6 protein-coding genes are annotated in these 57,168 nt (G+C 71.2%); 5 read left to right on the top strand and 1 reads right to left on the bottom strand.

From position 1 onward, the window contains the following. The coding region (locus tag G4D85_RS46925; RefSeq protein ID WP_240359930.1) for a thioesterase domain-containing protein at positions 1-1,445 on the top strand (1,445 nt) is incomplete at its 5' end. Between the two features lie 48 nt (positions 1,446-1,493). Here the strand turns inward: G4D85_RS46925 and G4D85_RS46920 are convergent. Continuing rightward, positions 1,494-2,891, bottom strand: a complete 1,398-nt coding sequence (locus tag G4D85_RS46920; protein WP_205526019.1) for a cytochrome P450 — start codon at positions 2,889-2,891, stop codon at positions 1,494-1,496. A gap of 125 nt (positions 2,892-3,016) precedes the next feature. On the opposite strand from G4D85_RS46920, the gene G4D85_RS46915 reads away from it, so the two are divergent. The 4 genes from G4D85_RS46915 to G4D85_RS46900 all read left to right on the top strand — a co-directional run. After that, positions 3,017-3,685, top strand: a complete 669-nt coding sequence (locus tag G4D85_RS46915; RefSeq protein WP_164021377.1) for a TFIIB-type zinc ribbon-containing protein — start codon at positions 3,017-3,019, stop codon at positions 3,683-3,685. A gap of 269 nt (positions 3,686-3,954) precedes the next feature. Then, positions 3,955-24,372, top strand: a complete 20,418-nt coding sequence (locus G4D85_RS46910) for a non-ribosomal peptide synthetase (protein ID WP_164021375.1) — start codon at positions 3,955-3,957, stop codon at positions 24,370-24,372. A 42-nt stretch (positions 24,373-24,414) separates the two neighbouring features. Further along, positions 24,415-26,082, top strand: a complete 1,668-nt coding sequence (locus G4D85_RS46905; protein WP_164021373.1) for a cyclic peptide export ABC transporter — start codon at positions 24,415-24,417, stop codon at positions 26,080-26,082. A 14-nt stretch (positions 26,083-26,096) separates the two neighbouring features. After that, positions 26,097-57,168: non-ribosomal peptide synthase/polyketide synthase (locus tag G4D85_RS46900; RefSeq protein ID WP_164021371.1), on the top strand; the 31,072-nt coding region annotated here is incomplete at its 3' end.

Raw genomic sequence — 57,168 nt, 5'->3', positions numbered from 1 at the left:
AGGTGCGCTGGCTGGCCACCGGCGAGCTGGACTTCCTGGGCCGCGTCGACTTCCAGGTGAAGCTGCGCGGCTTCCGCATCGAGTTGGGCGAAGTGGAGTCCGCCCTGGAGGCGCTGCCCGAGGTGCGCCGCGCGGTGGTGCTCGCACGCGAGGACGTGCCAGGGGCTCAGCGACTGGTGGCCTACCTCACCTGCCACGAGGCACAGCCCGAGGCCGCCGCCCTGCGCGCGGCCCTCAAGCAGCGGCTGCCCGAGTACATGGTGCCCTCGGCCTTCGTGGCCCTGGACACCTTCCCGCTCACCTCCAATGGCAAGGTGGACCGGAAGGCCCTGCCCGCGCCGGACCGCGCCGAGGCCGCGGACGACACCGTGGCGCCGCGCGACGTGCTCGAGCACACGCTGGCTGGAATCTGGGAGGAGCTGCTCGGCCTGCGCTCCGTCGGCATCCGCGCCAACTTCTTCGAGCTGGGCGGCCACTCACTGCTCGCCGTGCAGCTCATGGCGCGCATCCGCGAGCGCACCGGGCGCCAGCTGCCGCTGGCCTCGCTGTTCCAGGCTCCCACCGTGGAGCAGCTCGCCTCGCTGCTGCGGCGCGTCCCGGCGCCCTTCTCGCCGCTCGTGCCCGTCCAGCGCGGGGGCGCGCGCAGGCCGCTGTTCCTCGTCCATGCCGTGGGCGGCAACGTCCTCGGCTACGCGGAGCTGGCCCGGCGGCTGGGGCCGGAGCAGCCCGTGTTTGGCCTCCAGTCCCAGGGGCTCGACGGGCAGCAACCGCCGCTCGACTCCGTGCAGGAGATGGCGGCGCTCTACCTCGAGTCCCTGCGCACCGTGCAGCCTCACGGGCCGTACCTGCTCGGCGGCTGGTCCATGGGTGCGGTGGTGGCCTTCGAAATGGCCCGCCAGCTCCAGGCTCGCGGCGAGTCGGTGGAGCTGCTGGCCCTGGTCGACCCGAGCCCGGCCACGGCGGACCGGAGGCGGGTGGAGGTGGAGGACTCCGCGCGGGTGGCGGCCCTCTTCGCCCAGGACCAGGCCCGGCTCGCGGGGGCCTCGTGGGTGCCGGACGCGTCGCTCATCCACCAGGGGGCGGACGCCGTGCTCCAGGCCCTGCTGGATGAGGGACACAAGGCGGGCCTGCTCGTCCCGGAAGTGGGCCTGGAACAGCTCCGCACGCTGTTCAACGTCTTCGCCGCCAACCTGCGCGCCCTGAGCCACTACAGGCCCGCGCCCCTCCCCGTCCGCATCACCCTGCTGCGCGCCAGCGAAGGGAGCAGGGACCAAGCGCCCGACCGTGGCTGGGGTGCGTTCGCGGAAGGCGGGCTGGCACTGACGGAGGTGCCGGGCGACCACTACGGTGTGCTGTGCGTGCCAGGAGTGCAGGTGCTGGCCGAGCGGCTCACGGAGCTGCTGGAGGCGGCGCGACAGAAAGAGGATGCGGCGCCCGCGGCCTGAGCGACGGGCCCGGAGGCGCGAGCGTTCCAGCCCAGCACGCTCGCGCCGTCAGCCAACGCTTCGCAGGGAAGTGTCCGGGGCGGTCGCGCGTGCCGGCAACAGCTTCATCCAGAGGTTGGCCGGGAAGTGGGTGGTGCCCGTCATCAGCCGCATCTTCTTCCCGGGGACATGCTCCAGGCGGTAACGCTGGGCCACCAGGGCACTGGCCGACGTGGCGATGAGCGAGGCCAGCATGGCCCCGATGCACACCCGCTGACCTCCTCCGAAAGGCATGTAGGCGAAGCGAGGCCGCGCCTGGGCCTTCTCCGCGGAGAAGCGCTCCGGGTCGAAGCGCTCCGGGTCCGTCCAGAACTCGGGGTGCCGATGCATGACGTAGGAGGACGCAGACACCATGGTGCCCGCCGGGACGTCATAACCACCGAGCGTGTCGTCCTTGATGGCGGGCCGGCTGATACCGGGCGCGGGCGGATGGAGGCGCAGCGTCTCCTCGAACACCTGCGACACGTAGCGGAGCTGCTTCAGGTCCTCCGCCGTCGGCTCCCGTCCGTTGAGCGTGCGATCCACCTCGTCCACCAGGCGCTCGCGCACCTCGGGGTGCAGAGCGAGCAGGTGCCACATGAAGGACAGGGCGATGCCCGTGGAGACCTGGCCGCCGAAGAAGAGCTCCACGAACTCGTCGCGGACCTCCTGCTCCTTCATTGGCTCGCCCTTCTCGTCGCGCGCGTTGATCATCAACCCGAGCATGTCGTCCGGCTGCTCGGCCAGGGCCATGCGCCTGCGGACGACCTCCCAGGCGAACGTGTCGATGCGCCGTGCGGCCGGAAGGACCTGCGGCTGGAATCTCTGGTAGTAGAGGTTCATCAGCTTCCGCGGCAGCTGCGACCGCTCCACCCGCGTTCGCGGCCGGACGGCGTAGACCATGAACTGGAAGACCGCTTCGCAGACGTCGTCGGGGAATTCCTCGGAACAGGCGAGCTGACCGAGGGTGGAGACCACCAGGCGCGACATCGCCGGGAAGACCTCCAGAGGCTCGCCGCTTCGCAGCTTCGGCTCCCAACGCTCCTCGAGCTGACCGCGGATGGACTTCACGATCTTCGGTACGCTGGCCAGCAGCCGATCCCGCTGGAAGCCCGGCTGGGCCATGCGCCGATGCCGCAGCCACTCGGCGCCCTCGGTGGTGGACAGGCTCGCTCCCAGGACGATGCCGCGCTGGGGGGCCATGTAGTTCTTCGGGTAGTTGCTGGCCGCGTTGTCCACCAGGAAGTGCTTGATGAACGCGGGGTTGCTGACGAGGTACATGCCGCCTCCCGGCCCCCTCAGCCACACGATGTCGCCGTACTTCTGGAAGAGGCGGAAGAGCATCGGGTAGGCGTTGTCGCCCGTGCCGAGCGCATTCCAGAACATCGACAGGGAGGAAGGGGCTGGGGGACGCTTGAGTGGGCGCATGGGAAGGTCGTCGAGGAGCGGGTAGCGCGCGAGACGCGGGGAGACTATCACCCGTGGCCCTGGGAGGAGCATGGCGTCCGGGCCGGAGCAGCGCGCCCGGGCCGGATGATTGTAGGCTCGCCCGCATGAGCGCCTGTCCCTTCTGCCAGACGAGGATGCGGTCCACCTTCCTGGGCGGCCTGCCCCGCGAGGAATGCGACGGCTGCGGCTCCGTGTGGTTCGAGGGCGAGGCGCTGGCCAAGGTGATGGGCGGCTCCGTGTCGGACGCCCTGATCCGCCGCGCCAAGGGCCACCCCGGCATCTGCAAGGGCTGCCACGCGAAGCTCCAGTACGTGCCGAGCTGTCCCGACTGCGGCACGCCGGCTCCCACCTGTCCCCGGTGTGGCCACGCTCCACTGCCAGTGGTGGAGGCGCTGGGCCTGGCAGTGGAGGTGTGCTCCGACTGCGCCGGTGTAGCGCTGGACCCGGGCGAGCTGCAGCAGCTCCAGCAGGCCGCCGAGGCGTATCGCAACGAGCCGCTGGACGTGCGGCCCAAGGTGCGGCTCGGCGTTGTGCAGGCGTGTGCCGCGTGCAAGCGCGGGCTCAAGCCGAAGTACGGCTTCGTCCTCGAGGAACGGCTCTACTGCGGGAGCTGCGCTCCCGAGGGCGCCGTCCCCTTTTCCGAGGAGCTGTCAAGGGCCGAGCCCAGCGCTGAGTTCTCAACGCCAGAGAACTCCGGCTACAACGCCGCCATCGCCACGGATGTCACCGGCTCCGCCTTGATGTGGCTGTTCTCGCGCGTCTTCGGACGCTGACCGCGACGGTCCGAGGCCGCTCCGGCGGGGCCCGGGCACCCTCCCGTCTGTGGGAGGGGCCGTGGTAGCTTCGATACCGGCGAATCTCCGTGTTCCACACCCCTGGTTTCAGGCTCGCTTCCCGACAGTTCCGTCTGTGGTCGCGCTTTGCGACAGGCCCCCGTGCGTCCTCGCGCGGTGCTGTCGCGCGAAGGCCCGGAGCCGTCGCCCCGATACCTGGACGTCGCGGAGATTCCCAGCTGGCACCCAAGGCAGAGGGCTGAAGCAACATGAAGAACGTCGAAGACATCTACCGCCTTTCGCCCATGCAACAGGGCCTGCTGTTCCACACCGTGGGCGCTCCGGGAGAGGGCACCTACGTGGAGGTGGTGCACTGGTCCTGGCGTGGAGTGGTGGACCTGCCCACGCTCCAGCGGGCGTGGCAGCGGCTGGTGGACCGGCACACGTCCCTGCGCACGGCGTTCTTCTGGGAGAACATGAAGGAGCCGCTCCAGGCGGTGCGTCGCAAGGTAGAGGCGACCCCGCGCCTGGAGGACTGCTCAGACCTTCCCTCCGACGCGTGGGAGGCGCGCTTCGCGGAGGTGCTGGAGCGGGAGGCTCGTCAGGACTTCGCGCTGTCCGCGGCGCCGCTGCTGCGCCTCACGCTGGTGCGCTTCGGACCCACGCTCACCCGCTGCATCATCAGCTACCACCACCTGGTGATGGACGGCTGGTCGCTGCCGGTGTGTCTGCGGGAGCTGTTCCTCACGTATGACGCGCTGACCCGGGGCGAGGAGCCGTCGCTGGAGCCCGTCCGCCCCTACCGCGACTACATCGTCTGGCTGTCGAAGCAGGAGCGCGATGAGGCAGCGCGCTTCTGGCGCGAGCGGCTGCGGGGCTTCACGTCGCCCACGCCGCTGGCGATGGACCGACCCGCCAGGGCCGAGGCGAAGGCGGAGACGTACGCCGCCGAGTCGCTCGGGCTGGGCACCGCCCTGACGGCGCGGCTGACAGCCTTCACGCGGCAGCACCAGGTGACGCTGAGCACGCTGCTGCAAGGCGCGTGGGCCCTGCTGCAGAGCCGCTACACCGGACAGGATGACGTGGCCTTCGGCACGGTGGTGTCCGGCCGCCCGCCCGCGCTCCCCGGCGTGGACACCATGCTGGGGACCTTCATCAACACCCAGGTCACCCGCGTGCGACTGCCCGACGGGAGCACCGTGCTGCCGTGGCTGAAGGGCCTGCAGGGCGAGCTGCTCGCCGCCCGCGCCCATGAGCACGTGTCGCTGGTGGACGTGCAGGGCTGGAGCGAGGTGCCGCGCGGCCAGGCGCTGTTCGACACGCTGGTCGTCTTCGAGAACATGCCGCGCCGGGGCCTGTCCCCCGAGATGACGGCCCGACTGCCGGTGGACGGCTTCGGACGCACCGAGGGCCGCACGGGCTACCCGCTCATCTTCACGGTGCTCCCGGACGCCACCGAGATGGAGGTGCGGTTCACCTACGACGTGAGCCGCTTCGACACCGCCACCCCGCGGCGGATGCTGGGCCACATCTCCACGCTGTTGCAGTCCCTGGTGGACGCCCCCGAGGCGAAGCTCGCGGACCTGTCCATGATGTCGCCGGACGAGGTCCGGCGGCTCGCGGACTGGAATGGCTCGCGCGACGAGTACCCGCGTGGTGACACCCTGCACGCGCGCTTCTCGCGGCAGGCCGCGCTCACGCCAGCAGCCATCGCGCTCGTGTCCGAGGCTGGCGAGCTGTCGTATGCCGAGCTGGAGCGACGCGCGAATCAGCTCGCCCGGCACCTGCACTCGGTGGGCGTGCGCCCCGGCGCCTGCGTGGCCCTGTGCCTGGAGCGCTCCGAGGACCTGATTGTCGCCCTGCTCGCCATCCTCAAGGCCGGTGGCGCCTACGTCCCGCTCGACCCGAGCTACCCGGCGGAGCGCCTGTCCCTGCTGCTCCAGCAGTCTGGTGCCGGAGTCCTCGTCACGCGCGAGTCACTGGCCGACGAGCTGCCCGCCCTCTCGTGCCTCCTCGTCCTCGTGGACTCCGAGGCCGGCCGCATCGCCTCCCAGCCCGACACGGCGCTCTCCACCGAGGTCGGCGCCGAGGCGCTGGCCTACGTCATGTTCACCTCGGGAAGCACCGGCCAGCCCAAGGGCGTGTGCATTCCCCACCGCGGCGTGCTGCGCCTGGTGACGGACAACCCCTTCATCCGCTTCGGCCCCGAGGAGGTCTTCCTCCAGCTGGCCCCCAGCTCCTTCGATGCCTCCACCCTGGAGGTCTGGGGCGCGCTGCTGCACGGCGCTCGCCTGGTGCTGGCCCCCGCGCGCGAGCTGTCCCTGGAGGACATTGGCGCCCTGCTGCGCCGTCACGACGTCAGCACGCTGTGGCTCACCGCCGCGCTCTTCGAGCAGATGGTCATCCACCAGGGCGAGGCGCTGGCCCGCGTGTCGCAGTTGCTGGCCGGCGGTGACGTGCTGCCAGCCCAGCGCGTGCGTGAGCACCTGGCGCGCCTTCCGGAAGGCGCGGTCCTCGTCAACGGCTACGGCCCCACCGAGAACACCACCTTCTCCGCGACGCATGCGATGCGGCGCGGCGACACCGTGGGCGCCTCGGTGCCCATTGGCCGTCCCCTCGGGTGGTCCACCGCGTATGTCCTGGACGCCGCGCTCCGGCCCGTGCCGCCAGGCCTTCCTGGCGAGCTGTACGTGGGTGGCGAGGGCCTGGCCTGGGGGTACCTGGGCCGCGCGGACCTGACGGCCGAGAAGTTCGTCCCGCATCCCTTCGGTGTCCGCCCCGGCGAGCGCCTCTACCGCACCGGTGACAAGGCGCGCTGGCGGGCAGACGGCGCGCTGGAGTTCCTGGGCCGCACCGACTTCCAGGTGAAGGTGCGCGGCTTCCGCATCGAGACCGGCGAAGTGGAGGCTGTGCTGCGCCAGGCGCCTGGCGTCCAGGAAGCCGTGGTGGTGGTGCGCGAGGACCTGCCCGGGCACAAGCGACTGGTCGCGTACGTGGTGGGCCCGGCGCTGGAGCCACGGGCGCTCCGCGCCTTCCTCGAGCAGAAGCTGCCCGAGTACATGGTGCCCTCCGCCTTCGCCGTGCTGGAGTCCCTGCCACTCACGGCGCACGGCAAGGTGGACCGCAAGGCCCTGCCGGCGCCGGAGCACGCGCAGGCGGCGTCGGAGGAGGTCCAGGAGGGCCCCCGCGACGCGACGGAGACGGCGCTCGCGGCCATCTGGGCGCAGGTGCTCGGCCGCCCGAGCGTGGGCGTGCACGAGGACTTCTTCGAGCTGGGCGGTGACTCCATCCTCGGCATCCAGGTCCTGGCCCGGGCCGCGCAGGCCGGACTGCACCTCACCGCGAAGCAGCTCTTCGAGTTGCCAACGGTGGCACAGCTCGCCGCGGTGGCGGGCACCGCTCCGGCCGTCGCCGCGGAGCAGGGGCTGGTGACGGGACGGGTGGAGCTCACGCCCATCCAGCGCTGGTTCCTGGACCGGGAGCCGCCCGCGCCCCACCACTTCAACCAGGCCCTGCGCCTCACCCTGCGCGAGCGCATTCCCGCGGAGGTGCTCGAGCGCGCGCTCCAGCACCTGCGCGAGCACCACGATGCCCTGCGCCTGGGCTACACGCGGGACGGACAGGGCGCGTGGCGGCAGGAGGTGCGCGGCCTGGACGGTGCGCTGCCGCTGCTGAGTGTGGACGTGTCCGGGCTGTCACCCGAGGCGCGCGCCGCCGCCGGGGAGTCCCACGCGGCCCGGGCCCAGGCGGGACTGGAGCTGGCTTCGGGTGGCGTGGCGCGGGCCGTGCTGTTCGACGCAGGGCCGGACGCTCCGCAGGAATTGCTGCTGGTCATCCACCACCTGGTGGTGGACGCCGTCTCCTGGCGCGTGCTGGTGGAGGACCTGCACACCGCCTGTCAGCAGCTCCGCGCGGGCACGCCAGTGCGGCTGCCGCCGAAGACGCTGTCCTTCGCCGGGTGGGCGTCGCGGATGGTGGAGCACGCCCGCACGTCGGCGGCACGCGCGGAGGAGGCCTTCTGGCTGGGGCTGCCCTGGGAGCGCGCGGGCCGGCTGCCCGTGGACCTGGACGGGAGCGCGGAGGCCAACACGGAGGGCGACGCGCGAGTCGTGGAGGTGTCGCTGGAGCCCGGCGAGACGCAGGCACTGCTCCAGGAGGTGGCCCGGGCCTGCTGCGCGAGGCCGGACGAGCTGCTGCTGGCGGCGCTGGCCCGGGTGATGCGCCGCTGGACGGGCGCGCCCTGCGTGCGGCTGGAGCTGGAGGGCCACGGGCGCGAGGCGCTCTTCGAGGGCGTGGACCTGTCGCGCACGGTGGGCTGGTTCACCAGCCTCTACCCCGTGCTGGTGGACGAGGTCGGCGAGGGGCCGGGCGCGTGGCTGCGCTCGGCGAAGGAGTCGCTGCGGCGCATTCCCGGCAAGGGCGTGGGCTTCGGCGTGCTGCGCTACCTGGCGCCCTACCCGGAGCTGCGCGAGCGACTGCGCGCGCTGCCTGAGTGCGAGGTGGGCTTCAACTACCTGGGGCAGCTCGACCACGTCCTGCCCGCCGGGGCGCTGCTGAGCCTGTCGGACGGACCGGTGGGCCCCAAGCGGGCTCCCGGCGCACCGCGTGCACACCTGCTGGAGGTGGACTGCGCGGTGAGCGGCGGGCGCCTGCGCCTCATGTTCGCCTACGGCAGCCGCGTCCACCGGCGCGAGACGGTGGAGCGATGGGCGGGAGAGCTGGTGGAGGCCCTGCGCGAGCTCATCGCGCTCGGCACCTCGGGGGAAGCCCGGGGGCTGACGCCCTCCGACTTCCCGCTGGCGGGGCTGGGGCAGGCCGCGCTGGACTCGCTCACCCAGGTGCGGCTGGCGGACGTGGAGGACCTCTATCCGCTGTCGCCGCTCCAGGAGGGAATCCTCCTCCACCACCTCAGGGACGACGGAGGCACCCAGCCGTACTTCAACCAGCTCACCTTCGCGCTGGAGGGCGAGCTGGACACGGGGGCCTTCACCCAGGCCTGGCGGCAGGTCGTCTCCCGCTACACCATCCTCCGCACGGCGTTCTTGTGGGAGGGGCTGGACCGGCCGCTCCAGGCGGTGGTGCGCGAGTTGGAGCCGCCCATCACCGTGGAAGACCGGCGTGACGTGCCTCCCTCGGAGCAGGAGGCCTGGCTCAACGCCTTCTTCGCCGAGGACCGGCGGCGGGGCGTGGCGCTGGCCCGCGCGCCGCTGCACCGGCTGGCGGTGCTCCGCATGGGTGAGCGGAGCTGGCGCGTGGTGCTCAGCTTCTCGCACATCCTGCTGGATGGCTGGTCGATTCCCCTGGTGCTGCGCGAGCTGCTCACTCGCTTCGAGGCGCTGCGGCGCGGCCTGCCACCCCCGAGGATGGACACGCGCCCGTACCGGGACTTCATCGCGTGGCTGGGGCGCCGGGACCTGGGAGCCACCCGGGACTTCTGGCGCAAGTCGCTGGAGGGCTTCACGGAGCCCACGCCGCTGGAGCCAGGCGGGAGCGAGCTCGACGCCGGACTGGCGGGAGTGCGCGGTGAGCTGCGACTGGGGCTGGGCGCCGAAAAGACGGCGGTGCTGCAGTCCTTCGCGCGGCAGCAGGGCGTCACTCCCGGCACGCTGGTGCAGGCGGCGTGGGCGCTGCTGCTCGGGCGCTACAGCGGCAGGGACGACGTGCTCTTCGGTGTGACGGTCTCCGGCCGCCCTTCGGACCTGCCCGGGGTCGAGGAGATGGTGGGCATGTTCATCAATGCCATTCCCGCCCGCGTGCGGCTGCCGCCCCGCCAGTCCGTGGGAGCGTGGCTGAAGACCCTGCAAGGCTGGCTCATGGAGGCGCGGCAGCACGAGCACGCGCCGCTGGTGGAGGTGCGGCGCTGGAGCGACATCCCCCCCGGACCGCCGCTCTTCGAGAGCCTGGTCGTCTTCGAGAACTACCCCGTGGACACCGCGCTCACCACGGACTCGAAGGAGCTGGTGGTGCGCGACGCGCGCTCTCTGGAGGCGGACCACCATCCGCTGACCCTGACGGCGATGCCGGGCCGCGAGCTGCTGTTGCAGCTGGCCTATGACACCACGCGCTTCGGCGCGGCGGCCATCCAGCGGATGATGGCGCACCTGCACACCCTGCTGATGGGACTCGCGGAGGGCGCGGCCCGCCCACTGGCGGAGCTGCCCATGCTGGCTCCCGAGGAGCGGCGGCAGTTGCTGGAGGACTTCCGGGGCCCGCGCGAGGCGTACCCGCGTGAGCTGAGCCTGCACGCGCTCATCGAGGCGCAGGTGGCGCGCACGCCGGACGCGGAGGCCCTGCGCTTCGAGGGCGAGACGCTCACCTACGCGCAGCTCGACGCCCGCGCCAACCAGCTGGCCTGGCACCTGCGCTCGCTGGGCGTGGGGCCCGAGTCGCTCGTCGGCGTCTGCCTGGAGCGCTCGCTGGAAATGGTGGTGGCGCTGCTGGGCGTGCTGAAGTCCGGCGCCGCCTACGTGCCCATGGACCCGGCGTACCCTCGCGAGCGGCTGGCGTGGATGCTGGAGGACACCGCCGCCCCCGTCCTCCTCACCTCGCAGCGGCTCGTCCCCGTCCTGCCGCCCCACTCCGCCCGGGTGGTGTGTCTGGACTCGCAGTGGCCTGACGTGGCCCTTCACCCCGCCTCCCGTCCCGCGCCCCTCGCCGGCCCCGAGGCGCTGGCCTACGTCATCTTCACCTCCGGCAGCACCGGCCGCCCCAAGGGCGCCATGAATGCCCACGCGGGCGTCGTCAACCGCCTGCTGTGGATGCAACAGGAGTACGGGCTGACGGCAGCCGACACGGTGCTGCAGAAGACCCCCTTCAGCTTCGACGTCTCCGTCTGGGAGTTCTTCTGGCCCCTCATGACGGGCGCACGCCTGGTGCTGGCCCGTCCCGGGGGCCACCAGGACCCCGCCTACCTCGTGCGACTGATGGCGGACGAGCGCGTCACCACCACCCACTTCGTGCCCTCCATGCTGCGCGCCTTCGTGGAGGAGCCCGGACTGGAGGGCCTCACCGCCTTGCGCCACGTGGTGTGCAGCGGCGAAGCCCTGCCCGCCGATTTGGTGAGGCGTGCCTACGCGCGCCTGCCGACCTCGACCGCCGTGCACAACCTCTACGGACCCACCGAGGCCGCCGTCGACGTGACGTACTGGCCGTGCCCGCGTGAGGACTCCGGCCGCGAGGTGCCCATTGGCCGGCCCGTCGCCAATACCCGCATCCACGTCCTCGACGCCCACGGGCAGCCGACGCCGGTGGGCGTGCCCGGGGAGCTCTTCATCGGCGGCGTGCAGGTGGGGCGGGGCTACTGGAGCCGGCCTTCCCTCACCGCCGAGCGCTTCATTCCGGACGCCTTCAGCGAAGTGCCGGGCGCCCGGCTGTACCGCACGGGAGACAAGGCGCGCTGGCGGGCTGACGGCACGCTGGAGTACCTGGGCCGCGTCGACACGCAGGTGAAGCTGCGTGGCTTCCGCATCGAGCTGGGCGAAGTCGAGTCCGCGCTCCGAGCCCATCCGGACGTCGCCGACTCGGTGGTCGTGGTGCGCGAGGACGGCCCGTCCGGCGCACGACTGGTGGCCTACCTTGTGCCCACCCCTTCCGCGACGTTGGACACCCAGTCCCTGCGAGCCTCCCTGGCGCAGCGCCTGCCCGAGTACATGGTGCCCTCCGCCTTCGTCCTCCTGCCGGCCCTGCCCCTGTCGCCCTCCGGCAAGGTGGACCGCAAGGCCCTCCCGGCTCCCGAGTCGCCCACCGTCGGGTACGTGGGCCCGCGCACGCCCATGGAGGAGTTGCTGGCCCGCGTCTTCGCCCAGGTGCTGGGCGTGGAGCGCGTGAGCGTCACGGAGAGCTTCTTCGAGCTGGGTGGCCACTCGCTGCTGGCCACCCAGGTGGCTTCGCGCGTGCGTGCCGCGGCGGGCGTGGACCTGCCGCTGCGTGAGCTGTTCGATTCGCCCACGGCGGCCGGGCTCGCGGCACGTGTGGAGGCACTGTCCCGCTCGTCCCAGGGGACCGCGCTGGCCCCGCCGCTGCGGCCCGCGCCGCGCACCGGCCCGCTGCCGCTGTCCTTCGCCCAGCAGCGCCTGTGGTTCCTCGACCGGCTGGAGCCGGGCAGCCCCTTCTACAACATGCCCTCCGTGCTCTGGCTGGAGGGCACGGTTGACGTGGGCGCCCTGGAGCGCAGCATCGCGGAGTTGCTGCGTCGCCACGAGGTGCTTCGCACCACCTTCGAGGAAGGCCCCGTCCAGGTCATCCATCCTCCCGCGCCCGTTTCTCTCGCGGTGGTGGACCTGTCCACGTTGCCCGAGGACTCGCGCGAGGCAGAAGCCCGTCGCCTGGCCCGGGAAGAGGCCCGACGTCCCTTCGACCTCACGCGCGGACCACTGCTGCGCGCCATGCTGCTGCGGCTGGGCGAGTCGAGCCACCTGCTGTCGCTGACGCTGCACCACATCGTCTCGGACGGCTGGTCCATGGAAGTGCTGGTGCGCGAGGCGGCGACGCTCTACTCGGCGTTCCGCGAAGGCCAGCCGTCTCCCCTGCCCGAGCTGCCCGTGCAGTACGCGGACTACGCGGCCTGGCAGCGTGACTGGCTGCAGGGCGACGTGCTGGAGGGGCAGCTCTCCTGGTGGCGCAATCATCTGGCGGACGCGCCGCCCCTGCTGGAGCTGCCCACGGACTTCCCGCGTCCCACCGTGCGAAGCCTGAAGGGCGCCAGGCATGCACGCGTGCTGCCGCGCTCGCTGGCTGACTCGCTCCAGGCGCTGAGCCGGCGGGAAGGCACCACCCTCTTCATGGCCCTGCTCGCGGGCTTCCAGGTGGTCCTCTCCCGCTACTCCGGTCAGGACGACTTCGTCGTCGGCACCGACATCGCCAACCGCAACCACTCGCAGACCGAAGGCCTCATCGGCTTCTTCATCAACCAGCTCCCCTTGCGCGCGCGGCTGGATGGCGACCTCACCTTCCGAGAGCTGCTGGGCCGCGTGCGCCAGACGTCGCTCGGGGCCTACGCGCACCAGGACCTGCCTTTCGAGGAGCTCGTCAAGGCGCTCAACCCCGAGCGCAGCCAGGGGCACGCGCCCTTGTTCCAGGTGAAGCTGGTGCTCCAGAACCAGCCGGCCTCCACGCTTGAAGTGTCCGGCCTCACGCTGCGGGGCGAGACCGCCGACGTGGGCACCTCGCGCCTGGACCTCACCCTCTCGGTGGAAGAGACGGCGCGCGGCCTGGAGTGCTCGTGCGAGTACCGCACGGACCTCTTCGAGGCGGCGACCATCGACCGTCTCATGCGGCACCTGGGAAGAGTGCTGGAGGCGGGCGCTGCCCGTCCCGAGTCCCGCCTGTCCGCCTTGCCCCTGCTCTCCGAGGACGAGCAGCGCCAGGTGCTCGTGGACTGGAACGCGACGGAGCGCGACTTCCCGCGTGACGCCTGCGCGCATCAGCTCTTCGCGGCCCAGGCGGCGCTCACCCCCAGCGCCACCGCCGTGCGCTTCGAGGGCCAGGCCCTCACTTACTCGCAGCTCGACACCCGCGCCAACCAACTGGCGCACCACCTGCGCACGCTGGGCGTCCGGGCCGAAGTGCCCGTGGCCCTCTGCGTGGAGCGCTCGCTGGAGCTGGTGGTCGGCATCCTCGGCATCCTCAAGGCCGGCGGCGCCTACGTCCCGCTCGACCCGAGCTACCCCGTGGAGCGCCTCACGTACATGCTGCGTGACTGCGCCGCCCCGGTGCTCGTCACCACCGAGACCATCGCGGATGAACTGCCCGCTGGCAGCGAGCAACTCGTCCTGCTCGACGCGGACGGCGCCCTCATCGCCTCGCAGCCGGAGACGCCTTTCGCGAGTGGGACTGGCGCGGACAACCTCGCGTACATCATCTACACCTCGGGCAGCACGGGCCGTCCCAAGGGCACGCTCTTGCAGCACCGCGGCCTGTGCAACACCGCGCTGACCGCTGCACGCGAACACGGCTTCAGGCCTGACAGTCACGTGCTCCAGTACGCCGCCTTCGGCTTCGACGCCTCGGTGGCTGAAATCTTCGGTGCCCTGCTGGCGGGCTCCACCCTGGTGCTCGCGCCTCGCGAGCGCCTCATGCCCGGTGCGCCCCTGCGCACCCTGCTGCGCGACGAGGCCATCACCGCCGTTACGCTGACGCCTTCCGTGCTGGCGCAGATGGAGCCCGAGGACTTCCCCGCGCTCCAGACGCTCATCTCCGCCGGTGAAGCCTGCACGCCGGAGCTGGTGGAGCGATGGGGCAACCGGGTGCGGCTGCTCAATGCCTACGGCCCCACGGAAGTCACCGTCTGCGCCACGCTCTCCGAGCCCATGAAGCCCGGCCAGCGCATCAGCATTGGCCGGCCCTGGGCGAACGTGCGCGTCTACGTGCTGGACGCGGCGCTGCGTCCGGTACCGGTGGGCGTGCCCGGTGAGCTGTGCGTGGACAGCGTGGGCCTGGCTCGCGGCTACCGCCACCAGCCCGAGCTCACCGCCGAGCGTTTCGTCCCCAATCCGTTCTCCGCAACCGCTGGCGCACGCCTGTACCGCACCGGCGACAAGGCGCGGTGGTTGGCGGATGGCACGCTGGAGTACCTCGGCCGCATCGACCAGCAGGTGAAGCTGCGCGGCTTCCGCATCGAGCTGGGAGAAGTGGAGTCCGTCCTGGCCCAGCAGCCCTCCGTGCGCGAGGCCGTCGCCGTGGTGCGCGAGGATGCGCCGGGTGACAAGCGCCTGGTGGCCTACGTCGTGGCGGAGGACGGCGACATGCTGGACACCGCCGCACTGCGCACCGCCCTCAAGCAGCGGCTGCCCGAGCACATGGTGCCAGCGGTCATCTCCGTACTGGACGCGCTGCCGCTGACGCCCAACGGCAAGGTGGACCGTGCCGCGCTGCCCTCTCCGGACACGGCGCTGGCTTCCCAGACACGTGAGTACGTGGCTCCTCGCACTCCAAGGGAGGAGCAGCTCGCCGCGATGTGGGCGGAGCTGCTGCACGTCGAACTCGTCGGCATCCACGACGACTTCTTCGAGCTGGGAGGCCACTCGCTGCTGGCCACCCAGGTGGTCTCCCGCATCCGCACCACCCTGGGCGTGGAGCTGTCCCTCGGCGAGCTGTTCACCGCCACCACCGTCGCCGCCCTCGCCGAGCGCCTCGGCGCGATGAGCCAGGGCGCCACGCAGTCCATTCCACGGGCGTCGCGCACCGGGCCGCTGCCGCTCTCGTTCGCCCAGCAGCGGCTGTGGTTCCTGGATCAACTGGAGCCCGGTGGCACGGTCTACAATGTCCCCGGCGTGATGCGCCTGGAGGGTGCCCTGGACGCAGTGGCGCTCCAGCGGTCCCTGGACGCGCTCATGCAGCGCCATGAGGTGCTCCGCACCACCTTCCAGCAGGGCCCGGACGGCCCCATCCAGGTCATCGCCGAGGCGGCGTCCTGTCCCTTCGAACAGCGGGACCTGAGCCACCTCCCCGTGGGCGAGCGCGACCTCCTGGTGCGCCAGCACATCGCCACGGAGTGCGAACGACCGTTCGACCTGGCGCGCGGCCCGCTCTTCCGCGTGGTGCTGCTGCGACTCAGAGCAGAGGAGCACGTGCTGCTGGTGCTCATGCACCACATCGCCTCGGATGGCTGGTCCACCGGCGTGCTGATGCGAGACCTCACCGCGCTGTACCCGGCGCTCGCGGCCGGAAAGCCCTCGCCGCTGCCGGCACTGCCCATCCAGTACGCGGACTACGCCCTGTGGCAGCGGGAGTGGTTGCGGGGCGAGGTGCTCGACACGCAGCTCGGCTACTGGAAGCAGCAACTGCTGGGCGCGCCCCAGGCCTTGGAGCTGCCCACGGACCTCCCCCGGCCCGCGGTGAAGACCTTCCACGGCGCGTCCGTCCCCGTCCAGCTCCCGCGCGAGCTGTCCGCCGCGGTGCGCACGTTCAGCCAGGAGCAGGGCGTCACGCCGTTCATGGCGCTGCTCGGCGCCTTCCAGGTCCTGATGGCCCGCTACTCCGGTCAGCAGGACATCGTCGTCGGCTCGCCCATCGCCGGTCGCCGCTTCTCCGAGCTGGAGGACCTCGTCGGCTTCTTCGTCAACACGCTCGCCCTGCGGCTGCGCCTGGAGGACGGGCCGTCCTTCCAGCAGGTGGTGGCTCGCGTGCGCGAGGGGATGCTCGGGGCCCAGGCCCACCAGGACGTCCCTTTCGAGCGGCTCGTCGAGTCGCTCGCCAGTGGCCGCTCGCTGGAGCGGGACCCGCTGTTCCAGGTCTTCTTCACTCTCCAGAACACGCCCACGCCCCTCGTCTCCGCCACGGGGCTCTCCCTGCGGCCCATCGCCAACGAGAGCACCACCGCGAAGTTCGACCTGGAGCTCGCCTTCTCCGAGTCCCCGGACGGCTTCACGGGCTCGCTCATCTACAACACCGACCTCTTCCTCCCGGCCACCGCGCGGCGGCTCGCCCGCCACTACGTGCACTTCCTGGAGGCGCTGCTGGGCCAGCCCTCGCGGCCCTTCCACCGACTGCCCCTGCTGCCCGAGGACGAGCTGCGCACCGTCCTCTCCGACTTCAACCGCGCTCCCGCTGACTTCCCACGCGACGCCACCCTGCCAGAGGTGTTCTCCCGCATCGTCGCCTTGCATGGCGACCGGGTGGCCCTGGAGTTCGGGGCCCAGCGCCTCACCTACCGGCAGCTCGACGCGCGGGCCAACCAGCTCGCACACCTGCTCGTCGCCCGCGGCGTGGGGCCCGACGTCCCCGTGGCCCTGGCCCTGGAGCGCTCCGTCGAGCTCATCGTCTCCCTGCTGGCCATCCTCAAGGCCGGTGGCGCGTACCTGCCGCTCGACACCTCGTACCCGCCCGAGCGACTGGCCCAGATGGTCGAGGACGCCAGGCCCGTCCTCCTGCTCACCCACTCCGCGACTCGGGCTTCGCTGCCGTCCTCGTTGCCCGTGCTCCACATCGACGAGGCAGCGCGAGCCCTCGATTCCCAGCCGGAGCACGCGCCCCCGGTGGCGCTGCACCCCGAGCACCTGGCCTATATCGACTTCACCTCCGGCTCCACCGGCAGGCCCAAGGGTGTCGCCGTCTCCCACCGCAACGTGCTGCGCACCGTCCGCGAAGCGCCCTACGCGGACGTCTCCGCCGACCACTCCTTCCTGCTGATCGCCCCCATCTCCTTCGACGCCTCCACGCTCGAGGTCTGGGGCCCGCTGCTCAACGGTGGCCGCCTCGTCGTCTTCCCGCCAGACTCCCCCAGCGACCTGGACCTGCTCTCCTCCGTCCTCTCCGAGCACTCCGTCTCCACGCTCCACCTCACCGCGGGACTCTTCTCGCATATGGTGGACAACCGCCTGGACGGCCTGAAGTCAGTCAAGCAGCTGCTCACCGGCGGCGACGTGGTGAGTGCGCCGCACGTCCGGCGCGTGCTGGAGCAGCTCGGCATCCCGGTGACGGCCTGCTACGGCCCCACCGAGGGCACCCTCTTCACCTCCTGCTTCCGCATGACGTCCCCGGAGCAGGTGCCCGCCTCCATCCCCATCGGCACGCCCATCACCGCCACGCAGGTGTACCTGCTCGACTCGCACGGCCACCCGGTGCCCGTGGGCGTGCCCGGTGAGCTCTTCATCGGAGGCGAGGGCCTGGCACGAGGCTACGTGCGCAACCCGGCGCAAACCGCCGAGCGCTTCGTGCCCCACCCCTTCAGCCGTGAGCCCGGCGCTCGCCTGTACCGCACCGGAGACCTCGCCCGCTGGCGCCCCGACGGCGTGCTGGAGTTCCTCGGCCGTGGAGACTTCCAGGTCAAGATTCGCGGCTTCCGCATCGAGCTGGCCGAAGTGGAGGCCGCGCTGCTCTCCTTCCCCGGAGTGCGCGAAGCCGTGGCCCTGGCCCGCGAGGACGTGCCCGGCGACAAGCGCCTCGTCGGCTACGTCACCGCTGACGCCACGCTGGACCTCGGTGCCCTGCGCGACGCGCTCGAGGCCCGCCTGCCCGAGTACATGGTGCCCTCGGCCCTGGTGCGCCTGGACGCGCTGCCGCTGACGGCCAACGCCAAGGTGGACCGGAAGGCCCTGCCCGCTCCGGACTCCCGCTCCGAGCTGCGGGCCTTCGAGCCGCCGCGCACGCCCACCGAGCAGCGCCTCGCCGCGCTCTGGGCGGACGTGCTGCGCGTGGACAGGGTGGGCCTGCACGATGGGTTCTTCGAGCTGGGCGGACACTCCCTGCTCGCCACCCAGCTCGTCTCCCGCGTGCGCGCCGCCTTCGACGTGGAGCTGCCACTGCGCGAGCTGTTCGAGTCGCCCACGGTGGCCGGACTCGCCACCCGACTGGAGGCCCTGGCACGTGCCTCGGCGGGGATTGAGCTGGCACCGCCGCTGCGCACCATCTCACGCACCGAGTCGCCGCCGCTGTCCTTCGGCCAACAGCGGCTGTGGTTCCTGGATCAGCTCCAGCCGGGCACCGCCTCCTACAACGTGCCCGGCGTGCTGCACCTGGACGGCGAGCTGGACACCGCCGCGCTGGAGCAGGCCCTGCGCGCCCTGGTGCAGCGTCACGAAGTGCTGAGGACCACCTTCCAGCGCAACGCGGGTGTGCCGACCCAGCTCATCCACCCCCAGCTCGACACCCGCCTCCCCACCGTCGACCTGCTGGCCGTGCCCCCCGAGGCTCGCGAGACGGAAACCCGGCGGCTGGCCTCGGAAGAGGCTCTGCGCCCCTTCGACCTGGAGCGGGGGCCCCTGCTGCGCACGCAGCTGCTGCGCCTGGGCCCCACCCAGCACCACCTGCTGGTGACGCTGCACCACATCGTCTCCGACGGCTGGTCCATCAACATCATGCTGCGCGAGCTGGGCGCCCTCTACCGCGCCTTCTCCTCGGGCCACCCGCTCGAGCTGCCCTCGCTGCCGGTGCAGTACGCGGACTTCGCCGCGTGGCAGCGCCAGTGGATCCAGGGCGACGTCCTCCAGGCCCAGCTCGACTGGTGGCGTGAGCAGCTCGCCGGCGTCCCGGCCCTCCTGGAGCTGCCCACGGACAGGCCCAGGCCCGCCCTGCAGTCCCATCAGGGTGCCTCGCTGGACGTCCGGCTCCCCCCGGCGCTCTCGCGCACCGTGGAGGAAGCCGCGCAGCGCCACGGCGCCACGCCCTTCATGGTGCTGCTGGCCGCCTGGCAGTTGCTGCTCTCCCGCTACTCCGGCCAGGACGACATCGTCGTCGGCTCTCCCATCGCCGGCCGCAACCGCGCGGAGACCGAGGGCCTCATCGGCTTCTTCGTCAACACCCTGGTGCTGCGCGCGCGCATCGACCCGCGCGCCGGCTTCTCCGCGCTGCTCGAAGGCGTCAAGGCCTCCGCGCTCGCCGCCTATGAGCACCAGGACGTCCCCTTCGAGCGCCTCGTCGAGGAGCTGCGCCCCGAGCGCAGCCTGAGCCACTCGCCCCTCTTCCAGGTGATGTTCACCCTGCAGAATGCGCCGCTGGACGCCGTGGAGCTGCCCGGCCTGCGCCTGCGCCTGGGAGGAACGCCCAGCCCCATCACCAAGTTCGACCTCAGCCTCACGCTGCAACGCGCGCCCGAGGGCTTCGCCGGAGAGCTGGAGTACAACACCGACCTGTTCGACGCCTCCACGGTGGAGCGGATGGACGGCCACTTCCAGGTGTTGCTGGAGGCCGTGCTCGCACGACCGGAGCAGCCCCTGTCGCTGCACTCGCCCCTGACGGCGGCGGAGCGCGAGCAACTGATGGTGGAATGGAACGCGACGGCGGTGGACTTCCCCTCCTCCGCCACCGTGCACCAGCTCCTGGAGGAACAGGCGCGCCGCACTCCGCTGGCCATGGCCGTGGAGGCAGAGGGTTCGTGGCTCACCTACGGCGAGCTGCATGTCCGCGCGGCGCTGCTCGCGCGACAGCTGCGCTCGCTCGGCGTCGGGCCCGAGGTGCGTGTCGGGCTGTGCGTGGAGCGCTCGACGGACATGGTGGTGGGCCTGCTCGCGGTGCTCAAGGCCGGAGGCGCGTACGTGCCGCTGGACCCGGACTACCCTCGTGAGCGCCTGGCCTTCATGCTCCAGGACTGCGGAGCGCCGGTGCTCCTCACCTCGCGGTCCCTCTCGGCGCGCCTGCCGCCGGGACCTGTCACCGTCTTCCTCGACGGCGAGCTGGAGGCGCTGTCCTCGGGACAGGAGGCTCCCACGGCGGCCTTCCCGGAGAGCCCCGCGTATGTCCTCTTCACGTCGGGGACCACCGGCCTGCCCAAGGGCACGGTCGTCTCGCACCGCGCCCTGGCCAACCATCTCACGTGGATGGTCCGCTGGCTCGGCGTGGCTCCGGGGGACCGGGCGTTGCAGCTCGCCTCGCTGAGCTTCGACGCCTCGGTGGCCGAGGTGCTCTCCACGCTGCTCGCCGGAGCCACGCTCGTGCTGCCTCCGCCCGGCGCCCACCGTGACCCCGCGGCCGTCGCGGAGCTGCTGGCCCGTGAGCGCATCACCCTGTTGCAGGCCGTCCCCTCGATGCTCCGCGCCCTGCTGGAGCAACCCGCGCTGGCACACGCCACCGCGCTGCGCGCAGTCGTCTCCGGCGGTGAGGCCCTGCCCACCGAGCTGGTGCCCCGGCTGGGCGCGCAGCTCCCCGGCGCCCGCCTCTTCAACCACTACGGCCCCACCGAGGCCACCATCGACGCCACGGCCTGCGTCGTCTCCGGCGAACAGCCGGGGGCCCTCGTGTCCATCGGGAAGCCCGTGGCCAACACGCGGGCGTACGTGCTGGATGCGGGGCTGCGTCCGGTGCCGACCGGCGTCCCGGGGGAGCTGTACCTGGGCGGCGTCAGCCTGGCCCGCGGCTACCTGGGCCGGCCCGAGCTGACGGCGGAGAAGTTCCTACCCGACCCGTTCGCGAGCGAGCCCGGCGCCCGGCTGTACCGCACGGGAGACAAGGCGCGCTGGCGGGCTGACGGCACGCTGGAGTACCTGGGCCGTGTCGATATGCAGGTGAAGCTGCGCGGCTTCCGCATCGAGCTGGGCGAAGTCGAGTCCGCGATCCGAGCCCATCCCGACGTCGCCGACTCGGTGGTCGTGGTGCGCGAGGACGGCCCTTCCGGCGCACGACTGGTGGCCTACCTTGTGCCCACCCCTTCCGCGACGTTGGACACCCAGTCCCTGCGAGCCTCCCTGGCGCAGCGCCTGCCCGAGTACATGGTGCCCTCCGCCTTCGTCGTCCTGTCGGCCCTGCCCCTGTCGCCATCCGGCAAGGTGGACCGCAAGGCTCTCCCCGCTCCCGAGGCGCCCACGGGCCCCGTCGGCGAGTACGTGGCCCCGCGCACGCCCACGGAGGAGTTGCTGGCCCGCATCTTCGCCGAGGTGCTGGGCATGGAGCGCGTGAGCGTCACAGAGGGCTTCTTCGAGCTAGGCGGCCACTCGCTGCTGGCCACCCAGGTGGCTTCGCGCGTGCGCGCCACGGCGGACGTGGAGCTACCCCTGCGCGAGCTGTTCGAGTCGCCCACGGTGGCCGGGCTCGCGGCACGCGTGGAGGCACTGTCCCGCTCCTCCCAGGGAAGCGTGCTGGCCCCGCCGCTGCGGCCCGCGCCGCGCACCGGCCCGCTGCCGCTGTCCTTCGCCCAGCAACGCCTGTGGTTCCTCGACCGGCTGGAGCCGAACAGCCCCTTCTACAACATGCCCTCCGTGCTCTGGCTGGAGGGCACGGTGGACGTGGGCGCCCTGGAGCGCAGCATCGCGGAGTTGCTGCGTCGCCATGAGGTGCTTCGCACCACCTTCGAGGAAGGCCCCGTCCAGGTCATCCATCCGCCCGCGCCCGTTCCCCTCGCGGTGGTGGACCTGTCCACCTTGCCCGAGGACCAGAGAGAGGCAGAAGCCCGTCGCCTGGCTCAGGAAGAAGCCCGACGTCCCTTCGACCTCACGCGCGGACCGATGCTGCGCGCCATGCTGCTGCGACTGGGCGAGTCGCGGCACCTGCTGTCGCTGACGCTGCACCACATCGCCACGGACGGCTGGTCCATGGAAGTGCTGGTGCGCGAGGCGGCAACGCTCTACGCGGCGTTCCGTAACGGCCAGCCTTCGCCCCTGCCCGAGCTGCCCGTGCAGTACGCGGACTACGCGGCCTGGCAGCGTGGCTGGCTCCAGGGCGACGTCCTGGACGCACAGCTCTCCTGGTGGCGCGAGCACCTCTCCGGCGCGCCTTCGCTGCTGGAGCTGCCCACGGACTTCCCGCGTCCCACCGTGCGGAGCCTGAAGGGCGCCATGCACACGCGCGTGCTGCCACGGGCGCTGGCGGACTCACTCCAGGCGTTCAGCCAGCGTGAGGGCACAACCCTCTTCATGGCCCTGCTGGCGGGCTTCCAGGTGGTCCTCTCGCGCTACTCCGGCCAGGACGACTTCGTCGTCGGCACCGACATCGCCAACCGCAACCACTCGCAGACCGAAGGCCTCATCGGCTTCTTCATCAACCAGTTGCCCCTGCGTGCGCGGCTGGACGGAGACCCCTCCTTCCGAGAGCTGCTGGGCCGCGTGCGCCAGACGTCTCTCGGGGCCTACGCGCACCAGGATCTGCCCTTCGAGGAGTTGGTCAAGGCGCTCAACCCCGAGCGCAGCCAGGGGCATGCCCCCCTGTTCCAGGTGAAGCTGGTGCTCCAGAACCAGCCGGCCTCCACGCTGGAAGTGCCCGGCCTCACGCTGCGAGGTGAGCCCATCGACGCGGGCACCTCGCGCCTGGACCTCACCCTCGCGGTGGCGGAGACGCCCGAGGGCCTTGGGTTTTCGTGCGAGTACCGCACCGACCTCTTCGAGGCGGCGACCATCGACCGCCTCGTGCAGCACCTGGGAAGGGTGCTGGAGGCTGGCGCGGCCCGCCCGGAGTCCCGCCTGTCCGCCCTGCCCCTGCTCTCCGAGGACGAGCAGCGCCAGGTGCTCGTGGACTGGAACGCGACGGAGCGCGACTTCCCGCGCGACGCCTGCGCGCACCAGCTCTTCGCGGCCCAGGCGGCGCTCACGCCTGACGCCACCGCCGTGCGCTTCGAGGGCCAGGCCCTCACCTACTCGCAGCTCGATACCCGCGCCAACCAGCTCGCTCACCATCTGCGCGCGCTGGGTGTCCGGGCCGAAGTGCCCGTCGCCCTCTGCGTGGAGCGCTCGCTGGAGCTGGTGGTCGGCATCCTCGGCATCCTCAAGGCCGGCGGCGCCTACGTCCCGCTCGACCCGAGTTACCCGTTGGAGCGCCTCACGTACATGCTGCGCGACTGCGCCGCCCCGGTGCTCGTCACCACCGAGGCCATCGCCGACACGCTGCCGTCCGGCGGTGAGCAGCTCGTCCTGCTGGACGCGGAAGCGCCGCTGCTGGCCGGTCAGCCCCTCACCGCCCCCGAAGCGGGCGTGCTCGCGCAGAGCCTCGCGTACATCATCTATACGTCTGGCTCCACCGGCCGTCCCAAGGGGACGCTGCTGCAGCACCGCGGCCTGTGCAACACGGCGCTGACGGCGGTGCGCGAACACGGCTTCCGCTCGGACAGCCGCGTGCTCCAGTACGCGGCCCTGGGCTTCGATGCCTCAGTGGCTGAAATCTTCGGCGCGCTGCTGGCCGGCGCGACGCTGGTGCTGGCCCCCCGCGAGCGGCTGATGCCCGGAGCGCCGCTGCGCACGCTGCTGCATGAGGAGTCCATCACCGCCGTCACCCTGACACCCTCGGTGATGGCGCAACTGGCGCCGGAGGACGCCCCCTCGCTGGAGACGCTCATCTCCGCCGGTGAGGCCTGCACGCCGGAATTGGTGGAGCGCTGGGGCGGCCGGGTGCGGCTGCTCAATGCCTACGGCCCCACGGAGGTCACCGTCTGCGCCACCCTCTCCGAGCCCTTGAAGCCCGGCCAGCGGCTCACCATCGGCCGGCCCTGGGCCAACGTGCGCGTGTACGTGCTGGACGCAGCGTTGCGGCCGCTGCCGGTGGGCGTACCCGGTGAGCTGTGCGTGGACAGCGTGGGCCTGGCCCGAGGCTACCGCCACCAGGCGGACCTCACCGCGGAGCGCTTCGTCCCCAACCCCTTCAGTGACGTGCTGGGCGCACGGCTGTACCGCACCGGCGACAAGGTGCGCTGGCTGGCCGACGGCACGCTGGAGTACCTGGGCCGCGCCGACTTCCAGGTGAAGCTGCGCGGCTTCCGCATCGAGCTCGGCGAGGTGGAGTCCGCCCTGCGGGCCTTCCCCGGCGTGCGCGAGGCGGCGGTGGTGGTGCGCGAGGATGTCCCGGGCGACAGGCGCCTGGTGGGCTACGTCGCCGCCGACGCGGAGCTGGACGTGGGCGCCCTGCGCTCTCACCTCCAGCAGCGCCTGCCCGACTACATGGTGCCTGGCGCGCTCGCGCGCCTGGAGTCCCTGCCCCTCACCGCCAACGGCAAGCTGGACCGCGCGGTGCTGCCGGCTCCCGACGCTCCGGTGGCGAAGCAGACCTACGTGGCGCCCCGCGACGACCTGGAGCAGCAGGTGGCGGACCTGTGGGCCGAGGTGCTGCACGTGGAGCGCGTGGGCGTCCACGACAACTTCTTCGACCTGGGAGGCCACTCGCTGCTGGCCACGCAGGTGCTCACGCGCATCCGCACCGCCTTCGGGGTGGACCTGCCCCTGCGGGGCCTCTTCGAGCAGCCCACCGTGGAGGGCATGACGCAGCTGCTTCTGGAATCGCTCGCGGACCAGGTGGATGCCTCAGACCTGGAGGGCTTGGTCGATGCCCTGGAATGAGACCCGCGCCGGTCCCCACTCTCCTACGCCCGCGAATACACCATGACGCTCCTCCTCATCCTGCTGCGCAAATCCAGACGGCTGGCCCTGCTCACGGTCGTCTTCGGCCTGCTGTCGGGCGCGAGCAGCGCGTCCCTGCTGGCACTCATCAACCAGGCGCTGGCAAGGGGCGACCAGGGCTCGCCGGGTGACATCGCCCTGCCCTTCGCGGCCATCGCGGTGGCGGCGCTGCTGACGCGCATGGCCTCGCAGTTGGTGCTCAACCGGCTCCAGCAGGGCATCCTGCTGCACCTGCGCCTGTGGCTCAGCCAGCACCTGCTGTCCACGCCGCTGCGGACGCTGGAGCAGGCCGGCGCCCACCGGATGCTGACCTCGCTGATGCAGGACATCGCCACCCTGAGCGCGGGGGTGATGGTGCTGCCGGACATCTTCATCAACTCCGCCATCGTCCTGGGCGGTCTCATCTACCTGTTCTGGCTGTCGTGGCCCGTGTGTCTGGCCGTCGTGGCGTTCCTGGTGCTCGGGCAGCTCACGTACTCCGTGCCGGCCCGCGTGGCCAACAGGTACCAGGAGCAGGCGCGCGAGCAGTCCAGCACCCTGTTCCGGCACTTCCTCGCGATGTCCACCGGCGCCAAGGAGCTGCGACTCAACCGCCGCCGCCGTCGCGCCTTCTTCAACGAAGACCTGGGCCCTGTCGTGCACGAGGTGCGCCGGCTGTACCTGCGCACCGACGACCTCTACTCCGTCGCGGCGAGCTGGGGCATGTCCATCTACACCCTCACCATCGGCCTGCTGCTGGTGGTGGGGCCCCTCGTCACCCCGCTGACGCTGATGGAGCTGATGGGCGCGGTGCTCGTGGTGCTCTATTTCCAGCAGCCCCTCAACGCCATCACCACCATGTTCCCCTCCCTGCGCCGGGGTGAGGTGGCGCTGGTGCAGATTGAGCGACTCGGCGTGAGCCTGGTGCCCGAGCAGGGCGTGCAGACGGAGCTCCCGGAGCAGGCAGAGGTCCCGCGCACCTTCGAGTTCCTCGAGCTGGCGGGCGTCACCCACACCTACCGCAACGAGCGGGACGGAGAGCAGTTCACCCTGGGCCCCATCCACCTGCCGGTGCGGCGCGGGGAGCTGCTCTACCTGGTGGGGGGCAACGGCAGCGGCAAGACGACGCTGGCCAAGCTCCTCTGCGGGCTCTACGCGCCCGAGGCCGGAGAGGTTCGCGTGGACGGCGTGCCCGTCACCGCCACGGGGCTGGACGACTACCGCCAGTTCTTCGCGACCGTCTTCTTCGACTTCTTCCTCTTCGAGCGGCTGCTGGGGATGTCCTCGCCCGCGGTGCTGGAGCAGGCCCGGGGCTACCTGGCACACCTGCACCTGGACAAGAAGGTGACGATTGGAGAGGACGGCAAGCTGTCGACGACGGCTCTCTCGCAGGGGCAGCGCAAGCGACTGGCGCTGCTGGTGGCGTACCTGGAAGACCGCCCCGTCTACCTCTTCGACGAGTGGGCCGCCGACCAGGACCCGCAGTTCAAAGAGGTCTTCTACAAGCAGCTCCTCCCGGACCTGAAGGCCCGAGGGAAGGCCGTGGTCGTCATCACCCATGACGACCGCTACTTCCACCTCGCGGACCGCCTCGTCCGCATCGAGTCCGGGCAGCTCGTCTCCGATGGGAAGCCGGACGGGCCGCGAGTCACGAACATCTTGAGCGCGTAGTCGGAGTCAGGTTCATGAGTGACATCAAGAAGAGGATTGCGGGACTCTCGCCGGAGAAGCGCGCGCAGCTGGCGAAGCAGCTCCAGCAGAAGGTGGTTCGCAACGCCCCGCCCCCCATCGCCCGGCGCCCGGCGGGAAGTGGGGCGCCGCCGCTGTCGTTCGCACAGCAGCGCCTGTGGTTCCTCGAGCAGCTCGAGCCCGGCACGTCCGCCTTCAACATCCCCACCGCGCTGCGCCTGGAAGGTCCGCTGGACCCCCAGGCGCTGGAGCACGCCCTCACGGAGGTGGTGCGTCGCCACGAGGCGCTGCGCACCACGTTCCGCGACGAGGGCGGCACGCCCCTCCAGGTCATCCACCCGCCAGCGCCCTTCCCCCTGCCCGTGGTGGACCTCACCGGGCGTGAGGACCGCGAGGCCGAGGCGCTCCGGCTGAGCGCCCGGGAGGCCACACGCCCCTTCGACCTGGCCACCGGCCCGCTGCTGCGCGCCGTCCTGCTGCGGCTGGACGACAGGCGGCACATGCTGCTGATGGCGATGCACCACATCGTCTCCGACGGCTGGTCCATGGGCGTGCTCGTGCGCGAGCTCACCGCCCTCTACCCCGCGCTTGCCGCGGGACAGCCCTCGCCGCTGCCCGAGCCGACGATGCACTACGGCGACTTCGCGGCGTGGCAGCGCGAGTGGCTGCAGGGCGAGACGCTGGAGACCCAGCTCCAGTGGTGGCGGCAGCAGCTCGCCGGCGCGCCCGAGCTGGAGCTGCCCACCGACTTCCCCCGTCCCCGGCAGCCGAGACACCCGGGAGGCAATGTCAGCCGGAAGCTGCCCGGCGACGTGTCCGCCGCGTTCGCGGAGCTGTGCAAGCGCGAGGGCGTCACCCCGTTCATGGCGGTGCTGGCGGCGTTCCAGCTCGTGCTGGGCCGCTACTCCGGGCAGGACGACATCGTGGTGGGCTCGCCCATCGCCGGCCGCAACCACGCGGAGGTGGAGGGCCTGGTCGGCTTCTTCCTCAACACCCTGGTGCTGCGCACCCGCCTGTCCGGCGACCCCACCGTGCGCGAGCTGCTGGGCCGCTCGCGGCAGATGGCGCTGGAGGCCTTCGCGCACCAGCACGTGCCCTTCGAGCACCTCCAGGCCCCCCAGGGCGGCCGGCACTTCAGCGTCATGTTCATGATGCAGAACTTCGGGCGGCTGGAGGTGGAGCTGCCCGGGCTGACGGTGAGCGGGGTGGCGCTGCCGGAGCAGTCGGCGAAGTTCGACCTGACGCTCTCCTGCGTCGAGGAGCCGGACGGCCTTCAGAGCGAGCTGGAGTACGACGCGGAGCTGTTCGAGCCGGCCACGGCCGAGCGCCTGTTGAAGCACGTGCACCACGTCATCACCGCCATGGTGGCCCGGCCGAACGAGCGGCTGTCACGGCTGGAGCTGCTCGTCGGCGACGAGCGGCACTCGCTGCTGGCGGAGTGGAGCGGCGCGCGCGCGGAGTTCCCGGATGACACCACCCTGGGCGCGCTCATCCGGGAGCAGGCACGGCTCGCCCCGGAGGCCGTAGCGGCCGTGGTGGACGGGCGGCAGCTGACGTACGCGGAGCTGGAGCACCGGGCGAATCAGCTCGCGCGGCGTCTGCGGCGCGAGGGTGTGGGCCCCGAGTCCATCGTCGGCGTGTGCGTGGAGCGCTCGCTGGAGCTGGTGGTGGCGCTCGTGGGCATCCTCCACGCGGGCGGCGCGTACCTGCCGCTGGACCCGTCCCTGCCTCGGGAGCGCCTGGCCTTCATGCTGGAGGACAGCGGCGCTCGCGCCCTGGTGACGCAGCGGCCGATGCTGGCGCGCTTCGCGCGGCCTCCGGCGGGCGTGGTGCTGCTGGATGCGCAGCGGGAGGAGCTGGCGGCGGAGGGCGGCGAGCCGGTGGACGGCGGGGCCACCGCGCGGAACACCGCGTACGTCATCTACACCTCCGGCTCCACGGGCCAGCCCAAGGGCGTGCTGGTGGAGCACCGGGGCGTGTGCAACCTGGTGGCGCACGAAGCCCGCGAGTACGAGGTGGGCCCCGGCACGCGGATGTTGCAGTTCGCCAACCTGGGCTTCGACATCTCGGTGGAGGAGATCTTCACCACGCTCTGCGCGGGCGGAACGCTGTACCTGGCGCCGCTGGAGCGGCTGATGCCGGGTGAGCCGCTGCACTCCTTCCTGCGTGAGCAGGCCATTACCGCGGTGAGCCTCACGCCCGCGGCGCTGGCGGCCACGGAGTCCACAGGGCTGCCGGCGCTGCGCACCGTCATCTCCGGTGGCGAGGCCTGCTCGGCGGACGTCGTCGCACGGTGGAGCCCTGGCCGACGCTTCCTCAACACCTACGGCCCCACCGAGGGCACCGTGGTGGCGACCCTCACGGTGTGCGAGGCGGACGGGCGGGCGCCGTCCATCGGCCGGCCGCTGGCCAACGTGGAGACGTACGTGCTGGACGCGGGGCTGCAGCCCGTCCCCGTGGGAGTGCCGGGCGAGCTGTACCTCGGCGGCGTGGGAGTGGCGCGGGGCTACCTGGGCCGTCCGGAGCTGACGGCCGAGCGCTTCGTGCCCCACCCCTTCAGCCGCGAGCCCGGAGCGCGCCTGTACCGCACGGGAGACCGGGTGAAGTGGCGCTCCAGCGGGGAGCTGGACTTCCTGGGGCGCGTGGACACGCAGGTGAAGGTGCGTGGCTTCCGCATCGAGCTGGGCGAGGTCGAGTCCGCGCTGGCCGCACACCCCGCCGTGCGGGACGCGGTGGTGGTGGTGCGCGAGGACGGCCCCACCGGCAAGCGGCTGGTGGGCTACGCGGTGCCTGCACCCGGCCAGTCCGTAGAGGTGGAGGCGCTGCGGGAGTTCCTCCGCGAGCGGCTGCCCGAGTACATGGTGCCGGCCGCCCTGGTGCGGCTGGACGCGCTGCCGCTGACGCCCAACGGGAAGGTGGACCGCAAGGCGCTGCCCGCGCCGGATGCTTCCGCGGAGGTGCACCGCGCCTTCGTGGCGCCGCGCACCGCGACGGAGCAAATCCTCGCCGAGCAGTGGAGCGCGCTGCTGGGCGTGGCCCGGGTGGGCATCCACGACGGCTTCTTCGAGCTGGGCGGCCACTCGCTCATCGCCACCCAGGCCGTCGCACGCATGCGCAGCCACTTCGGCGTCGACCTGCCGCTGCGGCTGCTGTTCGAGGCGGCCTCGCTGGAGGCGCTCGCGCGGATGGTCGACGAGGCCCTGGTGTCGGGCAATACCAGCAGTCTGCCGCCCCTGCGTCCGGCGCCTCGGGGCGGGGCCCTGCCGCTGTCCTTCGCGCAGCAGCGCCTGTGGTTCCTCGACAGGCTGGAGCCGGGCAGCCCCTTCTACAACATCCCCGCCGCGGTCCGGATGGACGGCGCGCTGGACGAGGAGGCGCTGCGACGCGCCCTCCAGGAGCTCGTCCACCGTCACGAGTCGCTGCGCACCACCTTCGGTGAAGAGAGCGAGTCGCCCGTGCAGTACATCCACCCGGAGGCGGCGCTGCCGCTGAAGGTGGTGGACCTGAGCCACTTGCCCGAGCCCGAGCGCGAGGCGGAGACCCGCAGGCAGATTGCCGCCGAGGCCCAGACGCCCTTCGACCTGGCGCAGGCCCCGCTGATACGGGCCGCCCTGCTGCGCCTGTCCGGGCAGAGCCACGTCCTGCTCGTAACCCTCCACCACATCGTGTCGGACGGCTGGTCCGTCGGCGTCCTCATCGGCGAGGTGAGCGCCATCTACGTGGCGTTCGCGCGGGGACTGCCGTCGCCGCTGCCGCCGCTGGAGTTCCAGTACCCGGACTACGCCGCCTGGCAGCGGGGATGGCTGCGCGACGAAGCGCTGGAGCAGCAGGTGTCCTGGTGGAAGCAGGCGCTCTCCGGCGCGTCCCACGCGCTGGAGCTGCCCACGGACAGGCCGCGCCCGCCGGTGCAGTCGCTGCGCGGTGCCCACCTGCCGGTGCAGCTCGGCGGCGAGCGCGCGGCGGCCCTCCAGGCGCTCTGCCGGCGTGAAGGGGTGACGCCGTTCATGGCGCTCCTCTCCGCGTTCCAGGTCCTGATGGCGCGCTACTCGGGCCAGGACGACATCGTCATCGGCACGCCCATCGCCGGCCGTCGGACGGTCGAGCTGGAGGGCCTGGTCGGCTTCTTCGTGAACACGCTCGCGCTGCGCGCGCGGCTGCGCCCCGGGATGACGTTCCGGGAGCTGCTGGCTCAGGTGAAGGAGACGACGCTCGGCGCCTACGCCCACCAGGACGTGCCCTTCGAGAAGCTGGTGGACGAGCTGCGCCCCGAGCGCGACATGAGCCGCACGCCGCTGTTCCAGGTGGTGGTGGCCCTGCAGAACATGCCGCCGATGAAGCAGGCGGACGCCGTGCTGACGCTCAGTCCAATGGAGATGGACAGCGCCACCTCGAAGTTCGACCTGTCGCTCCTGGTGACCGACCTAGGGACGGAGGTGGGCGGCGTGCTGGAGTACAGCACCGACCTCTTCGACGAGGCGACGGTGCGGAGGATGGTGGACCACCTGTGGCGGCTGCTGGACGAAGCCGCCGCCGACCCGGGCCGCGCCATCTCCCACCTGACGCTGATGAGCGCCGCCGAGCAGCGGCAGGTGCTGGTGGAGTGGAACGACACCGCCGCGTCCTTCGAGGACGCCACCTGCATCCATGAAGCGTTCGAGGTTCAGGCCCGGCGCACGCCCGACGCTCCGGCCCTGCGCTTCGGGCAGCTGTCGCTCACCTACCGAGAACTGGACGCTCGCGCCAACCAGCTCGCCCATGAGCTGCGGGCCCTCGGCGTCCGCCCCGACACGCGCGTTGCCCTGAGCCTGGAGCGCTCGCTCGACCTCATCGTCGGCATGCTCGGCGTGCTCAAGGCCGGTGGCGCCTACGTCCCGCTGGACCCGGCCTACCCCCGTGAGCGCCTGGCTCTCATGCTCCAGGACTCCGGCGCGACGGTGCTCCTCACCCACTCGCACCTGCGCGACGCGCTGCCCTCCAGCTCCGCCCTCGTGCTGGCGCTCGATACCCACGCGACGGCCCTCTCGCGGCACCCGGACACCGCGCCAGCGCGGTGGGCAACTCCCGACAACCTCGCGTACGTCATCTACACGTCGGGCAGCACCGGGCGTCCCAAGGGCGTCATGGTGGCGCATCGCGGCGTGCTCAACCTGGCCCGGCACATGGCCAGTGCCACGGGGGTACAGCCCGGCCAGCGCGTGTTGCAGGTCGCCTCGGTCAGCTTCGACGCCTCCGTGTTCGAGATAACGTCGACGCTGCTGAGTGGCGCGACCCTGGTGCTGGCATCGCGTGACGAGCTGCTGCCCGGCCAGCCGCTGGTGGACACGCTGCTCGGCCAGTCCATCGACTCCGTGCTGCTGCCGCCCGCCGTCCTGGCCGTGCTGCCCACCGACGGGCTGGAGGCAATCACCAGCCTCCAGACCGGTGGCGAGGCCTGCTCCATCGAGGTGGTGGCGAAGTGGGCCCCCGGCCGCAAGTTCCTCAACGTCTACGGCCCCACCGAGTCCACCGTCATCTCCACCGTGCACCGCTTCGTGGCGGATGGGCAGCGCCCGCCGATTGGCAAGCCGATCTCCAACACCCTCCACTACGTGCTGGACGCGCACCTGCACCCGGTGCCCGTGGGAGTCGTCGGGGAGCTGTTCATCGGCGGCGTCGGACTGGCCCGTGGCTACCTGGGCCGCCCCGAGCTCACCGCCGAGCGCTTCGTGCCCGACGTCTTCGGCACCACGCCCGGCGCGCGCCTGTACCGCACCGGAGACCGGGTGCGCTGGCTGCCTGACGGCACGCTCGACTTCCTGGGCCGCACCGACTTCCAGGTGAAGCTGCGCGGCTTCCGCATCGAGCTGGGTGAAATCGAGACCACCCTTGCCCAGCACCCGGCGGTGCGTCAGACGCTCGTCCTGGTGCGCGAGGACGTCCCCGGCGACAAGCGCCTGGTGGCCTACTTCACCTGTCACGACGCCGCGCCGGACAGCGCCGCCCTGCGCGACTTCCTGAAGCAGCGGCTGCCTGGCCACATGGTGCCCGGGGCCTTCATGGCGCTGGACGCCTTCCCCCTCACGCCCAACGACAAGGTGGACCGCAGGGCCCTGCCAGCACCGGAGTCCACCTCCGCCGCCGGCACCTTCGAGGCGCCCGTCACCGAGACCGAGGTGCGGCTGGCCGCCCTCTGGGCCGAGGTGCTGCGCGTGGAGAAGGTCGGCCGTCACGACGACTTCTTCGCGCTGGGTGGCCACTCGCTGCTGGCCACCCAGGTCGTCTCGCGCGTGCGCAAGGCCTTCGGAGTGGAGCTGCCCCTGCGCGCCTTCTTCGAGGCGCCTACCGTGGCCGCCCTCGCCCAGCGCATCGAGCGGGCGAAGCTCCAGTCCCAGCCGGAGATGCAGCGACCTCCGCTGGTTCCCGTGCCCCGCACCGGCCCGCTGCCACTGTCCTTCGCCCAGCAGCGCCTGTGGTTCATCGACCAGCTCCAGCCCGGCGACATCACGTACAACCTGCCCGCCGTCGTCCGGCTGGAGGGGCTGCTGGACGCGGAGGCCCTCGAACGGAGCCTGTCCGAGCTGGTGCGGCGTCACGAGTCGCTGCGCACCACCTTCCTGGCCCGGGAGGACGGGCCGGTCCAGGTCATCGCTCCGGCCGCGCCCATCTCCCTCCCACGGGTGGACCTGAGCACGCTGGACGCAGAGGCCGCCCAGGCCGAGGCCCTGCGGCGGGTGGGCGAGGAAATCTGGCGCCCCTTCGCGCTGGACTCCGGTCCGCTGCTGCGCGCGCAGCTGCTGAAGCTCGGTCCGTCCGAGCACGTGCTCTCGCTCAACCTCCACCACATCGTCACGGACGGCTGGTCCCAGGGCGTGCTGGTCCGCGAGGTGGCGGCGCTCTACGAGGCCTTCTCGCGAGGCCGGCCGTCGCCGCTGCCAGAGCTGCCGGTGCAGTATGCCGACTTCGCCGTGTGGCAGCGCTCCTGGCTCCAGGGGGCGGTGCTCGACGAGCAGCTCCAGTGGTGGAAGCAGCAGCTCTCCGGGGCTCCTCATGCGCTGGAGCTGCCCACGGACTTCCCGCGTCCGGCCGTGCAGTCCTTCCGCGGGTCCAGCCTCCTCTACACGCTGCCCCGCTCGCTCACGCTTTCGGTGGAGGCGCTCTGCGAGAAGGAGGGCGCCACGCCCTTCATGGCGCTGCTGGCGGCCTTCCAGACGCTGCTGGCGCGCTACTCGGGCCAGGACGACATCGTCATCGGCTCGCCCATCGCCGGCCGGCACTTCGCCGAGCTGGAAGGGCTCATCGGCTTCTTCGTCAACACCCTGGTCCTGCGCACGCGCCTGGACGACAACCCGTCCTTCTGCGCCCTGCTGGCGCGCGTGAAGGAGACGACGCTGGGCGCCTACGCGCACCAGGACGTGCCCTTCGAGAAGCTCGTCGAAGAGCTGCGGCCCGGGCGCGACCTGAGCCGCTCGCCGCTGTTCCAGGCGATGCTCATCCTCCAGAACACCACGACGGAGGACGCGACGGGGACGGCCCCGCGAGCGCCGGGCAGCCTCGCCATGCACCCCCTGGAGTTCCAGGGCCACAGCGCCCGGTTCGACCTGACGCTCAGCTTCACCCGCGCCGCCGAGGGACTGGTCTGCGCGGTGGAGTACAGCACGGACCTCTTCCGGGAGGACACCGTGCGCCGCCTCATGGGCCACCTCCAGGTCCTGCTGGAGTCCGCCGTCGCCCACCCCGAGCAGCGCGTGCTCGATTTGCCGCTGCTTCCCTCCACCGAGCAGCACACCGTCGTGGTGGAGTCGAGCGACCCGCGCACCTCGCTGCGGCGGACGCTGGTGCACACGCGCGTCTCCGAGCAGGCCGCTCGCACGCCCGACGCCACCGCCCTCGTCGCCGGCACGGAGCGCCTCACCTATCGCCAGCTCGAGGAGCGCGCCAACCGCCTCGCCTGGCACCTGCTGTCGCTCGGCATGGGCCCCGAGGTGCGTGCCGCCGTGTGCATGGAGCGCACCGCGGAGCTCGTCGTGGCGATGCTCGCCGTCCTCAAGACGGGCGGCACCTACGTCCCCCTGGACCCGAACTACCCGCGCCAGCGCCTGGACTTCACGCTGGCCGATGCCAGGGCGCGGCTGCTGCTCTCCCACCGGGCCCTGCTGGACTCGCTCCAGCTCGACACGGCGGAGACCCTCACCGTCTGTCTCGACGCGCTGCCTGACGGCTTCTCGCGCCTGCCCTCCTCGGCTCCGGCGTGCGAGGCCGTGCCGGACAACCTCTCCCACGTCATCTACACCTCCGGCTCCACCGGCAGACCCAAGGGCGTGGCGATTTCCCACGCCAGCACGACGGCGTTCCTCGACTGGGCCACGGGTGCTTTCTCCCGCGAGCAGCTCGCGGGCACGCTGGCGGCCACCTCCATCTGCTTCGACCTCTCCATCTTCGAGCTGTTCGCGCCCCTCGCGTGCGGCGGCACCGTCTTCCTGGTGCGCGACGCGCTGGCGCTGGCGTCGATGCCCGACACCGGCGAGGTGACGCTCGTCAACACCGTCCCCTCGGCCATCGCCGAGCTGCTGCGGCTGGGCGCCATTCCGCGCTCGGTGCGCACCATCAACCTCGCGGGCGAGGCCCTGCCGGGCGCACTGGTGCGGGACCTGTACGCCACCGGCACCGTGCAGCACGTCTTCAACCTCTACGGGCCCACCGAGGACACCACCTACTCCACCTTCACCCGCGTGCCGGAAGGCCCGGGCGAGCCCACCATCGGCCTGCCCCTGCCGGAGACTCGCGGCTACATCCTCGACGCACGCCTGGCGCTGCAGCCCCCGGGTGTCCCAGGCGAGCTGTACCTGGCGGGCGCGGGACTGGCCCGGGGCTACCTGGGCAGGCCTGACTTGACGGCGGAGCGCTTCCTGCCCGACGCCTTCAGCCCCGAGCCCGGTGCACGCATGTACCGCACGGGAGACCTGGTGCGCCGGGTGCCCGGTGGCCCGCTGGAGTACCTGGGCCGCATCGACCACCAGGTGAAGGTGCGCGGCTTCCGCATCGAGCTGGGAGAGATTGAGTCCGCGCTGCGGCAGCACCCCAGCCTCCAGGGCGCGGTGGTGATGGCGCGCGAAGACGGCGGTGGCGGCAAGCGACTGGTGGCCTACGTGGTGACGGCCGAGGGCCGGTCGCTCGACACGGAAGCGCTGCGGCAGCATGTGCGGCAGGGCCTGCCGGACTTCATGGTGCCCTCCGCCTTCGTTGCGCTGGACGCCTTCCCGTTGACCCCCAATGGCAAGGTGGACCGCAAGGCGCTGCCCGCGGCCGATGCCGTGGCCCTCAGCTCGGCGCGCACGTACGTGGCGCCCGCTACCGAGACGGAGGAGCGACTCGCCGCGCTCTGGGCCGAGGTGCTCCGGGTGGAGAAGGTCGGCCGTCACGACGACTTCTTCGCGCTGGGCGGCCACTCGCTGCTGGCCACCCAGGTGGTGGCGCGCATCCGCGCGGCGTTCCAGGTGGAGCTGCCCCTGCGCGCGCTCTTCGAGTCGCCCACGCTGGAGCAGCTCGCGAGCGCCATCGACGCCCAGGCGCGCGCGGGGGCGGAGTCGGTGCAGGCCCCCCGGCCCGTGCCCAGGACTGGCGGCATGCCGCTGTCGTTCTCCCAGCAGCGGCTGTGGTTCCTCGACCAGTTGGAGCCGGGCAGCGCGCAGTACAACATGCCCACCGCGCTCGTCATGGACGGAGCGCTGGACGTGCCCGCGCTGGAGCGCGCCGTCACGGAGGTCGTTCGCCGCCATGAGGCGCTGCGCACCACCTTTGCCTCCGAGGCGGGCCAGCCCACCCAGGTCATCCACCCGCCGTCCCCGCAAAAACTGACGGTGGTGGACCTGACGGGTCTGCCCGAGGCACAGCGGATGGAGGACGCCCGCCGCCTGGCCACCGAAGACATGCTGCGGCCGTTCAACCTGGCCACCGGGCCGCTGCTGCGCGTCAGCCTGCTGCGCCTGGGTGCGCAGCGGCACGCACTGTTGTTCAACCTGCACCACATCGTCTCGGATGGCTGGTCCTCTGGCGTGCTGGTGCGCGAGGCCGTGGCCCTCTACGAGGCGTTCCGCCAGGGTCAGCCCTCGCCGCTTCCCGAGCTGCCGGTGCAGTACGCCGACTACGCGGTGTGGCAGCGGGAATGGCTGCGGGGCTCGGTGCTCGACACGCAGCTGGGCTGGTGGAAGCAGCAGCTCACGGGTGCGCCGCCGCACCTGGAGCTGCCTGGCGACTTCGCACGCCCGCCGGTGCTCACCCACCGGGGAGTCACGGTGCCGGTGCGCCTGTCGCAGGAGCTGAGCGAGTCACTCGCGGCGATGGCCCGGCGCGAGGGCGCCACGCCCTTCATGGTGCTGCTGGCGGCCTTCCAGTTGCTGCTGTCCCGCTACTCCGGGCAGGAGGACGTCGTCGTCGGCTCGCCCATCGCCGGCCGGCGCTTCACCGAGCTGGAAGGGCTCATCGGCTTCTTCGTCAACACCCTGGTCCTGCGCACGCGCCTGGAGGACAGCGCGTCCTTCCGCGCCGTGCTGGCCCGCGTGAAGGAGACGACGCTGGGCGCGTATGCGCATCAGGACGTGCCTTTCGAGAAGCTGGTGGAGGAGCTGCAGCCGGTGCGCGACCTGAGCCGCTCGCCACTGTTCCAGACCCTCTTCGTGCTGCAGAACATCCCGGCGAAGGACATTGCCCTGCCCTCGCTGGCCGTCCGCCCGCTGGACTCCGACGGCGATGCGATGGCCAGGTTCGAGCTCAGCCTCAACCTCTTCGAGACGCCCGACGGCTTCTTCGGCACGCTCCAGCTCAATGCGGACCTGTTCACGCAGGCCACCGGTACGCGCATGGTTCGGCACCTCCAGGTGCTGCTGGAGGCCATCGCCGCCAATCCGGAGCAGCGCCTTTCCGAGCTGCCTCTGCTGACCGCCACCGAGCGTCAGCAGGTGCTGCGCGGTTGGAACGAGACCGCCGCGGATGTTGCCGTCGACTCCTGCTTCCACCACGCCTTCGAGCTCCAGGCCGCGCGCACGCCCGACGCTCCCGCCGTCAGCTTCGAAGACTCCGTCCTCTCCTTCGACCAGCTCAACTCGCGCGCCAACCAGTTGGCCTGGCACCTGCGCTCGCTGGGCGTCGGTCCCGACGTCCCCGTGGCCCTCTGTTTCGAGCGCTCCGTCGACATGGTCGTCGCCCTGCTCGGCGTCATGAAGGCCGGCGGTGGCTACGTCCCTCTGGACCCGGCCTGGCCCTCCCAGCGCCTCGACTTCACCCTCCTGGACTGCGCGGCTCCCGTCCTCCTCACCCAGCAGAGGCTGGCGGACTCCTGGACTCCGCCCCAGGGCACGCGGGTGCTGTGCCTCGACTCGGCGGAAGCACTGCCCGCCTCGCTGCCCACTCACAACCCCGCGCCTTCGGCCACTGCCGACAACCTCGCGTACGTCATCTACACCTCCGGCAGCACCGGCACGCCCAAGGGCGTCATGGTGCAGCACCGCTCCGTTCTCAACCTGCGCCACGCCCTGGCTCGCACGGTGTACGCGGGGCAGCCCACGGGCCTGCGCGTCAGCGTCAATGCGCCGCTGGCCTTTGACGGCTCCGTCAAGCAGCTCGTCCAACTGCTCGACGGCCACTGCCTGTGCATCGTCCCCGACGCCACCCGGCAGGATTCAGACGCCCTGCGCCAGTGGCTGAAGCGCCAGCGCGTCGACGTACTCGACTGCACTCCTTCGCTGCTGCGGTTGCTGGTGCAGGAAGGCCTGCTTCAGGACGAGGCTGCGCCCCGGTTGCTGGTGCCCGGCGGTGAGGCCCTTGACGAAGCCCTCTGGCAGCAGCTCGCCGCCGCGCCTCGCACCCGCACCTTCAACGTCTACGGCCCCACCGAGTGCACGGTGGACTCCACCGCCTTCGCCGTGCGCCCCGAGACGCGCCCCACCATTGGTGGGCCCCTGGCCAACGTCCACGTCTACGTGCTGGATGGGCAACTGCGGCCCGTGCCCGTCGGCGTGCCGGGAGAGCTCTTCATCTCCGGCGCGGGCCTCGCCCGTGGCTACCTGCGCCGCCCCGCCCTCACCGCAGAGCGCTTCCTGCCCGACGCCTTCAACCCCACCCCTGGCGCCCGCATGTACCGCACCGGTGACAAGGTGCGCTGGCTGGCCGACGGCACCCTCGACTACCTGGGCCGCACCGACTTCCAGGTGAAGCTGCGCGGCTTCCGCATCGAGTTGGGTGAAATCGAGGCCGCCCTCGCCCAGCTTCCGGGCGTGCGCCAGTCCCTCGTCCTCGTACGCGAGGACGTGCCCGGCAACCCGCGCCTGGTGGCCTGGTTCACCCACCACGAGGCCGCACCCGACTCCGCCTCCCTGCGCGCCTCCCTCAAGCAACGGCTGCCCGAGTACATGGTGCCCGGCGCCTTCGTCGCCCTGGACGCCTTCCCCCTCACTCCCAACGGAAAGGTGGACCGCAAGGCCCTTCCCGCTCCGGAGTCCTCCGCCTCGGCCGCCACCTACGAGGCGCCCGCCACGCCTACCGAGCATCAGCTGGCCACCTTGTGGGCCGAAGTGCTGCGCGTGGAGCGCGTGGGCCGTCACGATGACTTCTTCGCGCTGGGAGGCCACTCGCTGCTGGCCACCCAGGTCGTCTCGCGCGTGCGCAACGCGTTCCAGGTGGAACTGCCGCTGCGCGCGCTCTTCGAGGCTCCTACCGTCGCCTTGCTTGCCCCGCGCATCGAGCAGGCCCGGCGCGAGCGTGATGGCGCCCGTCCTCCGCCACTGCTCCCGGTGCCGCGCACCGGCGCACTGCCGCTGTCCTTCGCGCAGCAACGCCTGTGGTTCCTGGACCGCCTGCAGCCCGGCAGCGCGTTCTACAACATCCCCTTCGCGGTGCGCCTCGTGGGCGCGCTGGAGACCGGAGCACTGGAGCGCGCCCTCCAGGGACTCGTCCAGCGCCATGAGGCGCTGCGCACCTCCTTCCATGTCGAGTCCGACGGCGCCCCCGTCCAGCAGCTCCACGCGGAGGCTCCGCTGCCGTTGACAGTGGTGGACTTGAGCCACCTGCCGGAGTCCGAGCGCGACACCGCGGCCCTCGAACAGGCCGCCCAGGAAGCGCGAAAGGCCTTCGACCTGACGAAGGCCCCGCTGATGCGCACCACCCTGGTGCGCCTGTCCGAGCGGCGCCATGTCCTGCTCGTCACCGTCCACCACATCGTCTCGGACGGCTGGTCCAATGGCATCCTCCTCCGTGAAGTCGGCGCGCTCTACACCGCGCTCTCTCAGGGCCTGCCCTCGCCCCTGGCGCCTCTGACGCTCCAGTACGCGGACTACGCCGTCTGGCAGCGCGGGTGGCTCCGAGACGAGGTGCTGGCGAAGCAGGTGGACTGGTGGAAGCACCAGCTCGAAGGCGTGCCGCATGCGCTGGAGGTCCCCACCGACAGGCCCCGCCCGCCCGTGCAGACGTCCCACGGCGCCACGGTGCCCGTGCGCTTCGGCCCGGAGCTCTCGGCGGCGCTCCACGCACTGTGCCGGCGTGAAGGGGTTACACCTTTCATGGCGTTGCTGTCCGGCTTCAGCGCACTGCTCTCGCGCTACTCCGGCCAGGACGACCTGGTGGTGGGCTCGCCCATCGCCAACCGGCAGCAGTCGGAGCTGGAGGACATCGTTGGCTTCTTCGCCAACACCCTGGCCCTGCGCACGCGGTTCCACCCGGGCCTGACCTTCCGCGAGCTGCTCGCTCAGGTGAAGGAGACGACGCTCGGCGCATATGCCCACCAGGACGTGCCCTTCGAGAAGCTGGTCGACGAGCTGCGCCCCGAGCGAGACCTGAGCCGCACTCCGCTCTTCCAGGTCCTGCTCACCCTGCAGAGCGACTCCAGGCAGCAGTCACAGGAGGGTGGCGGAGGGAGCGACGGCCCCCTGGAGCTGCGGCCGCTCGACGTGAACAGCGGCACCGCCAAGTTCGATCTGTCGCTGCTCCTGACGGACGCGACAGACGTGATCCTTGGCGAGCTCGAATACAACACCGACCTCTTCGATGGGGCGACGGCGCGGCGCATGGTCGCGCACCTCCAGCGGCTGCTGGAGGGCGCCGTGGCCGATGCAGGTCGGCCACTGTGGCGGCTACCCCTGCTTGGCACCGACGAGGAACGCCAACTGCTGGTGGCGTGGAACGACACGTCGCGCGAGCCGCACTCGCCCGTGGCCGTGCACCGACCCGTGGAGGCCCAGGCCGCACTCACCCCTCACGCGGTGGCCGTCACCGATGGCTCCCGCTCGCTCACCTACGCGCAGCTCGACTCGCGCGCCAACCAGCTGGCCCACCACCTCGTCTCTCTGGGCGTGCCCGTGGGTGGCACCGTCGCCCTGTGCCTGGACAAGAGCCTGGACATGGCCGTTGCCGTCCTCGCCTCCCTCAAGGCCGGCGCTTGCTACCTGCCCCTGGACCCCTCCTACCCCCCTGAGCGCCTCGCCTTCATGCTGGAGGACTCCGGCGCTCCCGTTGTCCTCACGCAGTCGCATCTGGCTTCCGTGCTACCCCAGGACTCGCGCGCACGCCGGGTGTCCGTGGACACGGAAGCCGAGGCCCTCTCACGACAGCCGACTCACGCACCGGCACGGAAGGTGTCCCCCGAGGCCACCTGCTACCTCATCTACACCTCCGGCAGCACCGGCAGGCCCAAGGGCGTCGCGCTTCCCCACCGCGCCCTTAGCCACCTGCTGGCGTGGCAGCTGCGCCAGTCCGCCAATCCCTCCGCCACCACGCTCCAGTTCGCCGCGCTCAGCTTCGACGTCTCCTTCCAGGAGCTGTTCAGCACCTGGTGGGCTGGCGGCACCCTGGTACTGCCCACCGGCGGCCTGCGCCAGGACATGCCCGCCCTGCTGACCTTCATGGACGCGCACGCGGTGGAACGACTGTTCCTTCCGTTCGTCGCCCTCCAGGCCCTGGCCGACGCGGTGGCCCACGGCGCTCAAGTGCCGCGTGCGCTGCGCGAGGTGGTGACGGCCGGCGAGCAACTCCAGGTGACGCCCGCCCTGGTGGCCTTCTTCGAGAGGCTTCCGGGCTGCGTGCTGGAGAACCAGTACGGCCCCTCCGAGACGCACGTCGTCTCCGTCCTCCGCCTGCAAGGGCCTCCGGCCTCCTGGCCCCGCCTTCCCTCCATTGGCGCTCCCCTGCCGCACACGCAGTTGTACGTGCTGGACGCGCATGGCCAACCCTGCCCCGTGGGCGTCCCCGGAGAGCTCTTCATCGGCGGCACGCATCTGGCTCACGGCTATGCCAGCAGGCCAGAGCTGACGGCGGAGAAATTCGTCCCCCTCCCCTTCAGCGACGTGCACGGCGCGCGCCTGTACCGCACCGGCGACTCCGCCCGCTGGAAGGCCGACGGCACCGTGGACTTCCTCGGCCGCCTCGACGGCCAGGTGAAGCTGCGCGGCTTCCGCATCGAGCTGGGTGAAGTGGAAGCCGCCCTGCGTGCCTTCCCCGGCATGCGTGACGCCGCCGCCGTGGTGCGCGAGGACTCGCCCGGCGACAAGCGCCTCGTTGGCTACCTCGTCACGGCACCCGTGACTCTTGGAGGGGATGACTCCGAATCCCAGGGGCTGCGTGCTGCTCAGACCGCGGAAGCGCTCGACACCGACGCCCTGCGCGCCTTCCTCCTCCAGCGGCTGCCCGAGTACATGGTGCCCTCCGCCTTTGTCTCCCTGGCGGCCCTGCCACTCACCCCCAGCGGCAAGCTCGCCCGCCGCATGCTGCCCGCTCCCGACGCCAACAGCCTGCGTGGCGACGCGCCCTTCACCGCACCGCGCACCCCCGAGGAGGAAAAGCTCGCGCCCCTCTTCTGTGAAGTGCTGCGGCTGCCCCGCGTCAGCGTCACCGACAACTTCTTCGCCCTGGGCGGCCACTCGCTGCTGGCCACCCAGGTCATCTCACGCGTGCGCTCCACCTTCGGCGTGGAGCTGCCGTTGCGCACGCTCTTCGAGGCGCCCACCGTTGCCGCCCTCGCCGCGCGCATCACCCAGGCGCTCCAGCAGACCCGGCAGGGACCCGAGGTGCCGCCACTGGTGCCCGTGCCTCGCACCGGCCCCCTGCCGCTCTCCTTCGCCCAGCAGCGCCTGTGGTTCATCGACCAGCTCCAGCCGGGCAGCCCCGTCTACAACATGCCGGCCGCGGTGCGCCTCACCGGGACTCTAGAGGTCGTCGCACTCGAACGTGCCCTGGGTGCGCTCGTCGAGCGCCATGAGTCCCTGCGCATCACCTTCGCCACGAACAACGGCGAACCCGTGCAGGTCATCCACCCCGCCGCCCCCCTCCCGCTGCCCCTGGTGGACCTGAGCGGGCAACCCACCGCCCCGCGCGAGGCGGAGACTCTTCGCCTGGCCACGGAGGAGGCCGGACGTCCCTTCGACCTCCAGCGAGGTCCCCTCTTCCGTGCCTCGCTCCTGCGACTGGCATCCGAGGAGCACGTGCTGCTGGTGACGATGCACCACATCGTCTCCGACGGCTGGTCCCTGGGCGTGCTCGTCCGTGAGCTGGCGGCGTTCTATGAGGCCTTCGCCTCGGGCATGGAGCCCCAGCTCCCGCCGCTGCCGGTGCAGTACGCCGACTACGCGATGTGGCAGCGCGACTGGCTGCGCGATGAGGCGCTCGAAGCCCAGCTCGGCTACTGGAAGCAGCAGCTCCGCGGCGCGCCCCAGGCCCTGGAGCTGCCCACCGACAAGCCCCGTCCGCCCGTGCAGACCTTCCGCGGCGCGACCCATCCCTTCCAGCTCCCGTCCGAGCTGTCGCAGCGGCTCGAAGCGCTCGCCCGCGAGCACGACACCACGCTCTTCATGGTGCTGCTGGCCGCCTGGCACACGCTGCTGCACCGCTACTCCGGCCAGGACGACCTCGTCGTCGGCTCGCCCATCGCAGGCCGCAACCGCTCGGAGACCGAGGGACTCATCGGCTTCTTCATCAACACCCTGGCCCTGCGCGCACGCATCTCCGAGCAGGACACCTTCGTGTCGCTGCTCGGTCAGGTGCGAGAGGCGACGCTCGGCGCCTACGGCCACCAGGACGTGCCCTTCGAGAAGCTGGTCGAGGTGCTCCAGCCCGCGCGAGACATGAGCCGCTCGCCGCTCTTCCAGGTGCTGTTCGTCCTGCAGAACCTGCCGGAGGCCCCGCTCACCCTCTCCCGCCTGACGCTCTCCGGAGTAGACACCGCGGGCAGCGTCGCGAAGTTCGAGCTGACGCTGGCGCTGACTCCCAGCCCCGAGGGTCTCATCGGCGCGCTCGGGTACAACACCGACCTGTTCGATGCGGCCACCGCCGCTCGCATGGCGGGCCACCTGCGCGTGGTCCTGGAATCCGCCGTCCGCGAACCGCGCCAGCGCGTCACCCTGCTGCCGCTGATGAGCGCCGCCGAGCAACGGCAGGTGCTGGTCGAGTGGAACGACACCGCCGCACCCTTCGAGGATGCCGCCTGCATCCATGAAGCGTTCGAGGCCCAGGCCACGAGAGCCCCTGACGCCGAGGCCCTGCGCTTCGGCGAGCTGTCGCTGAGCTACCGTGAGCTGGACGCGCGCGCCAACCAGCTCGCCCATGAACTGCGAGCCCAGGGCGTCCGCCCCGACACGCGCGTGGCCCTGTGCCTGGAGCGCTCTCTCGACCTCGTCATCGGCCTGCTCGGCGTGCTCAAGGCCGGGGGCGCCTACATCCCGCTGGACCCTGCCTACCCCCGTGAGCGCCTGGACTTCATGCTCCAGGACTCGGGTGCCACGGTGCTCCTCACGCACTCGCACCTGCGCGACTCGCTGCCTTCCGGATCCATCCGGGTGCTGGCGCTCGACACCCACGCGACGGCCCTCTCACGTCACCCGGACACCGCACCGGCGCGGTGGACCACACCCGACAACCTCGCGTACGTCATCTACACGTCGGGCAGCACCGGCCGTCCCAAGGGCGTCATGGTGCAGCACCGCTCCGTGCTCAACCTGCGTCATGCGCTGGCGCGCACTGTGTACGCAGGGCAGCCGTCCGGCCTGCGCGTCACCATGAACGCGCCGCTGGCTTTCGATGCTTCCGTCCAGCAGTGGGTGCAGCTGCTCGACGGCCATTGCCTGTGCATCGTCCCCGAAGCCACCCGGAGGGACGCGGACGCCCTGCGGCAGTGGCTGAAGCACCAGCGCGTGGACGTGCTCGACTGCACGCCCTCCCTGCTGCGCCTGCTGGTGCAGTCCGGACTGCTGCAAGACGAGGCCGCGCCACGGCTGCTGGTGCCCGGCGGTGAGCCCATTGACGACGCCTTGTGGCAGCACCTTGCCGCCGCGCCTCGCTCGCGCACCTTCAACGTCTACGGCCCCACCGAGTGCACGGTGGACTCCACTACCTTCGCGGTGCGCCCCGAGACGCGCCCCACCATTGGCGTCCCCCTGGCCAACGCCCACGTCTATGTGCTGGATGCCTTGTTGCGCCCGGTGCCCGTCGGTGTGCCGGGGGAGCTGTTCATCTCCGGCGCCGGCCTCGCCCGTGGCTACCTGGACCGTCCGGAGCTCACCGCCGATCGCTTCCTGCCTGATGCCTTCAGCTCCACCCCCGGCGCGCGCATGTACCGCACCGGAGACAAGGTGCGTTGGCTCGCCGATGGCACGCTCGACTTCCTGGGCCGCATCGACTTCCAGGTGAAGCTGCGCGGCTTCCGCATCGAGCTGGGTGAAATCGAGACCACCCTTGCCCAGCACCCGGCGGTGCGTCAGGCGCTCGTCATGGTGCGCGAGGACGTCCCCGGCGATCAGCGCCTGGTGGCCTACTTCACCTGTCACGACGCCGCGCCGGACAGCACTACCCTGCGCGACGTCCTGAAGCAGCGGCTGCCCGAGTACATGGTGCCCGGCGCCTTCATCGCCCTGGGCGCTTTCCCCCTGACACCCAACGGAAAGGTCGACCGCAGGGCATTGCCGGCACCGGGGACCACGGCCTCCGCTGGCACGTACGTGGCACCCGCCACCGAGACAGAAGAGCGGCTGGCCGCGCTCTGGACCGAGGTGCTGCGCGTGGAGAAGGTCGGCCGTCACGACGACTTCTTCGCGCTGGGCGGCCACTCGCTGCTGGCCACCCAGGTCGTCTCGCGCGTGCGCAGGGCCTTCGACGTCGAGCTGCCCCTGCGCGCCCTCTTCGAGGCCTCCACCGTCGCCACGCTGGCCCCGCGAATCGAGCGAGCCAGGGGCGAGCGAGACGGCCTGCAACCTCCGCCCCTGCTGAGCGTGCCGCGCACGGGCTCGCTGCCGCTATCCTTCGCGCAGCAGCGTCTGTGGTTCCTCGACCAGCTCGAGCCCGGCAGCGTGCAGTACAACATGCCCACCGCCCTCCTCCTGGAAGGCGCGCTGGACGTGCCCGCGCTGGAGCGCGCCTTCTCCGAAGTGGTCCGCCGCCACGAGTCGTTGCGCACCACCTTCGCCACCGACGCGGGCCAGCCCACTCAGGTCATCCACCCGGCCCGCGCCTTCGCGCTGCCCGTCGTGGACCTCACCGGCCTGCCGGAGACGGAGCGTCTGACCGAGGCCCGCCGGCTGGCCTCCGAGGACGCGCTGCGGCCCTTCAACCTGGCCACCGGTCCGCTGCTGCGCGTGAGCCTGCTGCGACTCGCCACACAGGAGTTCGCGCTGGTGCTCAACCTGCACCACATCGTCTCTGACGGTTGGTCTTCCGGCGTGCTGGTGCGTGAAGTCGTGGCCCTCTACGAGGCCTTCAGTGCGGGCCAGCCCTCGCCACTGCCGGAGCTGCCGGTGCAGTACGCCGACTACGCCGTCTGGCAGCGCCAGTGGCTCCAGGGCCCTGCTCTCGACAGGCAGCTGGGCTGGTGGAAGCAGCAACTGACAGGGGCACCTGCGCACCTGGAGCTGGCCACCGACTTCCCCCGCCCTCCTGTCCTCTCCCACCGGGGCGCCTCGGTGCCGATGCGTCTGCCCCGCGAGCTGAGCGAGGCCCTCAAGGCCCTGGCCCAGCGTGAGGGCGCCACGCCCTTCATGGTTCTGCTGGCCTCCTTCCAGGTGCTGCTCTCCCGCTATTCCGGCCAGGAGGATGTCGTCGTCGGCTCCCCCATCGCCGGCCGACGCCATGCCGAGACCGAAGGCCTCATCGGCTTCTTCGTCAACACGCTGGTGCTACGGGCCCGCACCGATGGCGCGTTGTCCTTCCTCCAGTTGCTGCGACAGGTGCGGGAGACCACCCTGGGTGCCTACGAGCACCAGGACGTGCCCTTCGAGAAGCTGGTGGAGGAACTCCAACCGGCGCGCGACTTGAGCCGCTCGCCGCTGTTCCAGACCCTCTTCACGCTGCAGAACACCCCGGTACAGGACGTCGTTCGCCCGTCACTCGCCCTACGATCCCTGGAGAGCAGTGGCTCGGGCGCAGCCAAGTTCGAGCTGATGCTCAACCTCGCCGAGACGCCTGACGGCTTCGCTGGCCAGGTCCAGTTCAACGCGGACCTCTTCGCGGAGACGACGGGCCTGCGGATGGCCCAGCACCTCCAGGTGCTGCTGGAGGCCATCGCCGCCAATCCGGAGCAGCGCCTGTCCGAGCTGCCCCTGTTGACCGCCACCGAGCGTCAGCAGGTGCTGCAAGCCTGGAATGACACCAGCGCCAACGTCCCCGTCGACTCCTGCGTCCACCACGTCTTCGAGTTGCAGGCCGAGCGCACGCCCGACGCCCCCGCCGTCAGCTTCGAGGACTCCGTCCTCTCCTTCTCCCAGCTCAACTCGCGCGCCAACCAGTTGGCCTGGCACCTGCGCTCGCTCGGCGTCGGCCCCGACGTCCCCGTGGCCCTCTGCTTCGAGCGTTCCGTCGACATGGTGGTCGCCCTGCTCGGTGTCATGAAGGCGGGCGGCGGCTACGTCCCGCTGGACCCGGCCTGGCCCTCTCAGCGCCTCGACTTCACCCTCTTGGACTGCGCCGCCCCCGTCCTCCTCACCCAGCAGAGACTGGCGGGCATCTGGACTCCGCCCCAAGGCACGGAGGTGCTGTGCCTCGACTCGGCGGAAGCGCTGCCCGCCTCGCTGCCCACTCACAACCCCGCGCCCTCGGCCACCGCCAGCAACCTCGCCTACGTCATCTACACCTCGGGCAGCACCGGCACGCCCAAGGGCGTCATGGTGCAACACCGCTCCGTCCTCAACCTGCGACATGCCCTCGCGCGCACCGTCTACGCGGGGCAGCCCGCCGGCCTGCGCGTCAGTGTGAATGCGCCGCTCGCCTTCGACGGCTCCGTCAAGCAGTTGGTGCAACTGCTCGACGGCCACTGCCTGTGCATCGTCCCCGACGCCACCCGGCAGGACGCCGACGCCCTGCGCCAGTGGCTGAAGCACCAGCGCGTCGACGTACTCGACTGCACGCCTTCGCTGCTGCGGTTGCTGGTGCAGACAGGCCTGCTGCGCGACGAGTCCGCCCCGCGCCTGCTGGTGCCCGGAGGCGAGGCCATTGACGAAGCCCTCTGGCAGCAACTCGCCGCCGCGCCTCGCACCCGCACCTTCAACGTCTACGGCCCCACCGAGTGCACCGTCGACTCCACCGCCTTCGCCGTGCGCCCCGAGACGCGCCCCACCATTGGTGGGCCTCTAGCCAACGTCCACGTCTACGTCCTCGACTCCCACCTGCGCCCGGTGCCCGTCGGCGTGCCTGGAGAGCTCTTCATCTCCGGTGCCGGCCTCGCCCGTGGCTACCTGCGCCGCCCCGCCCTCACCGCAGAGCGCTTCCTGCCCGACGCCTTCAGCTCCACCCCTGGCGCTCGCATGTATCGCACCGGCGACAAGGTGCGCTGGCTGGCCGACGGCACCCTCGACTACCTGGGCCGCACCGACTTCCAGGTGAAGCTGCGTGGCTTCCGCATCGAGCTCGGCGAAATCGAAGCCGCCCTCGCTCAGCTTCCGGGCGTGCGGCAATCCCTCGTCCTCGTACGCGAGGACGTGCCCGGCAACCCGCGCCTGGTGGCCTGGTTCACCCACCACGAGGCCGCACCCGACTCCGCCTCCCTGCGCGCCTCCCTCAAGCAGCGGCTGCCCGAGTACATGGTGCCCGGCGCCTTCATCGCCCTGGACGCCTTCCCCCTCACTCCCAACGGCAAGGTCGACCGCAAGGCCCTGCCTGCGCCGGACGTCTCCGCCTCGGCCGCCACTTACGAGGCGCCCGCCACGCCTACCGAGCAGCAGCTGGCCACCTTGTGGGCCGAGGTGCTGCGCGTGGAGAAGGTCGGCCGCCACGACGACTTCTTCGCGCTGGGCGGCCACTCGCTGCTGGCCACCCAGGTCGTCTCTCGCGTGCGCCAGTCCTTCGACGTCGAGCTGCCTCTGCGTGCGCTCTTCGAGGCCCCCACCCTCGCTTCGCTCGCCCTTCGGGTGGAGGAGACCACTCACGGTTCCTCCATGCCCGCGCTGCGTCCGATGGCGCGGACAGGCCGCCCGCCGCTCTCCTTCGCCCAACAGCGCCTCTGGTTCATCGACCAGCTCGAACCCGGCGGCGTGCAGTACAACATGCCCACGGCCCTGCGCCTCGAAGGCGCGCTGGACGTGGAGTCCCTGGAGCGCGCCTTCTCCGAAGTGGTCCGCCGCCACGAGTCGCTGCGCACCACCTTCACCACCGACGCAGGCCAGCCGACCCAGCTCATCCACTCCCCCTCCGCGCTGAAGCTCGCGGTGGTGGACCTGACAGGCGTTCCCGAGGCCCGGCGTGAACAGGAGGCAAGCCGCCTCGCGACCGAAGACGCGCTGAGCCCCTTCCAGCTCGCCACCGGACCGTTGTTGCGCGTCACCCTCCTACGCCTGGGAGAGCACCAGCACGCGCTGCTCCTGAACCTGCACCACATCGTCTCCGACGGCTGGTCTTCCAGCGTGCTGGTGCGCGAAGTCGTGGCCCTCTACGAGGCCTTCAGCGCGGGCCAGCCCTCGCCACTGCCCGAACTGCCAGTGCAGTACGCCGACTACGCCATCTGGCAACGCGGGTGGCTCCAGGGTCCTGCCCTCGACAGGCAGCTGGGCTGGTGGAAGCAGCAGCTCACGGGTGCGCCGCCGCACCTGGAGCTGGCCACCGACTTCCCCCGCCCTCCTGTCCTCTCCCACCGGGGCGCCTCGGTGCCGGTGCGCCTTCCCCGCGATCTGAGCGAGGCCCTCAAGGCCCTGGCCCAGCGCGAGGGCGCCACGCCCTTCATGCTGCTGCTGGCCTCCTTCCAGGTGCTGCTCTCCCGCTATTCCGGCCAGGAGGACGTCGTCGTCGGCTCCCCCATCGCCGGCCGCCGTCATGCGGAGACCGAAGGCCTCATCGGCTTCTTCATCAACACCCTCGTGCTGCGCGCTCGCACTGAAGGCGGTTTGTCCTTCCTCCAGTTGCTGCGGCAGGTGCGTGAGACCACCCTGGGCGCCTACGAGCACCAAGACGTGCCCTTCGAGAAGCTGGTGGAGGAGCTCCACCCGGCGCGGGACCTGAGCCGCACACCGCTCTTCCAGTCGTTCTTTACCCTGCAGAACACCCCGACGCAGGAAGTGCACCTGCCCTCCCTGTCGCTCCGGCCCCTGGATGTCGCTGGTGGTGGGGTGGCCAAGTTCGAGCTCAACCTCCACCTCGTCGAAACACTCCAGGGCTTCGCGGGCACGCTGCAACGCAACGTGGATCTCTTCACGGAGGCCTCCGCCACGCGTCTGGTTCGGCACCTCCAGGTGCTGCTGGAGGCCATCGCCGCCAATCCGGAGCAGCGCCTTTCCGAGCTGCCCCTGCTGACCGCCACCGAGCGTCAGCAGGTGCTGCGCGGTTGGAACGAGACCGCCGCGGATGTTGCCGTCGACTCCTGCTTCCACCACGCCTTCGAGCTCCAGGCCGCGCGCACGCCCGACGCCCCCGCCGTCAGCTTCGAGGACTCCGTCCTCTCCTTCGACCAGCTCAACTCGCGCGCCAACCAGTTGGCCTGGCACCTGCGCTCGCTCGGCGTCGGCCCCGACGTCCCCGTGGCCCTCTGCTTCGAGCGCTCCGTCGACATGGTGGTCGCCCTGCTCGGCGTCATGAAAGCAGGCGGCGGCTACGTCCCGTTGGACCCGGCCTGGCCCTCTCAGCGCCTCGACTTCACCCTCCTGGACTGCGCGGCCCCCGTCCTCCTCACCCAGCAGAGACTGGCGGGCATCTGGACTCCGCCCCAGGGCACGCAGGTGCTGTGCCTCGACTCGGCGGAAGCGCTGCCCGCCTCGCTGCCCACTCACAACCCCGCGCCCTCGGCCACCGCCAGCAACCTCGCCTACGTCATCTACACCTCGGGCAGTACCGGCACGCCCAAGGGCGTCATGGTGCAACACCGCTCCGTCCTCAACCTGCGCCACGCCCTGGCTCGCACCGTCTACTCGGGGCAGCCCACCAGCCTGCGCGTCAGCGTCAATGCGCCGCTGGCCTTTGACGGCTCCGTCAAGCAGTTGGTGCAACTGCTCGACGGCCACTGCCTGTGCATCGTTCCCGACGCCACCCGGCAGGATGCAGACGCCCTGCGCCAGTGGCTGAAGCGCCAGCGCGTTGACGTGCTCGACTGCACCCCTTCCCTGCTTCGGCTGCTGGTGCAGGAAGGCCTGCTGCGCGACGAGTCCGCCCCGCGCCTGCTGGTGCCCGGCGGTGAGGCCATTGACGAGGCCCTCTGGCAGCAGCTTGCCGCCGCGCCGCGTACGCGCACCTTCAACGTCTACGGCCCCACCGAGTGCACGGTGGACTCCACTGCCTTCGCCGTGCGCCCCGAGACGCGCCCCACCATTGGTGTGCCTCTGGCCAACGTCCACGTCTACGTGCTGGATGGGCAACTGCGGCCCGTGCCCGTCGGCGTGCCCGGAGAGCTCTTCATCTCCGGCGCGGGCCTCGCCCGTGGCTACCTGCGCCGCCCCGCCCTCACCGCAGAGCGCTTCCTGCCCGACGCCTTCAGCCCCACCCCCGGCGCTCGCATGTACCGCACCGGCGACAAGGTGCGCTGGCTGGCCGACGGCACCCTCGACTACCTGGGCCGCACCGACTTCCAGGTGAAGCTGCGTGGCTTCCGCATCGAGTTGGGTGAAATCGAAGCCGCCCTCGCTCAGCTTCCGGGCGTGCGCCAATCCCTCGTCCTCGTGCGCGAGGACGTGCCCGGCAACCCGCGCCTGGTGGCCTGGTTCACCCACCACGAGGCCGCACCCGACTCCGCCTCCCTGCGCACCGCTCTCAAGCAGCGGCTGCCCGAGTACATGGTGCCCGGCGTCTTCATCGCCCTGGACGCCTTCCCCCTCACTCCCAACGGAAAGGTGGACCGCAAGGCCCTTCCCGCTCCGGAGTCCTCCGCCTCCGCTGCTACCTACGAAGCCCCCGCCACGCCTACCGAGCAGCAACTGGCCACCTTGTGGGCCGAGGTGCTGCGCGTGGAGAAGGTCGGCCGCCACGACGACTTCTTCGCGCTGGGCGGCCACTCGCTGCTGGCCACCCAGGTCGTCTCGCGCGTGCGCCAGTCCTTCGACGTCGAGCTGCCCCTGCGGGCCCTCTTCGAGGCTCCCACCCTCGCTTCGCTCGCCCTCCGAGTGGAGGAGACCACTCACGGCTCCTCCCTGCCTGCGCTGCGTCCGATGGTGCGGACAGGCCGCCCGCCGCTCTCCTTCGCCCAGCAGCGCCTCTGGTTCATCGACCAGCTCGAACCCGGCGGCGTGCAGTACAACATGCCCACCGCGCTCCTCTTGGAAGGCGCGCTGGACGTGCCCGCGCTGGAGCGCGCCTTCTCCGAAGTGGTCCGCCGCCACGAGTCGCTGCGCACCACCTTCACCACCGAGTCAGGCCAGCCGACGCAGGTCATCCACCCGGCCCAAGCCATCGCGCTGCCCGTCGTGGACCTCACCGGCCTGCCGGAGACGGAGCGTCTGGTCGAGGCCCGCCGGCTGGCCTCCGAGGACGCGCTGCGGCCCTTCAACCTGGCCACCGGTCCGCTGCTCCGCGTGAGCCTGCTGCGACTCGCCGCACAGGAGTTCGCGCTGGTGCTCAACCTGCACCACATCGTCTCCGACGGTTGGTCTTCCGGCGTGCTGGTGCGTGAAGTCGTGGCCCTCTACGAGGCCTTCAGTGCGGGTCAGCCCTCGCCGCTGCCCGAACTGTCAGTGCAGTACGCCGACTACGCCGTCTGGCAGCGCCAATGGCTCCAGGGCCCTGCTCTCGACAGGCAGCTGGGCTGGTGGAAGCAGCAACTGACAGGAGCACCTGCGCACCTGGAGCTGGCCACCGATTTCCCGCGCCCACCCGTCCTCTCCCACCGGGGCGCCTCGGTGCCGGTGCGCCTGCCCCGCGAGTTGAGCGAGGCCCTCAAGGCCCTGGCCCAGCGTGAGGGCGCGACGCCCTTCATGCTGCTGCTGGCCTCCTTCCAGGTGCTGCTCTCCCGCTATTCCGGCCAGGAGGATGTCGTCGTCGGCTCCCCCATCGCCGGTCGCCGCCATGCGGAGACCGAGAGCCTCATCGGCTTCTTCGTCAACACGCTGGTGCTACGGGCCCGCACCGAGGGCTCGCTGTCCTTCCTCCAACTGCTGCGACAGGTGCGGGAAACGACCCTGGGCGCCTACGAGCACCAGGACGTGCCCTTCGAGAAGCTGGTGGAGGAACTCCAACCGGCGCGCGACTTGAGCCGCTCGCCACTCTTCCAGACGTTCTTCGCCCTTCAGAACACCCCGACGCAGGACGTCGTTCGTCCGTCACTCTCCTTGCGGTCCCTGGAGAGCAGTGGCTCGGACGCGGCCAAGTTCGAGCTGATGCTCAACCTCGCCGAGACGCCTGATGGCTTCGTGGGCGCCCTGCAACGCAACGTGGATCTCTTCACGGAGGCCACCGCCACGCGTCTGGTTCGGCACCTCCAGGTGCTGCTGGAGGCCATCGTCTCCCATCCGGAGCAGCGCCTGTCCGAGCTGCCCCTGCTGACCGCCGCCGAGCGCCAGCAGATGTTGCAGGCCTGGAACGACACCGCCGCAGACGTGGCCGTCGACTCCTGCTTCCACCACGCCTTCGAGCTCCAGGTCGCCAGGACTCCCGACGCTCCCGCCGTCACCTTCGAGGACTCCGTCCTCTCCTTCTCCCAGCTCAACGCGCGCGCCAACCAGTTGGCCTGGCACCTGCGCTCGCTGGGGGTCGGCCCGGAAGTGCCCGTGGCCCTCTGCTTCGAGCGGTCCATCGACATGCTCGTCGCCTTGTTCGGCGTCATGAAGGCGGGCGGCGGCTACGTCCCGCTGGACCCGGCCTGGCCCGCCCAGCGCCTCGACTTCACCCTCCTGGACTGCGCGGCCCCCGTCCTCCTCACCCAGCAAAAGCTGGTGGGCGCCTGGACTCCGCCCCAGGGCACGCAGGTGCTGTGCCTCGACTCGGCGGAAGCGCTGCCCATCTCGCTGCCGACGCACAATCCCCCGCCCTCGGCCACTGCCGACAACCTCGCGTACGTCATCTACACCTCCGGCAGCACCGGCACGCCCAAGGGCGTCATGGTGCAGCACCGCTCCATGCTCAACCTGCGCCATGCCCTGGCGCGCAAGGTGTTCGCTGGGGAGCCCGCGGGCCTACGCGCCAGCCTGAATGCACCGCTGGCCTTCGATGCCTCCGTCCAGCAGATGGTGCAGCTGCTCGACGGCCACTGCATGTGCATCGTCCCCGACGCCACCCGGCAGGATGTGGACGCCCTGCGCCAGTGGATAAAGCACCAGCGGGTGGACGTGTTCGAGTCCACGCCTGCCCTGCTGCGGCTGCTGGTGCAGTCCGGCCTGCTTCAGGACGAGTCCGCCCCGCGCCTGCTGTTGCCCGGCGGCGAGGCCATTGACGAAGCCCTCTGGCAGCAACTGGCGGCCGCGCCTCGCACCCGTACCTTCAACCTCTACGGCCCCACCGAGTGCACCGTCGAATCCACCGCCTTCGTGGTGCGCCCCGAGACGCGTCCCACCATCGGTGGCCCCCTGGCCAACGTGAAGGTCTACGTGCTGGATGCCGGGTTGCGCCTGGTGCCCGTCGGAGTGCCGGGAGAACTCTTCATCTCGGGTGCCGGCCTCGCTCGTGGCTACCTGCGCCGCCCGGAGCTCACCGCCGAGCGCTTCCTGCCCGACGCCTTCAGCGCAACCCCTGGCGCTCGCATGTACCGCACCGGGGACAAGGTGCGCTGGCTGCCTGACGGCACGCTCGACTTCATGGGCCGCGTCGACTTCCAGGTGAAGCTGCGTGGCTTCCGCATCGAACTGGGCGAAATCGAGGCCACCCTCGCCCAGCACCCGGCGGTAGATCAGGCGCTCGTCCTGATGCGCGAGGACGTCCCCGGCAACCCGCGCCTGGTGGCGTACTTCACCTACCAGGACGCCGCACCGGACGCCGCCGCCCTGCGTGCGGCCCTCAAGCAGCGGCTGCCCGAGTACATGGTGCCTGGCGCCTTCATCGCCCTGGACGCCTTCCCGCTGATGTCCAGCGGCAAGGTGGACCGCAAGGCGCTTCCCGCGCCGGAGTCCTCCGCCTCGGCCTCCACCTACGAGGCGCCCGCCACACCGACGGAGCAGCGGTTGGCCGCACTCTGGGCCGAGGTGCTGCACGTGGAGAAGGTCGGCCGTCACGATGACTTCTTCGCGCTGGGAGGCCATTCGCTGCTCGCCACCCAGGTCTTCTCGCGCGTGCGTCAGTCGTTCGACGTCGAGCTGCCGCTGCGCGCGCTCTTCGAGGCTTCCACCGTCGCCGCACTGGCCCCGCGCATCGAGGACGCTCGGCGGGAGCGGGACGGAGTGAGACTCCCGCCACTGCTGCCGGTCCCCCGCGGCGGCGCACTGCCGCTGTCCTTCGCCCAGCAGCGCCTCTGGTTCCTGGACCGGCTGCAGCCCGGCAGCGCGTTCTACAACATCCCCTCCGCGATGCAGCTCGACGGTGCGCTGGACATCCCGGCCCTCAAGCGCGCCCTCCAGGGACTCGTCCAACGACATGAAGCACTGCGCACCAGCTTCCACACGCTGGAGGACGGCTCGCCCGTCCAACACCTCCACCCGGAAGTCCTGCTGCCGTTGACGCGGGTGGACCTCGGCCACCTTCCCGAGCCCGAGCAGGAAGCCGCCGCCCGCGAACAGGCTGCCCTGGAAGCGCAGAAGCCCTTCGACCTGACGAAGGCTCCATTGATGCGCACCACCCTGGTGCACCTGTCCGAGCGGCGCCATGTCCTGCTCGTCACCGTCCACCACGTCGTCTCGGACGGCTGGTCCAACGGCATCCTCGTTCGTGAAGTCGGCGCGCTCTACACGGCGTTCTCCCAGGGGCTGCCCTCCCCACTGGCGCCGCTGGCACTCCAATACGCGGACTATGCCGTCTGGCAGCGTGGGTGGCTGCGAAACGAAGTGCTGGCGAAGCAGGTGTCCTGGTGGAAGCGCCAGCTCGAAGGCGCACCGCATGCGCTGGAGCTTCCTACCGACAGGCCCCGTCCACCCGTGCAGACGGACCGCGGCGCGACGGTGCCCGTGCACCTCGGGCCGGAGCTCTCCGCCGCCTTCTACGCCCTGTGCCGGCGCGAGGGCGTCACCCCCTTCATGGCGCTGCTGTCCATCTTCAGCGTGTTGCTCTCGCGTTACTCCGGCCAGGACGACGTGGTGGTGGGCTCGCCCATCGCCAACCGGCAGCGGGCCGAGCTGGAGGGCCTGGTTGGATTCTTCGTCAACACCCTGGCCCTGCGCACGCGGCTCCGCCCGGACATGACCTTCCGCGAGCTGCTCGCGCAGGTGCGCGAGTCAACGCTCGATGCGTACGCCCACCAGGACGTGCCCTTCGAGAAGCTGGTCGACGAGCTGCGCCCCGAGCGGGACCTGAGCCGCACTCCACTCTTCCAGGTCCTGCTCGCCTTGCAGAACACGCCGAGGGACCCGTCGCGGGGTGATGGCGACGCAGTCGAAAGCGCCCTGGAGCTGCGGCCCATGGCGGCACCCAGTGGAACCGCCAAGTTCGACCTGTCCCTGATGATGGCGGACTCCGGCGACGAGCTTCACGGCGCCATCCAGTACAACACCGACCTCTTCGATGAGGCGACGGCGCGGCGCATGGGGGACCACCTCCAGCGGCTGCTCACGTCTGTCTCGGCCGACGCAAGCCAGCCGCTGTGGCGCCTGCCGATGCTGGGCGAGGTCGAGCAGCGCCAGTTGCTGCTGGAGTGGAACGACACCTCGCGCGAGCCGCACGCGCCCGTGGCCGTGCACCGTCCCGTCGAGGCCCAGGCCGCACGCACCCCGCACACGGTGGCCGTCACGGATGGCACCCACTCGCTCACCTACGCGCAGCTCGACTCGCGCGCCAACCAACTGGCTCACCACCTCGTCTCTCTGGACGTGCCCGCCGGTGGCACCGTGGGCCTGTGCCTCGACAAGAGCCTCGACATGGCTGTCGCCGTCCTCGCCACCCTCAAGGCCGGTGCTTCCTACCTCCCGCTCGACCCGTCCTACCCCGCCGAGCGGCTGGCCTTCATGCTGGAGGACTCCGGCGCTCCCGTCGTCCTCACCCAGTCGCACCTGGCTGCCGTGCTACCCCAGGACTCGCGCACCCGCCGGGTGTCCGTGGACACGGAAGCCGAGGCCCTCTCACGACAGCCGACTCACGCACCGGCACGGAAGGTGTCCCCCGAGGCCACCTGCTACCTCATCTACACCTCCGGCAGCACCGGCAGGCCCAAGGGCGTCGCGCTTCCCCACCGCGCCCTTAGCCACCTGCTGGCGTGGCAGCTGCGCCAGTCCGCCAATCCCTCCGCCACCACGCTCCAGTTCGCCGCGCTCAGCTTCGACGTCTCCTTCCAGGAGCTGTTCAGCACCTGGTGGGCTGGCGGCACCCTGGTACTGCCCACCGGCGGCCTGCGCCAGGACATGCCCGCCCTGCTGACCTTCATGGACGCGCACGCGGTGGAACGACTGTTCCTTCCGTTCGTCGCCCTCCAGGCCCTGGCCGACGCGGTGGCCCACGGCGCTCAAGTGCCGCGTGCGCTGCGCGAGGTGGTGACGGCCGGCGAGCAACTCCAGGTGACGCCCGCCCTGGTGGCCTTCTTCGAGAGGCTTCCGGGCTGCGTGCTGGAGAACCAGTACGGCCCCTCCGAGACGCACGTCGTCTCCG

Origin of the sequence: Pyxidicoccus trucidator (assembly GCF_010894435.1) — a bacterium.
Lineage (GTDB): Bacteria > Myxococcota > Myxococcia > Myxococcales > Myxococcaceae > Myxococcus > Myxococcus trucidator.
The sequence above is the reverse complement of the archived record's forward strand: the minus strand, read 5'-3'. Positions and strand labels throughout refer to the sequence as shown.

Bases quoted from the DNA above. Each gene is read 5' to 3' on its own strand.
- G4D85_RS46905 (WP_164021373.1), top strand. From the start codon at position 24,415: ATGACGCTCCTCCTCATCCTGCTGCGCAAATCCAGACGGCTGGCCCTG.
- G4D85_RS46915 (WP_164021377.1), top strand. From the start codon at position 3,017: ATGAGCGCCTGTCCCTTCTGCCAGACGAGGATGCGGTCCACCTTCCTG.
- G4D85_RS46920 (WP_205526019.1), bottom strand. From the start codon at position 2,891: ATGCGCCCACTCAAGCGTCCCCCAGCCCCTTCCTCCCTGTCGATGTTC.
- G4D85_RS46910 (WP_164021375.1), top strand. From the start codon at position 3,955: ATGAAGAACGTCGAAGACATCTACCGCCTTTCGCCCATGCAACAGGGC.